This is a genomic window from Pseudomonas sp. F220 (assembly GCF_057813935.1).
In genome coordinates this window covers 57672-113267 of record NZ_JBVASJ010000013.1, presented here as the reverse complement: position 1 = coordinate 113267, position 55596 = coordinate 57672, and the positions used below count along the sequence as shown (strand labels likewise).

General features: G+C 58.3%; 57 protein-coding genes (2 of these 57 running past the window's edge). 23 read left to right on the top strand and 34 right to left on the bottom strand.

The window, feature by feature from the left end; all coding sequences use genetic code 11:
* From ACZYSM_RS14110 to ACZYSM_RS14090, 5 genes are all read left to right on the top strand, one after another.
* Window positions 1-774: the 3' portion of an AAA family ATPase gene (locus tag ACZYSM_RS14110; RefSeq protein ID WP_489072102.1), read on the top strand. 444 nt of this gene lie to the left of the window's left edge; only the last 774 of its 1218 coding nucleotides appear in the window; the start codon falls outside the window, past its left edge; the stop codon is at window positions 772-774.
* Window positions 775-777: 3 nt separating this feature from the next.
* On the top strand, window positions 778-2217 hold the full coding sequence (locus ACZYSM_RS14105; RefSeq protein WP_489072101.1) for a TadA family conjugal transfer-associated ATPase: 1440 nt from the start codon (window positions 778-780) through the stop codon (window positions 2215-2217).
* A complete protein-coding gene (locus ACZYSM_RS14100; protein ID WP_489072099.1) occupies window positions 2214-3200 on the top strand; it encodes a type II secretion system F family protein in 987 nt (328 codons plus the stop codon). The genes ACZYSM_RS14105 and ACZYSM_RS14100 overlap by 4 nt, the downstream gene beginning before the upstream one ends.
* 27 nt (window positions 3201-3227) lie before the next feature.
* The gene (locus ACZYSM_RS14095) at window positions 3228-4196 is read left to right on the top strand and encodes a type II secretion system F family protein (protein ID WP_489072098.1); all 969 of its coding nucleotides are present in this window, start codon (window positions 3228-3230) and stop codon (window positions 4194-4196) included.
* Between the two features lie 135 nt (window positions 4197-4331).
* Window positions 4332-5099, top strand: coding sequence for a sterol desaturase family protein (locus ACZYSM_RS14090; RefSeq protein ID WP_489072097.1), 768 nt, complete (start codon window positions 4332-4334; stop codon window positions 5097-5099).
* Between the two features lie 15 nt (window positions 5100-5114).
* Here the strand turns inward: ACZYSM_RS14090 and ACZYSM_RS14085 are convergent, their stop codons facing one another.
* Both ACZYSM_RS14085 and ACZYSM_RS14080 read right to left on the bottom strand, forming a co-directional pair.
* Window positions 5115-6248: a catalase family protein gene (locus ACZYSM_RS14085; protein ID WP_489072096.1), complete on the bottom strand. Its 1134-nt coding sequence runs from the start codon at window positions 6246-6248 to the stop codon at window positions 5115-5117.
* 28 nt (window positions 6249-6276) lie between these two features.
* Complete coding sequence (locus ACZYSM_RS14080) at window positions 6277-8085, bottom strand: di-heme-cytochrome C peroxidase (protein WP_489072095.1); 1809 nt, start codon at window positions 8083-8085, stop codon at window positions 6277-6279.
* A 268-nt stretch (window positions 8086-8353) separates the two neighbouring features.
* Between ACZYSM_RS14080 and bamJ the strand changes: the two genes are divergently transcribed.
* The 5 genes from bamJ to ACZYSM_RS14055 all read left to right on the top strand — a co-directional run bounded on the left by bamJ (window position 8354) and on the right by ACZYSM_RS14055 (window position 11052).
* Complete coding sequence (bamJ, locus tag ACZYSM_RS14075) at window positions 8354-9067, top strand: BamJ family beta-barrel-assembly machinery protein (RefSeq protein ID WP_489072094.1); 714 nt, start codon at window positions 8354-8356, stop codon at window positions 9065-9067.
* A gap of 293 nt (window positions 9068-9360) precedes the next feature.
* Window positions 9361-9816 carry a YkvA family protein gene (locus ACZYSM_RS14070; protein WP_489072093.1) on the top strand — a complete coding sequence of 152 codons (456 nt, stop codon included), beginning with the start codon at window positions 9361-9363 and terminating at the stop codon, window positions 9814-9816.
* Window positions 9817-9931: 115 nt separating this feature from the next.
* Window positions 9932-10273 carry a helix-turn-helix domain-containing protein gene (locus ACZYSM_RS14065; RefSeq protein WP_489072092.1) on the top strand — a complete coding sequence of 114 codons (342 nt, stop codon included), beginning with the start codon at window positions 9932-9934 and terminating at the stop codon, window positions 10271-10273.
* Window positions 10270-10641, top strand: coding sequence for a hypothetical protein (locus ACZYSM_RS14060; protein ID WP_489072091.1), 372 nt, complete (start codon window positions 10270-10272; stop codon window positions 10639-10641). The genes ACZYSM_RS14065 and ACZYSM_RS14060 overlap by 4 nt, the downstream gene beginning before the upstream one ends.
* Window positions 10642-11052, top strand: a complete 411-nt coding sequence (locus ACZYSM_RS14055) for an SEL1-like repeat protein (protein ID WP_489072090.1) — start codon at window positions 10642-10644, stop codon at window positions 11050-11052.
* 133 nt (window positions 11053-11185) lie between these two features.
* Here ACZYSM_RS14055 and ACZYSM_RS14050 read toward each other — a convergent pair whose 3' ends face one another.
* Entirely contained in the window at window positions 11186-12964 is a 1779-nt protein-coding gene (locus tag ACZYSM_RS14050) for a bifunctional diguanylate cyclase/phosphodiesterase (RefSeq protein WP_489072089.1), read from the bottom strand.
* Between the two features lie 121 nt (window positions 12965-13085).
* Window positions 13086-15167, bottom strand: coding sequence for a carboxy terminal-processing peptidase (locus tag ACZYSM_RS14045; protein ID WP_489072088.1), 2082 nt, complete (start codon window positions 15165-15167; stop codon window positions 13086-13088).
* Between the two features lie 138 nt (window positions 15168-15305).
* Between ACZYSM_RS14045 and ACZYSM_RS14040 the strand changes: the two genes are divergently transcribed.
* Window positions 15306-16268 (top strand): zinc-binding dehydrogenase, encoded by a 963-nt coding sequence (locus ACZYSM_RS14040; protein ID WP_489072087.1) that lies wholly within the window; start codon window positions 15306-15308, stop codon window positions 16266-16268.
* Window positions 16269-16402: 134 nt separating this feature from the next.
* Here the strand turns inward: ACZYSM_RS14040 and ACZYSM_RS14035 are convergent, their stop codons facing one another.
* The 6 genes from ACZYSM_RS14035 to ACZYSM_RS14010 form a co-directional block, all read right to left on the bottom strand.
* Window positions 16403-17056 carry an HAD family hydrolase gene (locus tag ACZYSM_RS14035; protein WP_489072086.1) on the bottom strand — a complete coding sequence of 218 codons (654 nt, stop codon included), beginning with the start codon at window positions 17054-17056 and terminating at the stop codon, window positions 16403-16405.
* Window positions 17057-17099: 43 nt separating this feature from the next.
* Window positions 17100-18104 (bottom strand): ABC transporter ATP-binding protein, encoded by a 1005-nt coding sequence (locus ACZYSM_RS14030; RefSeq protein ID WP_489072085.1) that lies wholly within the window; start codon window positions 18102-18104, stop codon window positions 17100-17102.
* The gene (locus ACZYSM_RS14025; protein WP_489072084.1) at window positions 18101-18901 is read right to left on the bottom strand and encodes an ABC transporter permease; all 801 of its coding nucleotides are present in this window, start codon (window positions 18899-18901) and stop codon (window positions 18101-18103) included. Before ACZYSM_RS14025 ends, ACZYSM_RS14030 begins: the two co-directional genes overlap by 4 nt.
* Window positions 18888-19733, bottom strand: coding sequence for an ABC transporter permease (locus ACZYSM_RS14020; RefSeq protein ID WP_489072083.1), 846 nt, complete (start codon window positions 19731-19733; stop codon window positions 18888-18890). The genes ACZYSM_RS14025 and ACZYSM_RS14020 overlap by 14 nt, the downstream gene beginning before the upstream one ends.
* On the bottom strand, window positions 19730-20536 hold the full coding sequence (locus ACZYSM_RS14015) for an alkaline phosphatase family protein (protein ID WP_489072082.1): 807 nt from the start codon (window positions 20534-20536) through the stop codon (window positions 19730-19732). Before ACZYSM_RS14015 ends, ACZYSM_RS14020 begins: the two co-directional genes overlap by 4 nt.
* 80 nt (window positions 20537-20616) lie before the next feature.
* Window positions 20617-21696, bottom strand: coding sequence for an ABC transporter substrate-binding protein (locus ACZYSM_RS14010; protein WP_489072080.1), 1080 nt, complete (start codon window positions 21694-21696; stop codon window positions 20617-20619).
* A 360-nt stretch (window positions 21697-22056) separates the two neighbouring features.
* Here ACZYSM_RS14010 and ACZYSM_RS14005 point away from each other — a divergent pair, with 360 nt between their 5' ends.
* A complete protein-coding gene (locus ACZYSM_RS14005; protein ID WP_489072079.1) occupies window positions 22057-22770 on the top strand; it encodes a UTRA domain-containing protein in 714 nt (237 codons plus the stop codon).
* A 795-nt stretch (window positions 22771-23565) separates the two neighbouring features.
* Here ACZYSM_RS14005 and ACZYSM_RS14000 read toward each other — a convergent pair.
* From ACZYSM_RS14000 to minC, 7 genes are all read right to left on the bottom strand, one after another.
* On the bottom strand, window positions 23566-25722 hold the full coding sequence (locus tag ACZYSM_RS14000; protein WP_489072078.1) for a mechanosensitive ion channel family protein: 2157 nt from the start codon (window positions 25720-25722) through the stop codon (window positions 23566-23568).
* Window positions 25723-25800: 78 nt separating this feature from the next.
* Window positions 25801-25977: a hypothetical protein gene (locus ACZYSM_RS13995; protein WP_489072077.1), complete on the bottom strand. Its 177-nt coding sequence runs from the start codon at window positions 25975-25977 to the stop codon at window positions 25801-25803.
* Window positions 25978-26098: 121 nt separating this feature from the next.
* Entirely contained in the window at window positions 26099-27388 is a 1290-nt protein-coding gene (locus ACZYSM_RS13990; RefSeq protein ID WP_489072076.1) for a M18 family aminopeptidase, read from the bottom strand.
* A gap of 215 nt (window positions 27389-27603) precedes the next feature.
* Window positions 27604-28239, bottom strand: a complete 636-nt coding sequence (locus ACZYSM_RS13985; protein ID WP_489072075.1) for an RluA family pseudouridine synthase — start codon at window positions 28237-28239, stop codon at window positions 27604-27606.
* A gap of 186 nt (window positions 28240-28425) precedes the next feature.
* Window positions 28426-28680: a cell division topological specificity factor MinE gene (minE, locus tag ACZYSM_RS13980; protein ID WP_007928666.1), complete on the bottom strand. Its 255-nt coding sequence runs from the start codon at window positions 28678-28680 to the stop codon at window positions 28426-28428.
* Entirely contained in the window at window positions 28680-29492 is an 813-nt protein-coding gene (gene minD, locus ACZYSM_RS13975) for a septum site-determining protein MinD (protein ID WP_489072074.1), read from the bottom strand. Before minD ends, minE begins: the two co-directional genes overlap by 1 nt.
* Before the next feature lie 199 nt (window positions 29493-29691).
* Window positions 29692-30429: a septum site-determining protein MinC gene (gene minC / locus ACZYSM_RS13970; protein ID WP_489072073.1), complete on the bottom strand. Its 738-nt coding sequence runs from the start codon at window positions 30427-30429 to the stop codon at window positions 29692-29694.
* 121 nt (window positions 30430-30550) lie between these two features.
* On the opposite strand from minC, the gene ACZYSM_RS13965 reads away from it, so the two are divergent.
* Window positions 30551-31483 carry a lipid A biosynthesis lauroyl acyltransferase gene (locus ACZYSM_RS13965; protein WP_489072072.1) on the top strand — a complete coding sequence of 311 codons (933 nt, stop codon included), beginning with the start codon at window positions 30551-30553 and terminating at the stop codon, window positions 31481-31483.
* 46 nt (window positions 31484-31529) lie between these two features.
* Window positions 31530-32702, top strand: a complete 1173-nt coding sequence (locus ACZYSM_RS13960; RefSeq protein ID WP_489072071.1) for a patatin-like phospholipase family protein — start codon at window positions 31530-31532, stop codon at window positions 32700-32702.
* Window positions 32703-32817: 115 nt separating this feature from the next.
* Here the strand turns inward: ACZYSM_RS13960 and ACZYSM_RS13955 are convergent, their stop codons facing one another.
* The 8 genes from ACZYSM_RS13955 to puuE all read right to left on the bottom strand — a co-directional run bounded on the left by ACZYSM_RS13955 (window position 32818) and on the right by puuE (window position 41321).
* Window positions 32818-33672, bottom strand: a complete 855-nt coding sequence (locus ACZYSM_RS13955; RefSeq protein ID WP_489072070.1) for a pirin family protein — start codon at window positions 33670-33672, stop codon at window positions 32818-32820.
* 237 nt (window positions 33673-33909) lie between these two features.
* Window positions 33910-34695, bottom strand: coding sequence for an outer membrane protein OmpK (locus ACZYSM_RS13950; RefSeq protein ID WP_489072069.1), 786 nt, complete (start codon window positions 34693-34695; stop codon window positions 33910-33912).
* 586 nt (window positions 34696-35281) lie between these two features.
* Window positions 35282-36640 (bottom strand): nucleobase:cation symporter-2 family protein, encoded by a 1359-nt coding sequence (locus ACZYSM_RS13945; RefSeq protein ID WP_489072068.1) that lies wholly within the window; start codon window positions 36638-36640, stop codon window positions 35282-35284.
* A gap of 138 nt (window positions 36641-36778) precedes the next feature.
* Window positions 36779-38095, bottom strand: coding sequence for a urate hydroxylase PuuD (locus ACZYSM_RS13940; RefSeq protein WP_489072067.1), 1317 nt, complete (start codon window positions 38093-38095; stop codon window positions 36779-36781).
* Between the two features lie 50 nt (window positions 38096-38145).
* Window positions 38146-38649 carry an ureidoglycolate lyase gene (locus ACZYSM_RS13935; RefSeq protein WP_489072066.1) on the bottom strand — a complete coding sequence of 168 codons (504 nt, stop codon included), beginning with the start codon at window positions 38647-38649 and terminating at the stop codon, window positions 38146-38148.
* A 144-nt stretch (window positions 38650-38793) separates the two neighbouring features.
* Complete coding sequence (gene alc, locus ACZYSM_RS13930; RefSeq protein ID WP_489072065.1) at window positions 38794-39789, bottom strand: allantoicase; 996 nt, start codon at window positions 39787-39789, stop codon at window positions 38794-38796.
* A 90-nt stretch (window positions 39790-39879) separates the two neighbouring features.
* Entirely contained in the window at window positions 39880-40395 is a 516-nt protein-coding gene (gene uraD / locus ACZYSM_RS13925; protein ID WP_489072064.1) for a 2-oxo-4-hydroxy-4-carboxy-5-ureidoimidazoline decarboxylase, read from the bottom strand.
* Window positions 40392-41321 (bottom strand): allantoinase PuuE, encoded by a 930-nt coding sequence (gene puuE, locus ACZYSM_RS13920; protein WP_489072063.1) that lies wholly within the window; start codon window positions 41319-41321, stop codon window positions 40392-40394. The genes uraD and puuE overlap by 4 nt, the downstream gene beginning before the upstream one ends.
* Before the next feature lie 432 nt (window positions 41322-41753).
* On the opposite strand from puuE, the gene uraH reads away from it, so the two are divergent.
* The gene (uraH, locus tag ACZYSM_RS13915; RefSeq protein WP_489072062.1) at window positions 41754-42107 is read left to right on the top strand and encodes a hydroxyisourate hydrolase; all 354 of its coding nucleotides are present in this window, start codon (window positions 41754-41756) and stop codon (window positions 42105-42107) included.
* Window positions 42108-42325: 218 nt separating this feature from the next.
* On the opposite strand, the gene ACZYSM_RS13910 is transcribed toward uraH, so the two are convergent.
* From ACZYSM_RS13910 to ACZYSM_RS13900, 3 genes are all read right to left on the bottom strand, one after another.
* Entirely contained in the window at window positions 42326-42952 is a 627-nt protein-coding gene (locus tag ACZYSM_RS13910) for a LysE family translocator (RefSeq protein ID WP_489072061.1), read from the bottom strand.
* A 64-nt stretch (window positions 42953-43016) separates the two neighbouring features.
* A complete protein-coding gene (locus ACZYSM_RS13905) occupies window positions 43017-44366 on the bottom strand; it encodes an NCS2 family permease (protein WP_489072060.1) in 1350 nt (449 codons plus the stop codon).
* 383 nt (window positions 44367-44749) lie between these two features.
* Window positions 44750-45190 carry a MarR family transcriptional regulator gene (locus ACZYSM_RS13900; protein WP_489072059.1) on the bottom strand — a complete coding sequence of 147 codons (441 nt, stop codon included), beginning with the start codon at window positions 45188-45190 and terminating at the stop codon, window positions 44750-44752.
* 81 nt (window positions 45191-45271) lie between these two features.
* Here ACZYSM_RS13900 and ACZYSM_RS13895 point away from each other — a divergent pair, with 81 nt between their 5' ends.
* Both ACZYSM_RS13895 and ACZYSM_RS13890 read left to right on the top strand, forming a co-directional pair.
* Window positions 45272-46438, top strand: a complete 1167-nt coding sequence (locus ACZYSM_RS13895) for an aminotransferase-like domain-containing protein (protein WP_489072058.1) — start codon at window positions 45272-45274, stop codon at window positions 46436-46438.
* Window positions 46439-46449: 11 nt separating this feature from the next.
* Window positions 46450-47052, top strand: a complete 603-nt coding sequence (locus ACZYSM_RS13890; protein WP_489072057.1) for a glutathione S-transferase family protein — start codon at window positions 46450-46452, stop codon at window positions 47050-47052.
* A gap of 170 nt (window positions 47053-47222) precedes the next feature.
* Here the strand turns inward: ACZYSM_RS13890 and ACZYSM_RS13885 are convergent, their stop codons facing one another.
* From ACZYSM_RS13885 to ACZYSM_RS13865, 5 genes are all read right to left on the bottom strand, one after another.
* A complete protein-coding gene (locus tag ACZYSM_RS13885) occupies window positions 47223-47594 on the bottom strand; it encodes a glutathione S-transferase N-terminal domain-containing protein (protein WP_489072056.1) in 372 nt (123 codons plus the stop codon).
* Window positions 47595-47695: 101 nt separating this feature from the next.
* A complete protein-coding gene (folE, locus tag ACZYSM_RS13880; RefSeq protein WP_419118919.1) occupies window positions 47696-48241 on the bottom strand; it encodes a GTP cyclohydrolase I FolE in 546 nt (181 codons plus the stop codon).
* A 77-nt stretch (window positions 48242-48318) separates the two neighbouring features.
* Complete coding sequence (locus ACZYSM_RS13875) at window positions 48319-48876, bottom strand: Smr/MutS family protein (RefSeq protein ID WP_489072054.1); 558 nt, start codon at window positions 48874-48876, stop codon at window positions 48319-48321.
* Between the two features lie 76 nt (window positions 48877-48952).
* Window positions 48953-49273, bottom strand: coding sequence for a hypothetical protein (locus tag ACZYSM_RS13870; protein ID WP_489072052.1), 321 nt, complete (start codon window positions 49271-49273; stop codon window positions 48953-48955).
* Between the two features lie 131 nt (window positions 49274-49404).
* Window positions 49405-49995, bottom strand: a complete 591-nt coding sequence (locus ACZYSM_RS13865; protein ID WP_489072051.1) for a cysteine hydrolase family protein — start codon at window positions 49993-49995, stop codon at window positions 49405-49407.
* Between the two features lie 238 nt (window positions 49996-50233).
* On the opposite strand from ACZYSM_RS13865, the gene prmB reads away from it, so the two are divergent.
* The gene (gene prmB / locus ACZYSM_RS13860) at window positions 50234-51142 is read left to right on the top strand and encodes a 50S ribosomal protein L3 N(5)-glutamine methyltransferase (protein WP_489072050.1); all 909 of its coding nucleotides are present in this window, start codon (window positions 50234-50236) and stop codon (window positions 51140-51142) included.
* Window positions 51143-51312: 170 nt separating this feature from the next.
* On the opposite strand, the gene ACZYSM_RS13855 is transcribed toward prmB, so the two are convergent.
* Window positions 51313-52707: a class II fumarate hydratase gene (locus tag ACZYSM_RS13855; RefSeq protein WP_489072049.1), complete on the bottom strand. Its 1395-nt coding sequence runs from the start codon at window positions 52705-52707 to the stop codon at window positions 51313-51315.
* Window positions 52708-52899: 192 nt separating this feature from the next.
* Here ACZYSM_RS13855 and ACZYSM_RS13850 point away from each other — a divergent pair, with 192 nt between their 5' ends.
* From ACZYSM_RS13850 to ACZYSM_RS13830, 5 genes are all read left to right on the top strand, one after another.
* Complete coding sequence (locus ACZYSM_RS13850; protein WP_489072048.1) at window positions 52900-53424, top strand: DUF2059 domain-containing protein; 525 nt, start codon at window positions 52900-52902, stop codon at window positions 53422-53424.
* A gap of 13 nt (window positions 53425-53437) precedes the next feature.
* Window positions 53438-53737: a BolA family protein gene (locus ACZYSM_RS13845; protein ID WP_489072046.1), complete on the top strand. Its 300-nt coding sequence runs from the start codon at window positions 53438-53440 to the stop codon at window positions 53735-53737.
* A gap of 183 nt (window positions 53738-53920) precedes the next feature.
* Window positions 53921-54859 carry an oxygen-dependent tRNA uridine(34) hydroxylase TrhO gene (gene trhO, locus ACZYSM_RS13840; RefSeq protein WP_489072045.1) on the top strand — a complete coding sequence of 313 codons (939 nt, stop codon included), beginning with the start codon at window positions 53921-53923 and terminating at the stop codon, window positions 54857-54859.
* Window positions 54860-54895: 36 nt separating this feature from the next.
* On the top strand, window positions 54896-55498 hold the full coding sequence (locus ACZYSM_RS13835) for a DsbA family protein (protein ID WP_489072129.1): 603 nt from the start codon (window positions 54896-54898) through the stop codon (window positions 55496-55498).
* A protein-coding gene (locus tag ACZYSM_RS13830) for an ABC transporter ATP-binding protein (protein WP_489072044.1) crosses the window boundary here: on the top strand, window positions 55491-55596 show its 5' portion. It continues 1721 nt past the right edge of the window; only the first 106 of its 1827 coding nucleotides appear in the window; it begins with the start codon at window positions 55491-55493; the stop codon falls past the right edge of the window. Before ACZYSM_RS13835 ends, ACZYSM_RS13830 begins: the two co-directional genes overlap by 8 nt.

Sequence of the window (55596 nt, the reverse complement as noted above, 5' to 3'; positions counted from 1 at the left end):
ATTGCGGTGATGAATGCCAAGGGTGGCTCGGGCGCCACTATGTTGGCCTGTAATCTGGCTCATCAGCTCAGTGTCCGTGGCGGCACAACCCTGTTGCTGGATCTGGACCTGCAGTTCGGTAGCGTGGCTCACTGCCTGGATGTGCGGCCGGCGCACAGCCACGTAGAGGTTTTGCAGCAGGTCGATGCGTTGGACAGTGTCGCCTTGCGCGGCTTTTGCAGCCATTTCAGTCCGACCCTGCATGTACTCGGGGGGCGTGCCGGAGAGCTGTTCCTGTCGCAGGATGTACGCCTGGAGCAGTTGGACGCCCTGCTGCGCCTGGCACGCAACACCTATGACTGGGTGGTGGTGGATTTACCGCGGCAGATCGACCACCTCACTGGCGTCACCCTGGAGCAGGCGGACCAGATCTACATCGTGGTGCAGCAGAGTCTCAGCCATCTGAAGGACGGCACCCGCCTGACGCGCATGTTGCGTGACGACCTGGGAGTGCAGGGTAGTCGCCTGCAGGTGGTGGTCAACCGTTACAACAAGGCCTCGCCGGTCAGCCTCAAGGATATTGCCGAGGCACTGCGCTGCACGGATCCGCAGAAACTCCCCAATGACTATGCGGTGGTCAGTGAAAGCCAGAACACCGGGGTGCCACTGGAGGTCCATGCGCCGCGCTCCCCCGTCACTTTAGCCCTGCGCGAGTTGAGCCAGAATCTGATCGGGATCGAGGCCAGCGAGCGGAGTTTGCTTAAACGTACCTTTAGTCGTCTGTTCGGAGGGTAAGCCATGCTCAGCGAATTTCGTAATCGCCTGCGTCAGCAGTCCGGCAAAAATGTTCCGGCAGACGGACAGGAAGCCCCCATCAACAGTGAGGACTGCGTCAGTGAGCTCATGGCCTGGGAGGCCAGCGTGCCGGACGTCCTCTACGAGACCAAAACCAAGCTCAACCCGATGGAGATCGAATGGCGGGAGAAGATCTACCAGCAGTTGCTCAAGGTCATGGACCTTTCATTGCTCGACTCCCTGGAACCGGCCGATGCCGGGCGGCAGATTCGCGAGATCAGCCAGCGCTTGCTGGATGAGTATTCTGCACCGGTGAGTGCCGTCAGTCGGCAGCTGATCATCAAGCAGATCACCGACGAGGTGCTTGGCCTTGGGCCGCTGGAGCCGCTGCTGGCCGACCACAGTGTCTCCGACATCCTGGTCAACGGGCATGCCTCGGTGTACGTCGAACGCTTCGGCAAGCTGCAGAGAACCGATGTGCGCTTTCGCGACGATCAGCATCTGCTGAATATCATCGACCGCATCGTTTCCAGCCTGGGGCGGCGCATCGACGAATCCTCGCCGCTGGTGGATGCACGCTTGAAGGACGGCTCGCGGGTCAACGCCATTATCCCGCCCTTGGCCATCGATGGGCCAAGCATGTCGATCCGGCGTTTCGCGGTGGATTTGCTCAACACCGATAATCTGGTGCAGATGGGCACCTTGACGCCGGCCATCGCGCTGATGCTCAAGGCTATCGTCCGTGGGCGGCTGAACGTGCTGATCTCCGGCGGCACCGGCAGCGGCAAGACCACCATGCTCAATGTGCTGTCCAGCTTCATTCCGCATAACGAGCGGATCGTCACCATCGAAGACTCGGCCGAGTTGCAACTGCAGCAGCCTCATGTGGTGCGCCTGGAAACTCGTCCGTCGAATATCGAAGGCCGTGGCGAGGTGGGCCAGCGCGAATTGGTGCGCAACAGCCTGCGTATGCGCCCGGACCGCATCGTGATCGGTGAGGTGCGCGGCGCCGAGGCGCTGGACATGCTGACGGCGATGAACACCGGCCACGACGGCTCGCTGACCACCATCCACGCCAATACCGCGCGCGATGCCCTGGGGCGGATCGAGAACATGGTATCGATGACCGGTGCAACCTTTCCAATCAAGGCCATGCGCCAGCAGATCGCCTCGGCCATCGGTGTGGTGATCCAGCTGGAACGTCAGGAGGATGGTAAGCGACGGCTGGTCAGCGTGCAGGAGATCAACGGCATGGAGGGTGAAATGATCACCATGACCGAGATTTTCTCTTTTGCCCGCTCAGGCATAGGCGAACACGGTGAAGTACTGGGCGAGTTCCGTCCCACCGGCATGGTGCCGGCCTTTCGCGATGTGCTGGCCAAACGGGGTATCGAGCTGCCGCTCAACCTGTTCCGGCCGGAATGGATGGAGGGGCAGTCATGAGTCAGATCCCTGGTGAATACATCCTGGCGTTCCTCGGCATGGTGTTCACCGCCATGTTCCTCCTCAGCCAGGGGCTGGTGGTACCGGTGTTCGGCGAGGCCGGCCAGGTGCGCAAACGTATCCGCAGCCGCCTTGACCTGTTGGAGCGGGCCAGTAATCTGCCGAATATGCAGACGGTGCTGCGGCAGAAATACCTGCGGCGTCTGTCGCCTCTGGAAGCCCGCCTGGAGCAGTTGCCGGCGATGGAGGCGCTGGAGCAGATGATCGAGCAAGCCGGGCATGACTACCGTGCCTATCGGGTGCTTTTACTCGGGCTGGTCCTGGCGACAGCGGCGGGTCTTGGGCTTTGGTTGGTCACACAACTCTGGTGGGCGGCTGTTCCGGCGGCCATGGCCGCGTTCTGGCTGCCGGTGCTGAAGATATCCTACGACCGCAGTAAGCGCTTTGCCCAGTTCGAGGAGGGGCTGCCGGATGCACTGGATGCCATGTGTCGGGCCCTACGTGCCGGGCACCCGTTCAACGAGACCCTGCAACTGGTGGCGGAGGAGCATCAGGGGCCGGTGGCCCATGAGTTCGGCCTGACCTTCTCCGATATCAACTACGGCAATGATGTGCGCCGGGCCATGCTCGGCCTGCTGGAACGCATGCCGAGCATGACGGTGATGATGCTGGTGACCTCGGTGCTGATCCACCGCGAGACGGGTGGCAACCTGACCGAGGTGCTGGACCGTTTGAGCAGCCTGATTCGTGGACGCTTCCGCTTTCAGCGCAAGGTCAAGACCCTCACGGCCGAGGGACGCATGTCGGGCTGGATATTGGTGTCCGTGCCCTTTGTATTGGCGGCGGCGATTGTGATCTCGAGCCCAAACTATTTGCCCTTGCTCATCAAGGAACCCGTGGGCCAGAAGCTGGTCATGGGGGCTTTTATTGCCATGCTGATCGGAATTTTCTGGATACGTAAAATCATCCGGATTCAGGTTTAAGCGTAAACAGTTGTGGAGGGTGGGGTCATGGACTATCTGCTAAGTCTGCTCAAGAGTGTGGTGGGTAACGAACAGCTGGCGCGACTGTTGTTCGTTGGGGCAGTCGGCCTGAGCGTGGTGTTCGCTGCAGCTACCCTGACATTACTGGCGTTGGGGTTGCGAGATCCGGTGCAGCGCCGTCTTTTGCTGATCAAGCGCGGTCATGGCGGGGAGAGCCTCGGGCAAGATGCACCGAGTAACCTGCAATTGCTGCTGGAACAGGTGGGTCAGCGCTTTGCCTCCGGTGAGCGGGGGCAGGCCTCGCCTACCCGAACGCTGCTGACGCATGCGGGATATCGCTCGGCTACGGCGGTGCAGATGTACTGGGCGGTTCGCCTGCTGTCGCCACTGATACTGGTGGGCCTTACGCTTCTGGCTTTGCCGTTTATCCCGAAGCTATCCCTGACCATTGGCATGGTGTTGGTAGGGATAGCACTCGGTGTGGGCTGGTTGGGGCCGGCAATCTATGTCAACAAGCGCAAGCAGGCACGGATGACTCGGCTGCTCCGGGCCTTCCCCGATGCCTTGGACCTGATGGTGGTTTGCGTGGAGTCGGGCCTGGCCTTACCCCAGGCCATCGAGCGGGTAGCCGATGAGATGTCGGTCAGTCAGCCCGAACTGGCCCTGGAACTGGCTTTGGTCAACTCTGAAATCCGCGCCGGCATTCCCAGTACCGAAGCGCTTAAACACCTGTCTGAACGCACTGGCCTGGAGGACATTCGTGGGCTGGTCAGCTTGCTGGCGCAGAGCATCCGTTTCGGCACCAGCGTCGGTTCCACCCTGCGTATTTATGCCGAAGAGTTTCGCGACCGGCGCACCCAGCTTGCCGAGGAGACTGCAGCGAAAATAGGCACCAAGCTGATGTTCCCACTGATTTTCTGCCTGTGGCCGAGCTTTTTCCTGGTGGCCATCGGTCCTGCAATCATTGGGGTGTTTAAACTCTTCGGGAAGGTATGACATGACCTTCTTGCCATAGGCCTGTGCGGCCGCTTCAAGCGTTACGCGCAGCAGTAGTTCAGTCGGGCCTGTCACGCCGAGGGCGCGCGGGCTCGAGTCCCAACGCCGCTATCTTCTTGAGAGGATCGGGTCACAATGGACATTGAAGCCGCCTTACTCGGTACCCTCTTGCTGTTGGCCATCATTGTGATCGCCCTTCTTATCGAACGCATTAATCCAGCCCAGGTGCAACCATTAAAGTCGGCTGGCTTTAATCTGGTCTATACGCTGGTGTACACCTTGGTGCAGGCCGCAATTGTTCCGCTCGTCTCCGTTGCCACCGTTGTCGCCGTCAATGCTGCAGGCGGTGGCTGGATCGATCTGCCGAACACTGGATGGGGGCTACTGTTCGGCTTTCTGCTTTATGCTTTCACGCTCGACTTCATGGAGTACTTGTTCCACCGTGCGCAGCATCGCTTTCCGGTAATGTGGGCCATGCATTCGTTCCACCACAGCGATACGGCGCTGAACGCAACCACAACCAGCCGGCATCATTGGGCTGAACACGGGATTAAGATGCTGACGATCTTCATGCTGGCCGGGGTAATCTTCAAAGCAAATTCCGCCATCGTCGGTCTATACGCGGTTATCAGTTTCTACAACGTGTTCTCCCACATGAATATCCGAATTGGCTTCGGCCGCCTGTCGTTCGCTCTGAACTCGCCGCAATATCATCGCATTCACCACTCGGCGCTGCCTGAGCACTACGATTGCAATTTCGCAGCACTGTTTCCGATCTTCGACGTGCTGTTCGGCACCTACCGCCAGCCGCGCGCGGGGGAGTTTCCCCCCAGCGGCCTCAACGACAAGAAACCGCCGTCCGGCCTGATCGATGCGATTATCTGGCCCGCCCGGGCGAAGTAGCTCTATTTTCTTCCGTCACTCGGCATTGCGAGTGTGTCGGTAATCGCTGACAGCTTCGTACACTGCCTTGCGTAGACGATTGATACCGCCAATCGGCCGATGGGCTTCGAGGCCGAACCACGGGTTGAAGGACTGGTTGTCGCATTGCAGGTTCAGTGCGGGAGTGTCGAAGTCCTGCGCCGGGACTTTGATGCGTGCGACAGTTTCGAAGGGAGCGTCGCTTTCACGCCATTCAATACTGGTGTCTTCGATGGGCATGTACTTGGCTGGATCCTGGCGCTGGATCTGCAAGACGAAGCACGCCGGGACCCGATCGGTCGACAATTGCTGGCTGAGTGCACTGCGCAGGAAGTTTGGCAGGGCTTGATTCTGGAGCGGCAGGTTGTAGATCGGGCAGCTTTCGGGATCTGGTGCGACGCGGAATTTGGCATTGGCCGTGCCGAACTTGTACGGCGACACCGAGAAGTAGGTGGTCTGAGTCGGGTTTGTGGGCGCTGGAGCCAGCGTTGCCAGTGCGATAAACAGGTGGCGAGCCTGCCAGCTACGCGGATCCCAACTTGGGAAGAACGCCATGACCTTCTTGCCATCTGCCTGCGCAGCCACGTTCTGACGGTACTCGGCGACATCACTGACGAAGAAGTTTGGATGACTGAACATCACGAAATCCTGCTCGCCACGGCTCTGCTGTTCTTTCAAAAGCTGCGTACCCGGAACATCCAGCAGCTTGATCGCCATGCCGCGAGCGTCCCGGATGCTGTCGAACTGCGGGTAAGCGTTGCCGTTGGACAGACGCAGGGTTGCTTGCCAGGTCTTGCCGGCTTCGGCGAACACCCCCTGACGTAACGGCGCTGCCAAATCGGGCAGCACCTGAACCTCGGCTTTGACGCAACCATGGGCCTTGGCATGGGCGTCACGCAGATAGCGTGTGCCTTCACGGTGTTGGTCAACGATGCGCACGGCTGTCTGGATGATGTCCTGAGTCATCGCGGATTCGCCCGGCGGGACCTGTTCTTCGGCCGAGACCGGACCGCTGTATTGCCAGGTGAACCAGGCCGTCGCCAAAGCCCAGATCAGCAGGCCGAGCCCCAGCAGCAGCAGAAGTGTTTTGCCCAGCAGGGCGCCAATGCGCAGCCAGAGGGTGATCAGCATGTGAAAGTCCTTTTTGCGGAAGCGATAGTCATGGCAGTTGCGATTCCAGCGGGCCGCCGAGCACCTTCAGATACTCCAGCAAGGCCCAGCGCTCTTCGGGTTGCAGCAAGCGTCCGATGACCCCTTTACCGCGTAAACCGGCGCGGAACTCGTGACCGCTGTTGTGGTTGCCAGTGATCCGCGTGTCGAACACGAAGCCATTGGTAAAGGCTTCGGTGCGATAACCGAGGTGGCGAGGGTCGTATTCGAACGTGCCTTTATAGAAGGTGGTCGCACGTTCGTCTTGCGGTGAGAGCAGTTGATAGATGCTCGGGACCGAACCGTTATGCAGGAACGGCGCAGTGGCCCAGACACCCGCCAGCGGTCGAGCCTTGTAAGCGCGTAACTCACGAACGCCGATCGGCAGGCCGAACCCATTCAGAACCGAGCGTTCTGCGGGCGTGACATTTGCGTCGCGGTAAGCCCGGTTCTCGACGAATGCGGTGACGTAGGCGAGCCCCTTGGCCACCGAGAGTTTGCTCATGTCCAGAGGTTCGGTGGAGGTTGGATGCAGTTTGACATCCAGACTCGCCAGCTCCGCTGGATCCCATTGCAGGGCCGTCAGATCAAAGCGATGGTCGGCGATGTTGTTGGCGGCGCCTGGATCGGTGCCAATTACGTCAACCGGCAGCATTTTCAAGGTTTGCAGGGGACGGCCATTGCTTTGCGTCACAGACGGTACGTGGCAGCCGGCGCAGTTCTCGGTGAACAGCGCCCGGCCTTTGGCGGCCAAAGGCTTGTCGATACTGCCAAGCAACTCTTCGGGCCAGGCCGGCGGCTTAAGCCGTTGCAAGGTTTCTTCGATCAGGTGCAGGTCACGCACGCGCACACTCGAGGGGTAACGAGCGTCACCTTTGAGCGGCTGGCCTGCGGCATCAAAGAAGCTCAGCGTGGCGCCGACCCCAAGGGCTTCGCCGATGTTGCGTGCCATCGGCTGTTGAGCCGAGCCGTTCCACTGCACCCAGTCGAAGGTCCACATTTCCCACAGCTGTGGATAGTCCACCGGCGCGTTGGCCACTCGGTAGTTGTCCGCAGAAATGGCGTCGCCGAAGCTGGCGTTGGCGATGCGTCCGAACGCATCGGTGCGGCCGGGGCCTTCTTCGGTGGGGTAGAGGCCACGATGAGTATCGTTCCAGGCAACGCTCAAGAATGTATCCAGAGACGTTTTGAATTCTTTGCGCAGTTGCTGGTGTTGCGCATCGTAGTCCTGGCCAAGGACATTGCGCGCGAAGCGTTCGAATTTCCATGGGTTGTAATAGGTAGAGGCGAGACTGGCCACCAATGCCTGGCCGAAGCTTCCACCGCGCAAAGTGGGAACGCTGGACGGTAGAACATGCTGGGCCGGACCACCGTCGATCCGCACGGCCTGGCCGTTATAACGCAGCTCGCCGGTGTGGCAGGCGGCGCAGGTAATATCCAGAAACTCATCTTTGCTGCCAGGATTTTGATGGCGGGCGAAGCCGACCGGCAGATTGCCGGGATTACTGGGGTTGGCTTTCTGACCAGGGTCGACGAGAAAACCGAAGCGGGCGAGGTATTCAGGGGCTGCGAAACGTTGTTCGGAGAACGGTAACTCGAGCGCGCCGAACCAGTCATAACGCAGACCTTTAACCTGGGTACCCTGGGGCGTGAAGTAATAGGTCTGGCGGTCGGCGGCGTTCCACTGTTCAAGGTAATGCACCTGTTTGACGGGTACATAATCGGGCAGCTTCGGGTTGACGACGTAATACAGGACGATGGCCAGGCCAAGACAGAGCAGGGTGGCGATCAGAAATAACACACGGGAAATGAGGCGCAAGCTAAACATCCTTGTTGGTTTATAGGCCCTTATGCCCTAGCCCAAGTTGTGCGGCAAGTAGCCATTACGCCGGATGCAGTGAGAAACGACCTGTCCGGCTGTGAGTTTGCATCGAAGGTAAAATTGGCCAATGCCGCAAAATGCGTTTAAAGACGTGAACTTATCGGAAATTTCCTGCTCTCATGCCGGTAGCCATTGGTCGTGGCCGCCTGATAAGCTCGCGACTTTACACTCGATTGCCCTTTAGGCGCATGAACAAGGAAATAGCATGAAACAGCATCGGTTGGCGGCGGCGGTGGCCCTGGTTGGCCTGGTACTTGCGGGTTGTGATTCGCAGACCAGCGTAGAGCTGAAAACCCCGGCGCAAAAAGCTTCCTACGGTATCGGCCTGAACATGGGCAAAAGCCTTGCCCAAGAAGGCATGGATGATCTGGATTCCAAAGCGGTAGCCCAGGGCATCGAAGATGCCGTCGGCAAGAAAGAACAGAAGCTCAAAGACGACGAACTGGTCGAAGCCTTCGCTGCACTGCAAAAGCGTGCTGAAGCGCGTATGGCCAAGATGAGTGAAGAGTCGGCATCCGCCGGCAAAAAATTCCTCGAAGATAACGCCAAGAAGGCGGGTGTCACTACCACCGCTTCTGGTCTGCAATACGAAGTGATCAAGAAAGCCGATGGCCCTCAGCCTAAGCCGACAGACGTAGTGACTGTTCACTACACCGGCAAGCTGACCAATGGCACCGTTTTCGACAGCTCCGTCGAGCGCGGCAGCCCGATCGACTTGCCAGTAAGCGGTGTTATTCCGGGTTGGGTCGAAGGCCTGCAACTGATGCACGTTGGCGAGAAGTACAAGTTGTACATCCCTAGCGAACTGGCCTACGGCGCGCAAAGCCCAAGCCCGGCGATTCCAGCCAACTCGGTGCTGGTATTCGACCTGGAACTGCTGGCGATCAAGGATCCGGCAAAACAAGACGCTACCAAGTAATCAGCGTCTGATACAAAACAACGCCCCGTCTATACGGGGCGTTGTTGCATCTGGCGATTGATGGCGGGCAAAGTAAGCGAACGGACGCCATCGGGTAGAGTCATACCATTGAGGTTGCTGGTGTTAGACTCAGTCTGGTTGCGAAGTCAATGAAATAATGGGTTTTTTTATGTGAGTAAAAAACGCCCGATCTGAGTTCAGCCCTTATAAAACGGGGCTTTCAGGCGTTAAAAGCGGCTCTGTTCACAAGGTTATCCACAATTTGTGTGGATAACATTTCAGTGGGGGGGATGATGAAAGCACCCTGGAATTTCGCTCGTTTCTTGCCAATGGCGGGAAGACTGCTCAGCCGAGGACGTTTGCCGACCTTGCTCTTCGCTGTGGCGAGCAAAGGCGCTAGCCAAGGCAATCGCCTGGGCAAACTCAAAGACGATCTGCAATTGCTACAGGCATTGTGCCTGGCCTATTGGCGTGGTGAGTACCGGGCCATCAGCCGGAAATCGATTCTGACGGTGGTGGCGGGCCTGATGTATTTCCTCAGTCCACTTGATGCCATCCCGGATTTCATTCCGGTGTTTGGCATGCTCGATGACATCGCGGTATTGGCTTGGGTGATGAAAACCCTGGACGACGAGTTGAGCGCTTTTCGTGCCTGGCGTGCACAGCAGTTGCCGGAAAAACTGGCGGTGGTCGAGCGATTGCCGGATACGCCGGAGCAACTCCAGCTGCAAGGTCCGAAAAAAACCTGAGCCGATTCAGGGTCATCCACAGATTGATACCCCCTCGCGACCTTGGCGACTGTTAGGATTACACTTCTAGGGAAAAGTACCGACTCGCTAAGTGTTGTTGTCCTACGGGGTAGTAATGGATATTCAGATAATTGCACGTGATGGCGAGCCCGAATATGCGGTTCTGCCGTGGGCTCAGTATCAGGCTTTGTTAAAAGCTGCAGGCGTCAACGAGCAACCGCCGCGAGAAGCCATAGTCCGTCACGCGGCAACACCAGACCAGATTCTTCCAGGTCTGGATCAACTACGCAGTTTGCGCGAAGGGAAGGGCGTCGCCATTGAGGCGTTAGCCCGCACGGTAGGAATCAGCCCGTCTTATCTGGCCTTGATTGAAAGCGGTGAGCGTCTACCGGACGCCGCGATTCGCCGCAGCCTGGCCTGGGAGTTGACGGTTCCAGGTTGGAGGGATGAGACGTGAGCGTACGCATTAGTCGACAACATTGGGATGGGTTGCTGAGCGAGCTCGATCAAGCCCGCCGCCAGCGGCATCTGCTGACTTATCGGGCCTTGCTTGAGCGTTTGCAGTTACCCACCCCGGCCATGCAAACCCTGACTGCGGCCCTGGAGCATCTGGCAGCACTGGATGCCCGAGCGGAGCAGCCGTTGCGCAGTTCGTTGGTGATCAGCCAAGGTGCAAGTCGTTTGCCTCGTACCGGCTTCTTCGAGTGTGTCGAGCGTCTTGGACGTTTCTCCGGCCCTTCCGATGGCGTTGCTGCGGCTTCCTGGCACGCGTCCGAAGTGGTGCGGGTTTTCGAATACGAGTACCCCGAATCGGCGGAGGCCTGAGTGTTCTGGCGACTTAAAGCGCGAGCCAGCTATTGGTTGGCGCGCAGGCTGTTTCATTGGTCGTGGTTCGTGCGTCAACCCCGTGGCTGGCACTGGCTCGAAGGTCAGTTCGCGCGTATGGCGAACTTGGGTGATGTCGGCGCTCAAAGCTTCTACGGCCATATCCTGACCTTTCGCGGCCAAGGCCTCGGCGCCCGCGAAGAAGGTGTGCGCTTGCTGCGCTTGGCGGCGCTGGCAGGGGACGGTAAAGCGGCCTATCAAGTGGGCGTGATCAGCCTTGCTGGAACACCCAGCAAAGCGCCTGATGCGGCTGAAGCGGCCCGTTGGTGGGCGATGGCGGCGAAGGCTGGGCACCCACTGGCTGAGATCAAGCTCAAGCAGTTGGAATCGAACGGTGGCAGCTTTTTGTAGGAGCCGAGCTTGCTCGCGATGGACTCAAGGGCGACGCGTTTATTCAGAAAACACGCGTTATCGTTAACGTCCATCGCGAGCAAGCTCGGCTCCTACATAGAGACCTCAATCACCGCCTGTCCCGCCAGATAACCTAAATCTCCTCTACCACCGGCAAGCCAGTCTCCAGGCTGTCGATCATATGAATGCTGTGGCCCGGCACATTCTTGGCGTGGTGCTTGGCTTGCGAAGCCAGCTCTGCCAGTTGGCTGGAGTCGAGTTGTCCACAGGCCTGTGGATACAAATGCACGACGCCGATGGACAGCGACAGCAGCGGGAACTCCTGGCGTATGCCCTGGCGATTGGGCGCGATAAAGCAGCCGGCTTCCAAGTGTTCGCTGCGATAGAAGCGTCGGCACTGGCTGTGGAAGTCCTCCAATAGCAGGTTGAGACGTTTGCGCCAATCCTCTGGACCTAACACCAGCAGAAAATCGTCGCCGCCGATATGCCCGACAAAGTCGCGGCTCGGGTCCACTCGGTCAGTCAGACACTGCGCCAGACACAGCAGGACTTCATCCCCCCGGCCGTACCCGTAGATATCGTTGAAGGGCTTGAAGCTGTCGATGTCCACATAGCAGATCACCGATTCGCGAGCCTGTTGCAGCAACCGCGCGAGGCACTGCTGGATCGGCACGTTGCCCGGCAACAGGGTCAATGGGTTGGCGTAGCGGGCTTGCTGGATTTTCAGTTCGGTAATCAGCTTGAGGACGTCGATCACCCGCCCCAATCCCAGGTAGCCGCCGTTGAGGGTGATGATGAAGTCCTCTTCGATCCGTTGCCGGGCGCGGCTGGTGATCAGGCGGCTGACCTGTTGCAGTGACTGGTTCAGCTCGACCGCGAGGAAGTCATCACTCATCAGCCGGCTGATGGGTTTGCGTGCAAACAAGTCAGTGGCAAAGGGCTTGAGCAGCGCATCCGACAGCGAGTGTCGGTGGACGATCCCGCAGGGGTGGCCTTGATCATCCAGTACCGCCAAGGAGTTGAGGTTGGCCTGGCGACGGAAGGCTTCCAGAACTATCGCAGTAGGGGTCCCCCGAGCCATAGCCGGTTGCTCGTTGAGCAGGGCGCTGAGGTCGCTGCCTTCGTCGTTCAAGGCCACCGTAGTGCTGTCGTGTTTGGGCATTAGTGTTCGCGCATCCTGCGGCGGATGTTCTTGCGGACGGCAGAGCAGGTAACCCTGGACCAGATCGACGCCCATTTCGGTCAGCACCGCGAGCTCTTCCGGCAGTTCGATACCTTCAGCGATGACTTGTGCCCGGGAGGCTTTAGCAATTTGCAGGATTGAGCCAACAAACTCGCGCTTGAGGGCATCCAGATGAATACCGTCGATGAAGTGCCGGTCGATCTTCACGTAGTCCGGGCGCAGCTCGGACCACAATCGCAAGCTGGAATACCCTGCGCCTAGATCGTCCAGGGCAATCGAAAAGCCCATGGCTCGGTAGTGATGCAGGGCGTTTTGCAGCAGCTGGAAATCGTCGGTCGGGGTCTGCTCGGTGAGTTCAATGACTACCTGGCTCGGTTCAATGCCGAAGTCTTGCAGTAGTTGCAGCGTGCGGCCTGGCTGGTGGGCCGCTTCGAGCAGGGACTCCGGGGAGACATTGAGGAACAGTTTGCCCGGCAGTTTCTGTTCGTTGAAGCGTCGGCAGGCGCTACGACGGCAAGCTATTTCCAGCTCACTGAGGCGACCGGCCTGGCGGGCCACGGCGAACAGTGCGACAGGTGAGTGCAGCGGGCTATTGGAGGGCCCGCGACTAAGGGCTTCATAGCCGACGATACGTCTTTCAGAGAGGGAAATGATTGGCTGGAACAGGCTGTGTAAACCGCTTTGAGCCAGGATTGAACTCAATGCGCTCAGCTGTTCGGTTGTGGTCATGGTGTTCTCTGTCGATAAAAAAAGGACTGGGTGCTGTGGGCACCCAGTCCTGTATTTCACGACAGAATGATGACTATTTGATGACGCTACGGGGAGCGTTCAAATTAAATTGCCATCATTGTCAGTGCTTTGCTACCGCAGTATTGAGCTTCAAGTAATCCAGTAGAATCCGCCCGGTTTCGCTCAGGTAGGCATCGTCTTCCGGCTTGGTCTTGTCTGGCTCGGCCGCGATCGCGTCTTCGTCTTCTTTCTTCAGCTCTTTGAGCGGCTCTTCACCCTTGGCCTTGCGGCGGATGTTTTCCATGACCAGCTGCTTGGTTTCGATATCAGCATGCTGCGCACGACGCTCGGCTTCGTTGAGGCTGACGGTTTTCTCGGTCATCAGCTTCTGGGCCAGGGCCAGTTTGTCGCGGATGAACACGAACTCCGCGTCCTTGGCCGAGCGGGCGTCATGCTCGGACTTCAACTGCGCCAGGTACGGTTTGAATGGATCGACCGCCGGTTTGATCGCCGGACGAATGGTGTCCCACGGCATGGCTTCAGGCAGGGCACTCTCGCCGATTTCCTTGGTGTCGATGATCGACGGGAAGTCGACATCCGGCAGTACGCCCTGATGTTGGGTGCTCTGCCCGGAAACCCGGTAGAACTTGGCCAGCGTCAGTTTCAGCTCACCATGATTCAGCGGCTGGATAGTCTGCACAGTACCTTTACCGAAGGTCTGGCCGCCGACGATCAACGCGCGGTGGTAGTCCTGCATGGCGCCGGCAAAAATCTCCGAAGCAGAAGCCGAGAGACGGTTGACCAGCAAGGCCATCGGGCCTTTGTAGAAAGCGCCCGGGTTTTCATCTTCAAGTACATCAACCCGGCCATCGGCATTACGCACCAGTACGGTCGGACCTTTGTCGATGAACAGGCTGGTCAGCTCAGTAGCTTCCTGCAACGAGCCGCCGCCGTTGTTGCGCAGGTCGATGACCACGCCGTCGACTTTGTCTTTTTGCAGTTCAGTCAGCAGTTTCTTCACATCGCGGGTGGTGCTTTTGTAGTCCGGATCACCGGCGCGGAAGGCTTTGAAATCAAGGTAGAAAGCCGGGATCTCGATGACGCCGAGCTTGTAGTCCTTGCCGTCCTGTTTCAGGTTGAGAACCGACTTCTTCACCGCCTGATCTTCAAGCTTCACTGCTTCGCGGGTGATCGAGACGATCTTGGTGGTCTGGTCGTTCGGTGCATTGCTGGCCGGGATCACTTCCAGGCGCACCACGGTGCCTTTCGGCCCACGAATCAGTTTGACCACCTCGTCCAGACGCCAGCCGACGACATCGACCATTTCTTTATCAGCCTGGGCGACGCCGATGATCTTGTCCGCCGGTGCGACTTGCTTGGTCTTGTCCGCCGGACCTGCCGGCACCAGGCGCACGACTTTTACCTGGTCGTTGTCGCTCTGCAACACGGCACCGATGCCTTCCAGCGACAGGCTCATGTTGATGTCGAAGTTCTCCGCGTTATCTGGCGACAGATAGTTGGTGTGCGGGTCGTAGGACATGGCGAAGGTGTTGATGTAAGCCTGGAAGATATCTTCAGGACGGGTTTGATCCAGGCGCACTAGCTGATTCTTGTAGCGCTTGGTCAGCAGCTCTTGAATAGCCTTGGGATCTTTGCCGGCGATTTTCAGGCGCAGGACTTCGTCCTTGACGCGTTTGCGCCACAGGTCGTCGAGTTCTGCAGTGGTTTTGAGCCAAGGGGCATCCTTGCGATCGATCAGCAACGACTCCTTGGTGGTGAAGTCGAATTTGTCGACGCCTTTGTTCAGCTCAACCAAGGCGAAGTCCAGACGCGCTTTGACGCGGTCCAGATAACGCTTGTAGATAGTGAACCCGGCATTCAGGTCGCCGCTCTTGAGGAAGTCGTCAAATTGGGTTTTCCATTTGTCGAATTCGGCAATATCGCTGGCGAGAAAATAGCTGCGCGACGGATCCAGCAGCTTCAGGTAGCTGTCATAGATGATCACAGAGCGCGCGTCATCGAGAGGCGGCTTGCTGTAATGGTGGCGCTTGAGCAACTCGACGACGTTAAGGCTGGCAATCACCTCGTCACGATCGGGCTGAAGCTTGTCCCAGCTATTGGCTGCGAACGTATTGGTCGACAACGGTATAAGACCGAGGCCAATGAAAAGAGCAAGGGCGGTGCTGGGGAACAAATGCTTCATGCTGATTCGACGCGGGGGCAATTGATAACGCATATTAGGCCGTCTTTGAAGTCGCCGGTTCCATAGGGGCCGGTCGCATAATGCAAAAAACCCGGCGCTACAGCAACGGGCTCAGTCCAGACTCACTATGGAGGCACTGTGAAAGCATTGCAAGGCGTTGAAGGTCAAGTGGTATGGGTTGAAGAGCCGAGTCCGACGTGCGACGTAGGGCAAGTTCGTATTCGAGTAGCGGCTGCGGGCTTGAACAGGGCCGACTTGTTACAGCGAGCAGGGCTCTATCCTGCACCGCCTGGTGCCAGCCAAGTGCTGGGCCTGGAGTGTTCGGGGGTGATCAGCGAGGTGGGGCCGGGTTCGTCCTGGCAGGTGGGTGATCGCGTCTGCGCGCTCCTGGCCGGTGGTGGGATGGCCGAGGAAGTGGTGGTCGATGGCCGTCATGTGTTGCCGGTGCCGGAAGGTTTGTCGCTGACTGAAGCGGCGGCACTGCCCGAGGTCTACAGCACTGCGTGGTTGAACCTGTTCCAACTGGCAGCGCTCAAGCCCGGTGAAAAAGTGCTGTTGCACGCTGGCGCCAGCGGCGTTGGGTCGGCGGCTATTCAGCTGTGCAAAGCATTTGGCAATCCGTGCTGGGTCAGCGTCGGTTCGGCGGATCGTCTGGCCTATTGCGAGGCTTTGGGGGCACAGGGTGGCGTGGTCCGTACCGACGGTCTGGAAAACTTGAATGATCTCGGTCCGTTTGACGTCATCCTCGATCCGGTGGGGGCCAACTATGCCGCGTTGAACGTAAAACTGCTGGCGCGCGATGGCCGTTGGGTGTTGATCGGTCTGATGGGCGGTCGTGAGGCGCAGCTGGACCTGGCGCAGGTGCTGGCCAAGCGGGTGCAACTGCTGGGTTCGACCCTGCGCAGCCGGGACGAGCAATTCAAGGCCGATCTGTTCAGCGATTTGAGCCAGCATGTCTGGCCGCTGTTCGCCGAAGGGCGTCTGAGCCCACAACTGGCCAAGACCTTTCCGATCAAGGACGCTGAAGCAGCGTTTGCAGAGCTTGCGACCAACAAGGTGTCGGGCAAGTTGGTGTTGGTGATCGACGAAACGCTAGTCTGAAACCTTTGTAGGAGCAGCCGGTCGACGCTCGATTGCTCGCGATGGACGTTAACGATAACGCGTGTTTTCTGAATAAACGCGCCGCCCTTGAGTCCATCGCGAGCAAGCTCGCTCCTACAGGGATTGCATCTCGGCTACTTCCACTGATGAATCGGCCACCCGGCTTTTTCGGCCTGCTCACGCAGCACCGGATCCGGGTTGACCACATGCGGGAAGTCGACTTTCAGCAACAGCGGCAGGTCGTTGCGTGAGTCTGAATAGAAACTCGCGCCTTCGAGGTTTTCGCCTTCGGTGTCCAGCCATTCCAGCAAGCGGGTGACCTTGCCTTCGCGGTAGGTCAGGGTGCCGACAGTGTTGCCGCTGTAGACCCCATGGGTCACTTCCAGCTCGATCGCCAATATCTCATCAATGCCCAGACGCTCGGCAATCGGTTTGACCAAGTGCGTGCCAGAGGCCGAGATCACCAGGATCCGGTCGCCGGCCTTGCGGTGGTTGGCGATGGCTTTGCAGGCGTCGCTGAAGATGATCGGTTCGATCACGTCCTCGACCCACGGTGCCACCAAGTGCTCGACCTCTTCCGGCGTGCGCCCGGCCATCGGCTCCAGGCTAAAGGCCATGTATTCCTCCATCGCCAGCTTGCCATGGCTGTAGGCGTCCATCAGCTCGTTGTTGCGACGCATGAAGGACTCGCCGTCGACCCAGCCCAGACGGCCCATCTGTTCACTCCACAAGGTGGCGCAGTCGCCATGGATCAGGGTTTCGTCCAGATCAAAAATTGCCAAAGCCATTAGTGCAGCTCTCTCTTCAAAATAATCAGGCGCATCAAAAACATCAGGCTACCTTACACAGGGCCGTCGGATCGATGGAAAGCGCCAGGCGTTGACCGTCGGCATGCAAATCAGCCGCTGAGCGGTTCAGCACATCGACCACCAACTCTACGCCGCGTGCTTCGACGCGGTAGCGAATGACGTTGCCCAAGAGGCTGTGGCTGCGGACCTGCGCGTCGAGCTCTCCATTCAGGCTCAGCTCGATGGCTTCTGGACGAATGGCGATGCGACCGGTGATTGGGCGTTGCAGCAACTTGCTGGCGCTGTCGGCATCGAGCAGGTTGTAGTTGCCGATAAAACCTGCGGCAAATACGTCTACCGGTGCGGTGTAGAGGGTTTCAGCGTCACCGCTCTGGACGATCTTGCCCTGGTTCATCAGGAAGATGCGGTCAGACATGATCAGGGCTTCTTCCTGATCATGGGTGACGAAAATAGTGGTCAGACCCAACTCGCGCTGGATCTGACGGATCTGTTCGCGAAGGTGTTTGCGAATCCGTGCATCCAGCGCCGACAGTGGCTCATCCAACAGCAACAGGCGTGGCCGGGTCACCAGCGAGCGGGCCAGGGCCACCCGTTGACATTGACCGCCGGAAAGCTGATGCGGGTAGCGCGCGGCGAAGTCGTTCAGCTCCACCAGTTGCAGCACCTCAAGCACACGCTTGCGACTGTCGTCGGGATTGACCTTTTGCATCCGCAAGCCGAAAGCTACGTTCTGCTCCACGGTCATGTTAGGGAACAGTGCATAGCTCTGGAACACCATACCAATGCCGCGTTTTTGCGGGCTCAGCGGGACGAGGTCCCGACCTTCAAGGAGGATTTTGCCGCCGTCCACCGAGGTCAGTCCGGCGATGCAGCGCAGCAGGGTGGATTTGCCGCAGCCCGAGGGGCCGAGGAGGGTGACGAATTCACCCTTTTGGATTTCGCAGTTGATATCGCTGAACACGGGGGTGCCGGCAGAGCCCTTTAGAGAGTAGCTTTTTTGCAGGTGTTGGACGCTGACGTAGCTCATAAGCTTTTGTCCTTATTCAAGATATTGGCAGCCCAGGTCAGAACCAGCACAAAGAAGAAGTAGGAAATCACCAGCGCGCTGGTGAAGTGGCCGCTGCTGTTACGCATGTTGTTCAGGTAGACCTGCAGGGTTTCATAGCGGGTGCCGACGAGGATGTTGGCAAACACGAACTCACCGAACAGAAACGAGAAGGACAGCAGCAACGCCACCATCAAGCCCTTGCGCAGATTCGGCAACACCACCAGGAATGCCGCCTGCCAGGTGCTGGCTCCGAGCAGTTGGGCGGAGTCCATCAGGTCGCGCAGGTTGATTGCTTGCAGGTTGTTGGTGATCGCCCGGTACATGAACGGCAGCGCCACGGTGAAGTAGCAACCGACCAGAATCCAGGGCGTACCGACCATTGCGAACGGCCCGGAGCCATAGAGCTGCAACAGCCCCACCGAGGAAACCACAGGCGGTACTGCGAACGGCAGCAGGATCAGGATGTTCATCAGCGCATCGAGCTTGGGGAAGTGGTAATGCACCACGAACAGCAGCGGCAGAATCAGCACCACCGACAGCACTAGAGCGCCGACGCACACCAGCAATGATTGGCCAAAGGCACCGAGAAAACGCGGGTCGCTCCACAGCTGGACATACCATTTGATCGTAAAACCACTGGGCAGGATGGTCGCTGACCAACTGCTGGCGATCGAGTAGATCAGTGTTCCGGCCAGCGGCAGCAACAGAATGGCAAACAGCAGATAAACCACTACCCGGTGGTAGAGGACGGCGGAGCCGGTTTCAGCGCGAGACATGGTAGCTCCTCTTCAATAGCAACTGGTGCACGACGGTGACCAGCGTCATCAGCGCCACCAGCACTACAGCCAGGGCGCTGGCCATGTTCGGGTCCAGGGAAATGTCGCCGGAGACCATCGCGGCGATCCGGATCGGCAGCACGTTGAAGTTGCCCGTGGTCAGGGCGTACACAGTGGCGTAGGCGCCGAGGGCATTGGCCAGCAGGATCACGAAGGTCCCGAGCAGTGCCGGGGTCAGCACCGGCAAGCCGATGAGCCGCCAGAACTGCCAGCCGCTGGCGCCAAGAAGGGCGGAGGACTCACGCCAGTCTTCACGCAGGGCGTCGAAGGCCGGGTAGAGCAGCAATACACCGAGGGGGATCTGGAAATAGGTGTAAAGAATGATCAGCCCGGTCTTGGAATACAGGTTGAAGTCCTGAATGATCCCGGCCTGCTTGAGCATGATGGTGAATGTGCCGTTGAAACCCAGGAGGATGATGAAGGCGAAGGCCAGTGGGACGCCGGCAAAATTGCTGGTCATATTGGCGAACGCATTGACGAAGTTACGCAGTCGCGAGTCGACCCGGCGCAGCGAATAGCTGCCCAGCACGGCGATGATGATTCCGAACACGCTGGACCAGAAGCTGATCTCCAGGCTGAATTGAATCGCCTGCAAATAGAACTTGGAATTGAAGATCTTGCTGAAATTGGCCAGACCCCAACCGAATTCTTCCGATTGCACGCTGTGGATCATCACCCAGCACAGCGGGGCAATCTGAAACACGATAAAGAACAGGGCGAAGGGCACCAGGCAGAGTGCCGCCAGCCATTTGCCTCGAGTGATTGAATTCACTTCAACAGCTCCCGGCAGACAGGTTTGTCGTGGGCAACGCCAAGCAATTCGCAGATCGTGCCGCAGAGCTCGGTCTGTTTCGGCGTGGCATTGCGATCAAGACAGAAAGCATCGCCGAGCACAAACAGCGGGACTTCGCGTTCTTCGGCAAGCAAGCCATTGTGCGAGCGGTCGTTGTTCATGCCGTGGTCGGCAGTTACCAGCACCTGATACCCGGCGTCGAGCCAGCCTTGCAGGTAGTCGGCGAGGATGATGTCGGCCGAGCGGGCGCTGTTGCGGTATTGCGCGGTGTCGAGGCCGTGCTTGTGCCCGGCGTCGTCGATGTTCATGGGGTGAACCAGCAGAAAGTTCGGCGCATGGCGCAGACGCAGGTTCTCGGCGTCTGCGAACAGGTGCGAATCTGGGTAGTGGTCACTCCAGTAGAAGTGTCCGTGCTGGATCGGCAGATCCGCGGCCTCGGTATGGCGATCGCGTGCCACGTTGAACGGCGAACGGTTATACAACTCGCTGACCCAGTGATAGGCCGCGGCTGCGGTGCTGAGCCCGGCGTCTGTAGCGTAGTGGAACACGCTGCGCTGGTTGGACAGGCGCGACACGTTGTTGTGGACGATGCCGCTGTCGATCGGCGTAACGCCAGTAAGAATGCATTCGTAGAGCGGTCGGGACAGTGCCGGCAGTTCGCACTCGAGTTTGTAGAGTGCGGCACGTCTGGCGTTTACGTAGGCCTGCAAATGCCCCATGGCATGCCGCGCGACCTCGTAGTTCAGGCCGTCGAGCACCACAAGGATGACGTTGTGCTTCATAAACCATCTACTCCAGAAGCGTTGGTAAACACATCATTAACGGAAAAAACGGGCGAACCCGTTTTTCCGTCAGGCAACGCTTACTGCTGCATATTGATGATGACTTCTTCCTGCCACTTTTGCGGCAGGGCCTTGGAGGTTTTTTCCCAGGCGTCGGCGTCTTTGATCGGTTTAGGCTTGGCTGCTTCGTATTGCGCGGCAGGGATCAGGTTCTTCTCTACATCAGCCGGTAGTTTCAGGCCCGTTTCAGCACGAATCGGGCGAGCATTACCGCGCGCCAGGTTGATTTGGCCAGCGTCGCTGAAGATGTACTCGCGGGTCAATTTGGCAGCGTTCGGATTCTTGGCGTATTTGTTGATAATGGTGGTGTAACCGGACTTCACCGAACCATCGGACGGGATCAGCACGACGTAGTCATCCGGGTTTGCCATCTTGGCTTTATAGCTCAGACCGTTGAAGTCCCAGACCACGCCCACTTCGATTTCACCCTTTTCCATGGTGGCAATGGTCGTGTTGGACAGCGACAGGCGACCTTGCTTGGCAATCTCGGCAAACAACTCCAGGGCTGGCTGAATGTTCTTTTCATCACCACCGTTGGCGATGGCGGCAGCCAGTACACCGTTGGCGGCTTGAGCGGCGGTGCTCACGTCACCAATGGAAACCTTGTATTTGCCGGTCTTCAGGTCAGCCCATTTGGTGGGTGCTTCAGAACCGTGCAGCAGCTTCTTGTTGACGATGAACGCGATGGTGCCGGTGTAGGCCAGTGCCCAGTTGCCGTCCTTGTCTTTGGCCCAGTCCGGAACCTGCGCCCAGGTGCTTGGTTTGTACGGTTGAACCACGCCTTGCTTGACCGCGATCGGGCCGAAGGCGGCACCAACGTCGCCGATGTCAGCACTGGCATTGTCTTTTTCGGCGGCGAACTTGGCCACTTCCTGGGCCGAGCTCATGTCGGTGTCGATGTGCTTGAGGCCGTAGTTCTTGGCCAGGTCTTCCCAGGTACCTTTCCAGTTGGCCCAGTCATCGGGCATACCGACACTATTGACCGCGCCTTCCGCTTTGGCTGCGGCTTCCAGGGTTTTCAAATTGGTATCAGCCGCCATGGCTGCGGTGCACATGGCAATGGTCGAGCCTAACAGTGATGCCAGGAAAAGCTGTTTCATCCGAAGCTCCTTTGGGCGTTTTCAACGCTGCGTTTTTATCTACGTTTGCGGTTGGGTTGGTCTAGGTCAGCAATACCTGAGCCAATTTAAGCTTGCCGGATGACACTTTGATGTCGGCATTACTCCTGCAAGGATTTTCATTGCGGCAGGTAAGGGGCTGCGAGATAAGCGTAGACCATGGCTAACAGGCTGATCTGAAAGGCTTTGGCTATTATTTTTCAGGCGTCTGGCTCAACCGTTTGGCGGCTTTGTCATCTATCAGTCATGTGTATTGCCTAGGCTTGCAGGTACTGACAGGAACTGTTTCAGAGTCGGTTGTGCCCCTAAACAGTGCTGGCCTAGTCCAGATAGGTAACGTTGATGCGTGAAGAGGCAACCAAAGCGGTGACAGTCATTGGGCAGGTTTTGCAGGAACAGATCGACCACGGTCTGTTGCCGCCCGGTAGCAAGCTGCCAGCCGAGCGTAAGCTCAGTGAGTTGTTCGGCACCACGCGGATCACTGTGCGTGAAGCGTTGTTACAACTGGAGGCCCAAGGACAGATTTACCGGGAAGAGCGACGCGGCTGGTTTATTTCACCGCCACGCCTGGCCTACAACCTGATGCAACGCAGTCACTTCCATGCCATGGTCAGCGCCCAGGGCAGGGTGCCGTCTACCGAAGTGATCTCTGCGCGGCTGCAACCGGCGTCGGCGGCGGTCTGTGCCTGGCTGCAGCTACCGGCGTTATCCAGTGTGATCCAGATCTGCCGCGCGCGGCGTATCGATGAGCGCCTGGTGCTGTATGTCGAGCACTACCTCAATCCGCAGTATTTTCCGAAGATTCTGGATTTTGATCTGAACCAGTCGATTACTGAGCTTTATGCACGGCATTACGATTTGCATTACGGGCGGGTACGTTTTGAGATCGTTCCGACTTCATTGCAGGTAGAGGCGGCGGCGGCCTTGAAGGTGTCGGTGGGCAGCCCTGGGTTGAGGATTGCCCGGGTCAATTATGATCAGCATGGGCGGCTTATTGACTGCGATCTGGAGTTTTGGCGACATGATGCGATTCATGTCGGGGTGGATGTGGTGTGAAGCGGTCTGCTGGGTCACACATCTCCTGTAGGAGCCGAGCTTGCTCGCGATGACGGCCTGACAGCTAGCCTATCTCCTGCGGATGTACACAGAGATCCATTGTGGGAGCTGGCTTGCCTGCGAAGGCGGCCTTACAGCCGGCCTATCTCTTGACTGGTGTACATATCCGTTTCAGCGGTAACGGCCGCTTATGGTTCCGCTCTTACAGCGTGTCACTTTGGCAAACGCCCCAAAGTAACCAAAGGTCTTCGCCCCGAGCGTTCGGCACGTCGCTAAGGCTCCGCGTTCCCTCGCTCCGGTGCCCATCAGGGGGCGCCGCAATGCGGCGGAATCAGCTTCGCTGACGGCGCTTCGCGCCAACCCCCTGATGAACACCTCCACTCGGCCTGCCGAAGGGGCGGGTAGATCAAAAGCCAAAGCCAAAGCCAAAGCCAAAACGAACAAGCGAAGCAAAAAAGCGCGCGTGACAGTTCTTCATCTCATCTGATTTAGCGCTGCCATCACAGGCTAGGACCCGGCCCCTTTTCCAGTAGAGCCGAGTGGAGGTGTCATCCAGGGGGATGGCGCGAAGCGCCCCTCGGCGAAGCCGAGTTCCGCCGCAATGCGGCGCCCCCTGGATGGCGCCGGAGCGAGGGTATGCCGAGCCTTGGCGAGGGACCGTATGGGGGGGCAAGCGTTTTTTGGTTCCTTTTTTTGGCGTTTGAAAAAAAGGGACTCGCCGTAAGGGCGAAACCAGTAAGACGTCGTTACCGCAGAAACGGATATGTACTCGGTGGTCAAATCGCCGTAGGAGCCTTATTCCTTCTCCAGCCCACCCCCCGCCGTCACCACCTGCACACTCATGCGTGGCGTCGCCAAATCCAGCCCGGCCTCATCCAGATGACGCTTGAGCGACAGGTTGAACGCTCGAGACACTTCCCATTGCTTGATCGGTGCAGTCTTGAAGCGCGCCCGCAAAATCGCGCTGCCGGACTCAAAACTCTCCACCCCCTGAATCTCCAGCGGCGACCAGATATTGCGACGTTGCAACGGATCCGTACGCATTTTCTGACCGACTTCGCGCATCAGTTTGATCGCGTCGTCGATTTCCATGTTGTAGGGAACCGCCACCCTGAAGATTGCGTAGCCGAATTCCCGCGAGTAGTTCTTGATGCTTTTGATTTCGCTGAACGGAATCGTGTGGACGATACCGTCGATGTCCCGCAGGCGCACGGTGCGGATAGTCAAGCCCTCGACCGTACCGAGGTGTCCGCCGACATCCACGTAGTCGTCGATGGCCAGGGAGTCTTCGATGATGATGAACAGCCCGGTGATCAGGTCGGCAACCAGAGACTGGGCACCGAAACCGATGGCCAGGCCGATTACACCGGCACCGGCCAGCAGTGGCGTGACGTTCATGCCCATGTTCGCCAGGGCGACGATCAGCGCAATAATGAAAATCGCCACGAACAGCACGTTGCGGATCAGCGGCATCATGGTTTGTGCGCGGGCATTGGCCAGACCTTTGCGCGAGCGGGTCAGCGCGTGGTGCACGGCGGTGTCGCTGAGGATCCAGATCAGCCAGGCGAAGATCAGCGTGCCGCCAAGGCTGAACAGTTTGACACTGATTTCGTGGCCTTCGCCTTCGGTAAAGCGAATCAGCGACATGCCCCAAACCCGCAGCCCGAGCTCAATGAACACCAGCCACACCACCAGGTGCGCGAGGGTATAGAAGAAGCTCTTCAGGCGTTCCGAATACAGAGCATGGCGTTTAAGTCCGCGCTGGGGTTTGAGTGCATGACGGCGTACCAGCCCATTGATCACCATGCATAACACCAGCAGCACGGTGCAGATCAACGACTGGCGCAGCGCGGTGCTGGTATCGCCGGCCGACACGAATGTGGCGAACAGCGAGATTGCCACCAACACCAGTGCAGGCAAGTACCAGAAGGTCCCGAGAATTTCGATGGTGTCGCTCAGGGCGCGGCGGGTCAGGCGCCGTGACAACGGCTGGTTGCGGATCAAATGCGCGATCGGCCGGCGGAAGCGCAGGATGAACATCCCGGTGGACAGCGCTGCCAGCACATTGGCAAAGGTCGCGGCGGTATGTGCCAGATGGCTGCCGAGGCTGGCCACCAGCCGCGGGTCGCTCACGGCTTCACCGAAGGCGGCAAAGCTGCCGATCAGCCACAGCGGGCGGAAGGCCTGATGCCGCAGGATGTACAAGGCGCGGTGCCGGTGCGGACCGTCGAGCACGGAAAACGCTACCACGCAGACCGCCGAGAAGCAGGTGCCGACCACCAGTGCGTAGGCCAGAACCATCGCCAGATCTTTACCTAATGATGAAGGCAGGGAGTAGCTCATATAAACGGTGATCAACAGTGCGATCAGCCACGGACCGAGCTTGCGCAAGGCAAAGCGCAGCATGTCCCAGGTCTTGGGGTGTTGTGGCAATTCTTCGGTGAGACCAAAGCGCAGCCGCACCCGATGACTGAGCCAGATCAGCGCGGCCGCCAGCAGGCTCCAGAGCATCAAAATCAAGGCGAAGGCGAAAATGATGGGTAGCCATTCGCTGGCTGGCAGCATGAGCGCCACCAGTTCGTCCTTGGCCAGATCGAATTCTTCTGACCATCGGGTGATGGGGCTGTCGACACCGGAGAACTGCTTCTCGAAACTGGCCAGCGTGCCGCCGATCAACCCGAGTACGCCTTCTTCGGTAGCGGGTTGGGCCTTTTTGGTGGCGTCGCGGAGTTTCTTCAGGTCGGCCAGTAGTTTTGCGCGTTGCTGGTCGTTCTCCAGCGAGTGGATGACTTCATCCAGTGATTGCCCAAGGGGTTCCTGCGCCTGTGGCTGGGTTTTCGCTGTGCTGTTGAGCAGGCTCGGCAGACCAACAGCCTGAGCCGCAGCGATGGGAAGCAGCATCAACAGGCAGATGAGGAGATAAGAGGGCAGGGCGAAAAGACGAGCGAACACTAGGCGGTCAACCTCGAGAAGTGCGGATCGACGGAGTGTACGAGTCACTTAAAACCAATGCGAGCGTAGCGAGCGCATTTATTCGGCGAGTTTGGCGAGGATCTTGTAAATCACGGTGGCGAGGATCAGAAGCATGCCAATCCACATGCTGAAGATACCGGCGTTTTTATCGCGAAAGTTGAAACCGATGGCCAACAGGATCATACCTGCCAGGATCGGAATGAGCATGGAGTGGAACGCAGACATCGAAATCATGGCGACTGCCTTGTCGAGGGGGTGTAGGTGTAAGTCTAGGTTGCTTTTGCACGACCCGGACTGATGTGTATTGGAAATGAATCAGGGCGCCATCGGGCGCCCCGATTACGTCATGCCTGGCTTACGGCAAATCATGGCAGGCGTAGAACGCACTGAGTACTTTCACCAGATGTGCCAGGTCGTGGCTGCCGCACAGTTCACGGATTGAGTGCATGGCGAAGGTCGGCAGGCCGATGTCCACCGTACGCACCCCGAGGTGGCTGGCGGTGATCGGGCCGATGGTCGAGCCACAGCCCATGTCGCTGCGTACCACGAAGCTTTGCACCGGCACTTCTTCGGCCATACACAGATGGCGGAAGAAGCCTGCAGTTTCGCTGTTGGTGGCGTAGCGCTGGTTGCTGTTGACCTTGATCACTGGGCCAGCATTGAGTTTCGGGCCGTGGTTGGCATCGTGTTTGTCGGCGTAGTTGGGATGTACGCCGTGGGCGTTGTCAGCCGAGACCAGCAGCGATTTCTGAATGGTCCGCACGAACTCGTCACCTTCTGGCAGCAAGCGACGCAGGGTTTGCTCGAGCATCGGGCCATCGGCGCCACAGGCGGAGCAGGAGCCGACTTCTTCGTGATCGTTGCACACCAGTACGCAGGTTTCATCGGTCTCGGCGGTGAGCAAGGCTTGCAGGCCGGCGTAGCACGACAGCAGGTTGTCCAGGCGTGCGCCGGCGATGAAGTCGCCATGCAGGCCGATGATCGCGGCGCTTTGGGTGTCGTAGAAGCTCAGCTCGTAATCGAGCACCACGTCGGCGTTCAGGCCATGTTCTCGAGCAAGCTGGTCGGTCAATACCGCGCGGAAGTCCACGCGCTCATCACCGGCAAATTGCGCGAGGATCGGCGGCAGTTCGGTTTGAGCGTTGATCGCCCAGCCCATATTGGCTTCGCGATTGAGGTGGATGGCCAGGTTGGGGATGGTGGCAATCGGCAGTTTGAAGTCGATCAACTGGCTCTCGACCTTGCCGTCACGACGGAAGGTCACGCGCCCGGCCAGGGACAGGTCGCGGTCGAACCACGGTGCGAGTAGCGCGCCGCCATAGACTTCTACGCCCAGTTGCCAGAAGCCCTGACGTTGCAGCTCAGGTTGCGGCTTGACCCGCAGGCACGGGCTGTCGGTGTGCGCGCCGACCAGGCGGATACCGCCGTGCAGCGGCGAGTGTCGGCCGAGCTTGAAGGCGACGATGGAGGAGTCGTTACGGGTGACGTAGTAGCGACCATTGGCTTCAGTGGTCCAGGGCTCGCGCTCATCAAGGCGCTGATAACCCACCGCTTCCAGGCGCTGGACAAGGCTGGCAGTGGCATGAAACGGGGTAGGGGAGGCCTTGAGAAAGTCGATCAGGCCTTGGTTCAACTCTTCGCGCATAAGTAACTCCAGACAGCAGTGACGGGAGTTTACCGTATTGACTGCAGATTTGGCGCTGCACAGTCCTGTAGCAGTTGCCGAAGGTTACGTCCGGCTGCAAAGCAGCCGTAACAGGTGCGATTGCGATGTGTCTGGATGGCCGCGAGCGCTGGATTACGACCGCTTCGCGATCGGACGCAGCCTTCGGCAGCCGCTACAGGGGGGGGGCGCTAGGCTCAGAAGGGTGCCGGGCACTCGAAGCGCAAGCGCTCACCACTTTGCGGATGAGTGAAGCTGAGCATGCTCGCGTGCAGACACAACCGCGGCCAGGCGGCCAAGGCTTGCGGATGAGCGTAGAGCCCGTCACCCAGCAGCGGATGGCCAATGGAGAGCATGTGCACGCGCAGTTGGTGCGAACGGCCGGTGATTGGCGTCAGTTCAACCCGGCACCAGTCGCCACAGCGTTCCAGCACACGCCAGAAGGTCAGCGCGTTTTTGCCGAACTCATGGTCCACCACATGCCGCGGTTTGGTCGGTGGGTCGTAGCGCAGTGGCAAGTCGATGCTGCCGCTGTCCAGTTCCGGTTGGCCCCAGCAGAGTGCGGTGTAGGCTTTTTCGGTCTCGCGGTCGTGAAACTGCCGAGACAACTCGCGGTGCGTGTCAGGATCACGGGCCAGCAGGATGATGCCGGAAGTTTCCCAGTCCAGTCGATGGACAATTCGCGCCTCCGGGTAGCCGTTTTCTTGCAGGCGGGTGATCAGGCAGTCCTTGTTGTCTTCAGCCCGACCGGGCACGGAAAGCAGCAGGGTAGGCTTGTCCACCACCAGAACGGCGGCGTCCTGATGGATGATGCGGATATTCGACAACGGCATTAAAACAGCCTCGTAACAAACGCCAACGGCGACTCAGGCCCCTCAACCCCCTCTGTAGGAGCCGAGCTTGCTCGCGATGCAGGCAACTCGGTGAATCTGGCACACCGGGTTGATGCTATCGCGAGCAAGCTCGGCTCCTACAAAGGGCAGAAGGAACCTGAGTCGCCGTGGCTCCAGCCAGATCGATCAGCGATCAGGCAGGGTGATATTGAGTTCCAGAATCGAGCAGCTGCCCTGGTTTTCCAGCGCGACATGCACGTCATCGGACCCGATATTGACGTACTTGCGAATCACCTCGACCAATTCCTTCTGCAAGGCTGGCAGGTAATCCGGGGTGGTGCGTTGGCCGCGTTCGTGCGCCACGATGATCTGTAGACGCTCTTTCGCGACCGACGCGGTACTTACCTTTTTGCTGGCACGAAAGAAGTCAAAAAGATTCATTATCTACCTCCAAACAGGCGCTCGAAGAATCCCTTCTTCGTGACATCGAGAAAACGATGCTCCACGGTCTTGCCCAGCAGACGGTCGACGGCATCGCTGTACGCCTGGCCGGCGTCGCTTTGGTCGTCGAGAATCACAGGCACGCCCTGGTTCGAAGCCTTGAGTACCGCTTGGGATTCCGGGATGACACCCAGCAGGGTCACCGCGAGAATGTCTTTGACGTCTTCGACGCCGAGCATTTCGCCGTTGCTGACGCGCTCGGGGTTGTAGCGGGTCAGCAGCAGGTGTTCCTTGATCGGCTCTTCGCCTTTTTCGGCGCGACGCGATTTGCTGGCCAGCAAGCCCAGCATGCGGTCGGAGTCACGCACCGAGGACACTTCCGGGTTGGTCACGATAATCGCTTCGTCGGCGAAGTACATGGCCAGGTGGGCGCCTTTCTCGATGCCCGCCGGAGAATCGCAAACTACGAATTCGAAGTCTTCCTTGAGTGCCATGAGCACTTTTTCCACGCCTTCCTGGGTCAGCGCGTCTTTGTCACGCGTCTGGCTTGCGGCCAGCACGTAGAGGTTTTCCAGGCGTTTGTCCTTGATCAGCGCTTGCTGCAGGTTCGCTTCGCCGTTGACCACGTTGACGAAGTCGTACACCACGCGGCGTTCGCAGCCCATGATCAGGTCGAGGTTACGCAAACCGACGTCGAAGTCGACGATGACTGTTTTGTGGCCGCGCAGAGCGAGGCCGGTACCGATAGCGGCGCTGGTGGTGGTCTTACCCACACCACCCTTGCCGGATGTAACCACGAGAATCTTGGCCAAGGTGTTTCACCCCTAAGGAAAAAGGACTTTTAGCCCCTGAAAAACATCTCTTGAAAACTACTGCAGTCGGACAGCCTTGGCTGAAATTCGGTTTGAAGCGGGCTTACCTCCGGTAAAACCTGCTTTTCGCCGATTTCCTACTTCGTTTGAGCCGTTTTCGCTACGTTTTAGAGATGCTTGGAAAATGCGGCAGTATCCGTTAAAGACGAGTGATGTTCAACACGTCACCCGACAGGCTGACCTGAACGCCTGCGCCCCACAGTGGATCGCGGCGCAAGTCTTCGGAAACCTTGTATTGGCCGGCGATCGACACCAGTTCGGCACTCAATTGCTGACAAAAAATTCTGGCCTTGGTGTCGCCCTTGACTCCAGCCAGGGCGCGACCGCGCATGGGGCCGTATACATGGATGTTGCCATCGGCGAGAAGTTCCGCGCCGGGACTGACCGAGGAAACCACGACCAGATCGCCACCCTGGGCGTAAATCTGCTGCCCGCCGCGTACCGGCGAGGTGATGATTTTGGTCGGTTTGATGGTCGGTTCCGGCGGCTTTTCCGGTTTTTTCGTAACGATGCCTTCTGGCGGGTCGAGCGGTCGCTCGCGCGCGCCAGAGGGCGGCAACACCGGAAGGTCCACTGCGATGGCGGCGGCAATGTCCTCGATTCGGCTGGCACGAATGGCCAACGTGCGCAGTCCATGCTGGCGACAAATGCGCATGAGACTTGGCAGGTCGACTGCGCCTTCGGTGGCCGGCAGTTTGTCCAGGGCCAGTACCAGCGGGGCATTGCTGAAGAAGTTCGGCGCCTGGGCTACTTTCGCAGCCAACTGGCGGTCGAGGCCTTCGAGGTCATTGCGGGCCAGTTCCAGCACCGTAATGGCGAGCATGCTGCCCTTCAACTGGAACACAGGATCTTGGTCTAGCGGTTCGGTTTGGCTCATGGTCGGCATTAAACAGCTTGTCACTAAAAGTGCCGAGACTTATAACGAGAACGCCCGCGAGCCGCAACCCGGGTCGAACCGTTGTAGAATGCGCGGCCTTGTTGTCTGTCCGGAATCTGTAATGGATCGCCCGCGTTTTCGAGCTGCATTTTTTCTTCCGCGCTTTTGGCCACTGTGGTTTGGCCTCGGCCTGCTATGGCTGATCGTTCAGTTGCCGTATCCCGTGTTGCTGCAAATCGGCCGCGCTCTGGGTGCAATCATGTATCGAGTAGCCGGCGACCGACGGCGCATTGCCAAACGCAACCTGGAGCTGTGTTTTCCGGAAAAGTCTGTCGCCGAGCGCAAGCGCCTGCTCAAGGAAAACTTCGCGTCCACCGGCATCGCTTTTTTCGAAATGGCCATGAGCTGGTGGTGGTCCAGGTCGCGGCTGGCGAGACTGGCTCATGTCGAAGGGCTGGAGCACCTCAAGCAGGCCCAGCGCGAGGGCAAGGGCGTGATCCTGATGGCGTTGCATTTCACCACGCTGGAAATCGGCGCGGCCTTGCTCGGTCAGCAGCACACCATCGATGGCATGTACCGCGAGCATAAGAACGCGTTGTTCGACTTTGTTCAGCGCCGTGGCCGTGAACGGCACAACCTCGACTCCCTGGCGGTGGAGCGCGACGACGTGCGCGGTATGCTCAAATTACTGCGTGCCGGCCGCGCGATCTGGTATGCGCCGGATCAGGACTACGGTGCCAAGCAAAGCCTGTTCGTGCCGCTGTTCGGCATTCAGGCGGCGACGGTCACCGCCACCAGCAAATTCGCTCGATTGGGCAGAGCGCTGGTGGTGCCCTTTACCCAGGAACGCCTGGCCGATGGCAGCGGTTACCGTTTGGTCATCCACCCACCGATGACACAGTTTCCGGGGGAAAGCGAAGAAGCCGATTGCCTGAGGATCAATCAATGGGTCGAAGGTGCGCTGCGCGAATGTCCGGAGCAATATCTCTGGGCCCATCGGCGCTTCAAGAGCCGCCCGCCGGGTGAGCCAAAGTTGTATGAGAAGCGTGGCTGACGCACTACCGTTAGTTTGATTGCCCCTGGCACCATGGAGTGTTGCGATGAGTTCAGCTGAACCGGTCACAGGTTTGATTCTTTCCGGCGGTGGGGCTCGGGCGGCTTATCAGGTAGGGGTGTTGGCGGCGATTGCCGAGCTGATGCCGGCGGGTGCGCCGAATCCGTTCCCGGTAATCGTTGGCACGTCCGCCGGAGCGATCAACGCGGTCAGCCTGGCCAGCGGGGCAATGGACTTCGGCGGCGCGATCCAGCGCCTGACGGCGTTCTGGCAGGGCTTTCGCAGCCATCAGGTGATGCGCAGCGATTGGCCGGGCGTGATCAGCCAAGCTACTCGGTTTGTCGGGCATAGCCTGTTGGGGGTGGGTGCTCAAGTGCCGGTGGCGCTCCTCAACAGTTCGCCGTTACGGCGCTTGTTGAACCACAAACTGCATTTGTCCGGCATCGATGAAGCCATCCGGCAAAAGCAATTGCACGCAGTGGCCGTCACGGCTTTCGGCTATGAGTCTGGTCAGGCGGTGACCTTTTATCAGGGGGGCGGCACCATTGATGCCTGGCTACGTCATCGGCGTATTGGCGTGCCGACTCAACTGACGGTTGAACACTTGCTGGCCAGTTCGGCAATCCCGTTGTTGTTCGCCCCGGTCAAAATCGAGCAGGAATATTTTGGTGATGGTGCTGTGCGTCAGTCGGCGCCGATCAGTCCGGCGTTGCACTTGGGGGCGAGCCGGGTGCTGGTGGTCGGCGTCAGTGGTAACCCTCGAGGTGTCGATCCGCACAACCCCTTGCAGCGCACCTACACGGGTCAACAGCCGACGCTGGCGCAGATCGGCGGACACATGCTCAACAGTACTTTCATTGACAGCCTGGAAAGTGACATCGAGCTGTTGCAGCGTCTGAATCAGTTCAGCCATCTGCTGCCAGCGGGGACGCCGACCCGCAGCCTCGGGCTGGCGCCGGTGGATGTGTTGGTGATTGCCCCGAGCCAGCCGATTGATGAAATAGCTGCACGCCATCGCCAAGAGTTGCCAGCGGCCTTGCGGTTGTTTTTACGCGGGCCGGGGGCAACCAAGACCAGTGGTGCCGGAGTGCTCAGCTATTTGCTGTTCGAGGCCGGGTACTGCAGTGAATTGATTGATCTGGGCCGGCGTGATGCTTTGGCCAAGCGTGAGGAGTTAGGCCGGTTTTTGGGGTTGCCGATGTTTGCCACTCTGCCGTGAGGTTTGCGGTGTAGCAATCGCGGGCAAGCCTCGCTCCTACAGAATGGTCCAAAAAAACTGGACCATTACAGGCTTGCCCGCGAAGGCGTCCTTCCTGGCAATGCAAATTCTTGCATCAGACCGTCAACCGGTCATCCCGAAAATCTCGCAGTGCCTGCTCGATCTCTTCCCGGGTGTTCATTACAAACGGCCCGTATTGCACGATCGGTTCGCCCAGCGGCTTGCCGGCGATTAGCAGAACCCTTGCACCCGACTGGCTGCTCAGCTGCAACGCACCCTCATCGGACAAGCGAATCAGCTTACTGGCGCCGATGCTCTGGACCTGCCCCGGCAGCTCCACCAGGCCTTCGTAGACGTATAACAACGCACGATGACCTTCAGGCAGGCGAGGGCTGATGCTGCTGCCCGCCGGCAGATGAAAGTCGAAGTAATGCGGCTCGGTATCTGGCCGCTCAACCGCCCCGACTTGCTGTACCTGCCCGTCATCGAACTGACCGGCGATCACCACCACCTCGACCCCATCCACCGTTTTCAGGCGCGGTATATCTCGAGGCTGAATATCCCGGTAACTGGCGGTGTCGAGTTTGTGTTTGCCCGGCAGGTTCAGCCACAGCTGAAAACCGCGCATCAGACCTTCTTCCTGCTCCGGCATTTCACTGTGAATGATGCCCTTGGCCGCAGTCATCCATTGCACGCCACCGCCTTCCAGCAAGCCGACATTGCCCAGATGATCTTCGTGGCGCATGCGGCCTTCAAGCATGTAGGTCACGGTTTCAAAACCGCGGTGGGGATGCGGTGGGAAGCCGGCAATGTAGTCGTCAGGGTTTTCTGAACCGAACTCATCGAGCATCAGGAATGGATCGAAACGCTCGACACCCTGGCCACCGAAGACCCGGGTCAGTTTCACCCCAGCACCGTCGGACGCCGGTTGACCGGTATGAATGCTGAGTACTTTGCGAAATTGAGTCATCAATGCAACTCCTGATCAGGTTGGAATGGCGACATCCTATGCCAAGCCGATTGATCAATGGTTGCGAATTTTGCGGGGTAATTATCTGGTTTTTCGATTATTTAATGAGGGCACTGATGGCCCCGAAAAGATTGCAGCCTGCGGCAGCTCCTACGCGGAAAACCTGCGTACATCCCGTAGGAGCCTGCGATCTGTTGATCTTCCGTCACAGTGTGTGGGAAATATCGGCACTATCAATCAGAAGTGGTACTTCACCAGCAAGCTCGTGGCGCTCTGATTGGTTGTGAATTCTCGCGTATCTTCAATGGCGTACTTGTTCTTCCAGTAATCGTACTCGACACCGACGTACAGCTGCTTCTCGCCCCAGTGCAAGGCTTTACCCAAGTCGTATTTGATCTGTGGGTTGAAGTGCAGGTTGGCGTGGTAGGTGCCTTGGCTGTTCTTGTCATTGTCGACCACCCAGTCCATGTAACCGTCGATCAGCACGCTGGAGCTGCCCACCGGGATGGTGTAGGACCATACCGGAGTGATCTGCCAGATGTTGTTACCTGGTCGTTTGTCGTCGGTGTGGCGATTGTAGAAGTTCAGCTGGAAGTAATCGAAACCGGGAATGGCCAGGTCGAAGCCCGGACCGATCAGGTAGGAGTTGACATCGCCTTCACCGGTCTCGTAAGTCATGGCCAGCAGGACGTCCTTGATCGGGCCGAATTCGAGTTTCTGGTCGAAGATCTTGCCGAATGACAGACGCGGGCTGAACTCACCGTAGTAAGTGTTATTGCCGACGTAGGCGTCGGGTTTGCCGTTGTAGAAGATCTTGTCGATGAACAGGAAGTTGTCCCCGTATTTCCAGGCATCGGCGTGCTCGAAGGTCACGGTTTGCTGGATACTCGGGTTGATTTTAAAGTCTTTGCCGTAGAGATAAGTCAGGCTGTTGTTCTGCCACTGCAGCAGGTCGCCGGCCATGGCCTGGCCCCCCGCCAACAAGGATCCGGCAAGCATCAGGCTTGTGCACGTACGTTTCATTCGGTTGCTCCCAAAGTAGGTTATTCCACGTTTTTTTAAAATTGGCGCTCTGGTGTGGCGCCTTTTTTCGTTGCTGTAAAAATAATCCAGTCGGTCAGCTTTATTGCTGTTCGCAAGAGCTGAGCCAAGGCAAAAAAAAACAAAAAAACTCCCGTTCGGCTGCCTGAAAGCAGTCGATTGAGAGTTGATTTGGGTAGGCCTTGGTACTAACCAGTGCCGGGATAAGTTGGCTTTTTGGTCAGGTTTTAAATCTGGAGTTTTTTTTAGACCAGATTCGGGCGGCCGCGGAGAATACTGGCTCGCGCAGCATGGCTCAAGTGCCCCGTAACAGAGCACCTGTAACAACATAGGGGTACGGTTGCGGGCCATCTCAGGCGTGCGCCTTGATCAGCAGTCCGCCGCTCAGCAGCAGGCTGGAGTGTGTGCGTTTCATCGTGTTGCTCCCTGATTGTTTTTATTGTTAAGGCGCAGGCAGCCGCTGACTGCGACCTGGCTTACAGCCGGGTTCGCCTGTCATGCGTGTGTTGCTGGTGTTGACTAAAACGGCTGACACAGCAAGGGCGGCATGCATGCCACCCCGTCAGGGTCAGTGCTGGTGGGCTTGCCGAGCATTACTTGAGGCTCGCTCAGCTCCGCCCAGTATGTTGAACAGCAGGTTCAACGAGAGGGCGCTGATGGTCGCCATGGCAATCCCGCTGTGAGTGATTGGGCCCATCCACAACGGCAAGTGGGCGAAGAACTCCGGACGAACCACCGGGATCAACCCCATGCCGATGCTCACCGCCACCAGCAACTGGTTGCGACGGTCAGCGATGTCAGCTTCCTGGAGGATTTTGATGCCGGTGGCGGCGACCATGCCGAACATCGCAATCGCCGCGCCGCCAAGTACTGCTGGCGGAATCGAGGCCACCAGAAACGCTGCTTTGGGCAGCAGGCTGAGGATGACCAGCAAACCACCGGCGACGATGGTTACCGAGCGGCAACGCACGCCAGTCATCTGTACCAGGCCAATGTTTTGAGCGAATGAAGAATGGGTGAAGGTGTTGAAGAAACCGGCCAAGAATGAGGCCCCAGCGTCACACAGCAAACCGCGACGTAGCATCCGTGGGGTGACTTCCTGACCGGTGATCTTGCCCAGCGCGAGGAACATGCCGGTGGATTCGACGAAGATGATCACCACCACCAGGGACATCGAAAGGATCGGTGCCAGGTGGAACTCAGGCATGCCGAAGTGCAGCGGGGTGACGACTTTCAGCCATGGCGCCTGAGCGATGCCGCTGAGGTCTACCATGCCGATGATGCCGGAAAGGATGTAGCCCAGACCCATGCCGATCAGTACTGAGATGTTTACCCAGAAACCGCGCATGAAGCGGTTGATCAACAGGATGGTCGCCAGCACCAAGGCTGCAATGGTCAGGTAGATCGGTGAGCCGAACTGTGTGGCGCTGTTGCCACCGCCCGCCCAGTTCACTGCGACGGGAAATAGCGACAAGCCGATCGAGGTGATGACGGTGCCGGTTACCAGCGGCGGAAAGAAACGCACGACCTTGGACATGAACGGCGCGATGAGCATGCCGAAGAAGCCAGCAGCGATGGTCGACCCGAAGATCCCGGTCATACCGATGCCTGGCATCCCGGCCATGGCCACCATGCTGCCAACCGCAGCGAAGCTGGCGCCCATCATCACGGGCATGCGGATACCCATCGGACCGATGCCCAGCGATTGCACCACGGTGGCAATCCCGGCAACCAGCAGGTCGGCGTTGATCAGGAAGGCGATTTCTTCACGACTCAGGCCCGCGGCCTGTCCGATGATCAGCGGTACCGCAATGGCCCCGCCGTACATCAGCAGAACGTGTTGCAGACCGACCAGGATCAGTTGCAGAAGGGGCAAGCGCTGAATGGCGGGTGCGTCGGGGATGCGCGCTTCGGATAGCTCGGACATGCAACACCTCGGATCTTTTTTATTCTTGTGATTTTTTGCATCAGGCAACCGCTTCGCGGCTGATCGCGAGCAAGCTCGCTCCTACAGGTTTGAGTGACCCCTTGTGGGAGCGAGCTTGCTTGCGATGCTTTCAACTACTTAATTGGTCTGGGCTCCCTGGGCAATCCAGGCGCCGATCAGGTCACGTTCCTGCTGGGTCATCTGTGTGATGTTGCCCAGCGGCATGATCTGAGAGGCGACGGCCTGGGCCTGAATCCGCGGTGCCAATTGCTGGATCTGCTGCGGGGTATCGAACATCACACCGGCGGGAGCTGCGCTGAACAGTGGGCTGGTCGGTTTAGCCGAATGGCACACCGCGCAGCGTTCTTGAATCACGCTGTGAACTTTGTTGAAGTCCGGGCCGCTGGCTTTGGCAGTAGACGCTTGCGCCGGTGCAGCAGCAGGTGTTGCCGGGGCTGCTGCTGGAGTCGCTTCAGGCTTGGCGCCACTGATCGCGGTTTCCGGAATCGGCTGGTACTCGATCTTCGCCGGTGCCTTGGCCACATCAGGTGCGCTCGACATCTGTGCCGGGCCGGTCACGTAAGCCAGGCAGATCATGCCCAATGCCGCGACAGGCAGGGTCCAGGCGAACTTGTGGCTTTCATGGCGGGTGTTGAAGTAGTGACGCACCAACACCGCGAGTACCGCGATCCCGGCCAGGATCAGCCAGTTGTATTGGCTGCCGTAAGTGCTCGGGAAGTGGTTGCTGATCATGATGAACAGCACCGGCAGGGTGAAGTAGTTGTTGTGCCTCGAACGCAACAGACCTTTGGCCGGCAGCGCTGGATCGGGCGTGCGGTTTTCGGCGATGGCGGCTACCAGAGCGCGCTGTGCCGGCATGATGATGCGGAACACGTTACCGACCATGATCGTGCCAATGATGGCGCCGACATGCAGGTATGCGCCGCGACCGCTGAACACTTTGCTGAAGCCAAACGCAGCGGCAATCAACAGCACGAACAGGATCAGGCCGAGCAGGGCAGGGCGTTTGCCCAGAGCCGAATCGCACAGGAATGAATAGACGAACCAGCCGACGAACAACGAACCGATGCCGAGGGCGACACCTTCAGGTCCACTCAAACCGCTGCCAGGTGCCAGCAGGTACAACGCCGGGTTGGAGTAGAACACCACGCACAACAGCGCGATCCCCGACATCCAGGTGAAGTAGGCTTCCCATTTGAACCAGTGCAGGTTGTCCGGCATGGTCGGCGGTGCCAGTTTGTATTTTTCCAGGTGGTAGATACCGCCACCGTGGATCGCCCACAAATCGCCAGCCAGACCTTCTTTCGGGTTGACCCGGTTGAGGTTGTTTTCCAGCCAGACAAAGTAGAACGAAGCGCCGATCCAGGCGACGCCAGTGATCATGTGAACCCAGCGTACGCTCAGGTTCAGCCATTCCATCAGATGTGCTTCCACAGTCTTTACCTCTCGCCTGTCACTCTGTTGTCGAGTGATCAGACCTTCTCTTATTGGTGGGGGGCGAGGATCAAACGCTCATCCTCTTTGAAAAAATGCTCATCGCAGTTATTGCCTGTGCCACTGCGATCAACCACCAGGAAGTCATCCCGCTTTTCGATCGTCAGCACCGGATGGTGCCAAACGCCGCGATGGTAATTAATGCCCTGCCTGCCGTTGGTGACGAAGGCGCGGACCAAACCTGATACAGGTTCATCGCCAAGTGGCGCGACCACGATCAGAAAGGGGTTGCCGAGCAGCGGTATGAAAGCCTGGCTGCCCAGCGGATGGCGCTCCAGCATGCAAACGGTCAGCGGCATATCCTGCGCATCGGCGCGGAAGATGCTGATGATCGCCTTGTCGTCTGGCGTGGCCGTTTCAACCTCGGCCAGACGATGGAAGCGCATGGTCGAACCGTTATTGATCATGAAGTGATCGCTGCCATCGGTTTCGATCACGTCACCGAAAGGGGCGAAGGCTTCTTTGGTCAAAGGTTCAATCATCAATGTGCGCATACTGGTCTTCTTATCTTTGAAATTCGTTGTCGTCGTTACATCGTTTTTGTAGGAGCGAGCTTGCTCGCGATAGCGATATCCCGGAATTTATGTGTCGTCCGGTATGGCCCCATCGCGAGCAAGCTCGCTCCTACAGGCTCAGCATTACTTCGCGACCTTGCCCAGTACACGCAAACGACTCACACCACCGTCCGGGAATACGTTCAGGCGGATGTGGGTGATCGGGCCCAGGGCCTTGATCTGCTCGGCGAAGGTGTGCTCGGCGTGCATTTCCAGCTTCTGGGCTGGCAGCAGTTCGCGCCAGAACAGCGATTGGGTTTCGATCTGGCTGTCGGTACCGCCCTTGACGAACGCGCCCTGGATCGAGCAGGTGTCTGGGTAGTTGCCCTTGAAGTGCAGGGTGTCGACGATCACTTGCCCTACTTCACCGGCATGCCCCAGCGCGACGATCACCCAGTCATTACCTGGCGTACGACGACGGGCAGTTTCCCAACCGTCGCCCATGTTGATACCACGGCCCGGGTTGAGGATGTTGCTCATGCGACCGAAGTGTTCGTCGGAGCAGGCAAGGGCGCGACCGCCGTTCAGAGCTGCAGCCAGGTCAACTTGTTCGTTGTCAGCGACGGCTGACCAGTCGCGGAATGGAATGCCATACACGCGCAGACGTGCCACGCCGCCATCCGGGTAGATGTTGAAACGCAGGTGGCTGAACGCTTGATCGTTATTGATCTCGTGGAAGTGATGGCTATTGCCTTGCAGCTCGACAGCCGACAGTACTTCAACCCACTGGGTGTTTTCAGTCGGTTCGCCGGAAGTTACGAAGCAGGCTTCCAGGGAGGCAGACGGCGGGAAGTTGCCGGTAAAGAATGAAGTGTCGATGTCCACGCCTTTGATCGAGCCAGGCACGCCCAGGCGGATCACCGCGCTGTCGTAGCCTTCGAAGCGCTTGCGGCGCGACTCCCAGCCGTCCATCCACTTGCCATTGTCATCGAAAACGCCCTCCTTCCACACAGCCGGGGTGGGCTGGAACAGGCGGTTGGCGTCAGCGAACCAGTCATCGGTGACCGAGATGATTTTGGTGCCCAGGCGGGCGTCGGCCAGGTTGACGAACTTCTCGAAAGGTACGGCGTAAGCTTTCATTCTTCTTGTCTGCCTTGAAATAAGTGGCTGGGGATGCTTGCAGGACCCAGGGAAGCATCAGCGTTCATAAGGTTTCCGGGGTCGTGGTCGCTATAGGGTCAGTAATCGGAACAACGCGATTTTATTAATCTCCGCCAGCGCGCATTTGAACTCGGTGTTCACCGGGTTGTGGATGCGCGTTTTGAACGCTGCGAGGATCTGATGCCGGTCGCTGCCTTTTACCGCCATGATGAAGGGGAACGCGAACTTGGCTTTGTAGGCCTCGTTCAGCTCGGTGAAGCGAGAAAACTCTTCGGCCGTGCATTGGTGAATACCCGCGCCTGCCTGTTCTCCAGTGCTGGCTGCGGTAAGCTGGCCCTGGACGGCAGCTTTGCCGGCCAGGTCCGGGTGAGCGTTGATCAGTGCCAGCTGGCTGGCGTGATCGGCACTCAACAGGATGTCGCTCATGCGCTGGTGCAGGGTTTCGATCTGGTCGATCCCCGCGTCCTGGCCCAGGTCGTAGGCCTTCTCGGCAACCCATGGCGAATGTTCGTAGATATCGGCGAAGGCTTCGACGAAGGCCTCACGGCTCAAGGTCGATGGCTTGAGGGTCTGAAAGGCGCTCATTTCGAGGTCCCCCCTTGGTAAGGATGGGTTTCGTGCCAGTGGCGGGCGATGTCAACCCGGCGGCTGAACCAGACCTGTTCGTGACCTTTAGCGTATTCGATAAAGCGTTTGAGGGCCGCCAGACGCGCCGGACGGCCGATCAGCCGGCAATGCAAACCGATGGAGAGCATCTTCGGCGATTCGGCGCCTTCGGCGTAGAGCACGTCGAACGCGTCTTTGAGGTACTGGAAAAACTGGTCGCCGTTGTTGAAACCCTGCACCTGGGTGAAGCGCATGTCGTTGGTGTCGAGGGTGTACGGGATCACCAGATGCGGCTTGCCGGTCGGGTTGTTCGGTTCCCAGTAGGGCAGGTCGTCGTCGTAGGTATCGCAGTCATAGAGGAAACCGCCTTCTTCCATCACCAGCCGACGGGTGTTCGGCCCGGTTCGGCCGGTGTACCAGCCCAACGGGCGCTCGCCGCTGATTTCGGTGAGGATGCGGATCGCTTCGAGCATATGCTCGCGTTCCAGCGCCTCGTCCATGTACTGGTAGTCGATCCAGCGGTAGCCGTGGCTGCAGATCTCGTGACCGGCTTCAACCATGGCGCGGATCACGTCCGGATGGCGCTGGGCGGCCATGGCCACGGCGAAGACGGTCAGCGGAATGTCGAATTCTTTGAAGAGTTTGAGGATCCGCCACACGCCGGCACGACTGCCATACTCGTACAGGGATTCCATGCTCATGTTGCGCTCGCCCTGCAGCGGCTGCGCCGAAACCATTTCCGAGAGGAAGGCTTCCGACTCTTTGTCGCCATGCAAGATGTTGCGTTCGCCACCTTCCTCGTAATTGAGTACGAATGACAAGGCGATGCGGGCATTGCCCGGCCAGTGTGGGTGAGGAGGGTTACTGCCGTAACCGATCAGGTCGCGTGGGTAGTCAGCGCTCACTGCAGTCTTCCTTCTGATTCGTTGTCTTGTTCGTGACAAGGGGTACGTGGCGGCCTGGCGATGAGATGACAGGCTGGCGTCACTGTGATGGAGTGATTGTATACAACTTTATTGTCACTTTGTAAGCCTGAATTTGTGCAATTTTCACTGATTGTCATCTTGCGATGGTATTGCAAGAAACCTGCCTGATTGATCAGCTAATAGATAGGGGGTCGGCTAATCTAAAGGCGCAGCTGTAAATTAACGCCAAATTCTGCGCGGGTAAGAGTGACGGTAAATATGTGATTTTATTGTGTACAATTTTTTTGAAAAGTGTCTTAATCAGTCGCTCGCCGCTCCTTTTCGTGCTCCGAAACGGTGCGGTCTCCTTTTTAACTGACTCCGGGAGGCGCGAGGCCTTGCTGCTTGATTGCGGACAGGCGCGCAGAATCAATGGGACGTTTGACTACACACGTTTTGGATGCCGCACACGGTTGCCCTGGCAGCTCGATAAAGGTTGAGTTGTACCGGGTTGAAGGCTCGCAGCTGGAGCTGGTCGCCAGCGCGCAGACCAACAGCGATGGCCGCTGCGATACACCGCTGCTGCAAGGTGACGACTACCGTTCCGGGGTCTATCAACTGCAGTTTCATGCCGGCGACTACTACCGCGCCAAGGGCGTTCAACTGCCTGAGCCGGCGTTTCTGGATGTGGTGGTGCTGCGCTTCGGCATCTCGGCCGAGCAGGATCACTACCACGTGCCCCTGTTGATTTCGCCTTATAGCTATTCGACCTACAGAGGAAGCTAGGACTCCCCCACGAATCTGCGCAAATAGCTTCTTTGGTCTTTCGCCCGCTCACACTGCGGGCTTTTTTTCGTCTGGAGGAATGTGGTGTTGCTGAGGGCCTCATCGCGAGCAGGCTCGCTCCCACAGGGGATCGTCGTCGAACACAAATACTGTGTGCACTGAAGATCAAATGTGGGAGCGGGCTTGCTCCGGGCGGCGTTCCGACGATGCTTTTAGCTTCAGCGGCTCAGCAGAGAAGCTGCCCCAGCCCCGCTGAACAACCCCGCGCTGATCCGGTTGAACCAGCTCTGGCCTTTGCCGCTTCGCAGATACCGCGCTGCACCATGGGCACCAAGGCCGTAGGCCAGCTTGCAGAGCAGATCAAGCACGGTCCAGGTGGCGATCATGATCAGTAGCTGAGGCAGAAACGGCTGCTCGGCGCTGAGAAACTGCGGCAGGAATGCGGCGAAGAACAGGATGTCTTTCGGATTACTCGCACCCAGTACAAACGCGCGCCCAAACAGTGCGCGAAAGCGCGGAACCGGTGCGGCCTGCGGAACCTCGGTGGCGTGGGCCGGTTGCCGTGATTGCTGCCAGCTCTGCAAGGCGAGGTAGAACAGGTACAACGCACCAACGATTTTAAGCGCGCTGAACAGCTGTTCCGAGGCCAGCAGCAAGGCGCCAAGACCCAATGCCGAGGCGCTCAGCAGGCAGATCGAGGCAATCACCCCGCCAAGAAACGCCGGATAAGAACGGCGTAATCCGTAGTTCAAACTGTTGCTGATCATCAACAAAGACAGTGGTCCCGGGATCAAAATCACCACCAGAGCAGCGCCGCTGAACAGCAGCCAGGTTTCCAGACTCATCACGTTCCTCCAAATGTGCAAAAGCCCCACCCGGCGGGGTGAGGCTGGGTTGCGCGTGTTTTGCTTACAAGAAAATAAACTTGGCGATGAAGATCGCGCACAGCACCCATAGGCTGACGGAAATTTCCTTGTGTTTACCCGTACCGGCCTTCAGCACGACATAGGTGATGAAGCCCAGTGCGATACCGTCGGCGACCGAGAAGGTCAGCGGCATCATGATCATGGTGACAATCGCCGGAATGCTGTCAGTGGCTTCATCCCAGTGGATGTGTGCCATGCCGGCCATCATCAGCATTGCTACATAAATCAGCGCGCCTGCGGTTGCATAGGCGGGGATCATGCCAGCTAGCGGCGCAAAAAACATCGCGGCGATGAACAGCACGCCAACCGTGACTGCCGTCAGACCGGTACGGCCACCCGCAGCCACACCGGCAGCACTTTCTACATAGCTTGTTACTGGAGGAACACCGACCATGGCCCCGAATACGCTGGAGGCGCTGTCGGCTTTAAGGGCGCGGGAGAGGTTTTCGATCTTGCCGTCAGCGTTCACCAGACCAGCCCGTTGCGCGACGCCCATCAGAGTGCCGGCGGTGTCGAACATGTGCACAAAGAGGAACGCCAGCACCACACTGATCATGCTGACGTTGAACACGCCCGCGATGTCCATGGCCATCCAGGTCGGCGCCAGGCTCGGCGGGGTGGAGAAGATCCCGTTGTACTGCACCAGCCCCAGGCCCCAACCTGCCGCGGTCACGCTGATGATACTGATCAGGATCGCGCCGAATACTCGGTGATAGCTGAGTACGGCAATCATCAGGAAACAGACCGCTGCCAGCAGCGGGCCGGGATCGCGCAGAGAGCCGAGTTTGATCAATGTGGCCGGACTGGCGACGATGATCCCGGAGGTTTTCAAGCCGATGATGCCAAGAAACAATCCAACCCCGGCGCCCATGGCATAACGCAAACTCACCGGAATGCTGTTGAGCAGCCACTCACGCACTCGCGACAAGGTCAGGATCATGAACAGCACACCGGAAATGAACACCGCGCCCAGCGCGGTTTCCCAGTTGTAGCCCATGGTGCCGACCACGGTGTAGGTGAAGAAGGCGTTCAACCCCATTCCCGGTGCCAGGCCAACCGGCCAGTTGGCGTACAAGCCCATCAACAGGCAACCCAGAGCGGCGGCGATGCAGGTCGCGACGAAGGCGGCGCCATGGTCGATCCCGGCGTCAGCCATGATGTTCGGGTTGACGAAGATGATGTAAGCCATGGTGATGAAGGTTGTCAGACCGGCAATCAGCTCGGTCTTCACCGTGGTGCCGTGCAAACTGAGTTTGAAGAGACGTTCCAGCCAGCCGTTGTTCAACGGAGGTGAAAGGTCCAGCGTAGGGGCGTCGGATTTGCGGCTTTCCACAGCGAGTACTCCTCAAGAGTTTTATTGTTTTTTCCAGAACCGGACACGTGTGAGTGGGCAGCGGCTCTTTGAGGCATGTAAGGCTTGCGGGCTTTTGTTGACCAAAAGGTCAGGAACTCGCACGAAGCGAATTATGCTTTTGTATACAAAAAAAGCAAATAATGTTTTTGATATTGTGTGCGAAAATGATGAAAGGAAGGATATATAGGGCGACGGGGCAAGTCCCGTAGCAGTTGCCGAAGGCTACGTTCGGCCGCGCAGCGGTCGCAATCCGGCTAACGCGGTCATACTGGAAAATCGCGGTGGCAGGTTTTACGACCGCTGCGTCCGAATGCGGCCCAGACCGAAGGCAGGCTTCGCCAGCTGCTACGAAAGCGCGTCCTTCAGCTTTGGCGGTTTTCCCCCAGCGCCTGATTCACCGCGAGCCAGCCATTCACCGCCGTCTCGCCGGCTTCGGCAAATACCCGTTGCAACAACTTCACCTGTTCACGCCGCAGCGACTGTTCGAAGCGCGCGCCCTCAGCGGTCAGCTCCAGCAGACGCTTACGCTTGTCTGTCTGCGGCGCAACGCTGTTCACCAAATGCATTTCCACCAACTGACGCAGTGGAATGTTCAACGCCTGCTTGCTCACCCCGAGCACCGTCAGCAGTTCTTTCACGCTGAGACCGGGATAGCGGGCGATAAAAAATACGATGCGCTGATGCACCCGGCTCAAGCCACGGCGCGCGAGCATCTCGTCGGCCTTGGCGGTGAATGCCTGGTAACCGAAGAAAAAGGCTTCCATGGCGGCTTGTTGAGTGATTTGGTTTTTAAGGTCAAGCATATTGACGTATCTGCATCTGTCATCGTAATTTCGGTCAACCAGTTTGACTTATTTTCCTCAAGCCTCGCTACGGTGACCACCATGGCTTTTTCCGAACGTGTCTCGCGCCTTAAAAGTTCTTTGATTCGTGAAATCCTCGCTGCGGCTCAGCGTCCCGAAGTGATGTCGTTTGCCGGCGGCCTGCCGGCCGAAGCGATGCTACCCAAAATCGAATGGACCGACATGCCAGTAGCCATGGGCCAATATGGCATGAGCGAAGGCGAGCCGGCATTGCGTGAAATACTCGCCGCCGAGGCTCGTGCCTTGGGTGTGCCGTGCGAGGCCAGTCAGGTATTGGTGGTCAGCGGATCCCAGCAGACCCTCGATCTGGCCGCCAAGCTGTACATCGACAAAGGCACCGAGATCATGCTCGAAGCGCCGACCTACCTGGCGGCACTGCAAATTTTTCAGTTGTTCGGTGCGGACTGCATTACGGTCCCGCTGGAAGTCGACGGCCCGGATCTTGTGGAGATGCGCGCCCGTCTGGAAAAACACCATCCAGCGTTCATTTACCTGATTCCGACCTTTCAGAACCCCTCGGCGGTACGTTACAGCGAGGCCAAGCGCGACGCGGTGGCGGCATTGCTGGACGAGTTCGGCGTGACCCTGATCGAAGACGAGCCTTATCGCGAGCTGACTTTCGATGGTGGCAGCGCAACGCCAATCGTCAGCCGCTTGAAAAAGGCTAGCTGGATTTACACAGGCACGGTGTCCAAGACCTTACTACCCGGTCTGCGGGTCGGTTATCTGATCGCCAGTCCCGACCTGTTTCCGCATCTGCTGCGCCTGAAACAGTCGGCCGACTTGCACACCAATCGCGTCGGTCAGTGGCAAGCGATGCAGTGGATCGGCACCGAGAAATTTCGCAACCACCTCACTGAACTGCGCGATTTCTACCGGATTCGTCGCGATGTCTTTCAAGCGGCGCTTGAAGAACACTTCGCCGATCTGGCCGATTGGCAGGTGCCCCAAGGCGGGTTGTTTTTCTGGCTGACCTTGAAACAACCGCTGGACACCCGCACCTTGCTCAAGCCTGCACTTGAGCAGGACGTGGCGTTCATGCCGGGTGAGCCGTTCTTTTCCGACCCGGATCGCAATCCGGGTCACCTGCGGTTGAACTTCAGCCACATTGATCCAGCGCGCCTGCACGAAGGCCTCACGCGGCTGGCGGCCGTCGTACGTCAAGCACACGCTGCACAGGCAGCTTAAGGGGAGGGGCTATGTACACCGTTTATGGCGATTACCGTTCGGGCAACTGCTACAAGATCAAGCTGATGCTCAATCTGCTGGGCCTTGAGTACCAGTGGCAGGCGGTGGACATTTTGAAGGGCGACACCCAGACCGCCGAGTTTTTGGAGAAAAATCCCAACGGCAAGATTCCGGTGCTGGAGTTAGAGGATGGCACCTGCTTGTGGGAGTCGAACGCGATCCTGAACTTTCTGGCGGACGGTAGTGAATTCCTGCCGAGCGAACCGCGGTTGCGCACTCAAGTCCTGCAATGGCAGTTCTTCGAGCAGTACAGCCACGAGCCGTATATTGCGGTAGCGCGGTTTATCCAGCTCTATCTGGGCCTACCGGAAGACCGCCGACACGAGTATGAAAAGCTGCAAACGCGCGGTTACAAAGCGTTGGACGTAATGGAACATCAGCTCTGCCGCACCCCGTATCTGGTGGGCGAACAATACTCGATCGCTGATATCGCGTTGTATGCCTACACCCACGTCGCGCATGAAGGTGGCTTTGACCTGAGTCGTTATCCGGGGATTCAGGCATGGTTGCAACGTGTGGCGAGCCATTCGCGGCATGTCGGAATGCTTGATTGAGCTGAATGCAAAAACAATTAAACCGGCCAATGAGCCGGTTTAATTTTGTCTGGAATATTTGTTGCCTGTGCCGGCCTCATCGCGAGCAAGCCCGGCTCCCACAAGAGCACCATAATACCTGTGGGAGCGAGCTTGCTCGCGATGGCGTCAGTGAGAACTACACACGTTGCTCAGGCTGCCGCAAACCGCTTATCCAGATAATCGATGATCACCTTGGACTCATACATCCAGGTGGTCTGGCCGTTTTCTTCAATGCGCAGGCATGGCACTTTGATCTTGCCACCTTGTTCCAGCAGGGTCTGGCGATCCTGCTCGTTGTTTTTCGCATCACGCAGGGTCACCGGCACATTCAAGCGACGCAGGGTACGGCGGGTCTTCACGCAGAACGGGCAGGCGTGGAATTGATACAGGGTCAGGCCCTTGGCGGCCTGCTCGACCTGAGCCTGAGCGGCGCCAGGGCGTTGCTGCTTGCGTGGACGGGTGATGAAGTCGATGCAGATAATGAGTTGGCCCAGGCCGACTCGAAGCGCTTTAATCAACACGGCAAAAGCCTCATAGGCGAGAAGAAGGGGCGGCAGCTTACCTGATTTTTGCAGGACGAAAAAAAACCGGCGATAAACGCCGGTTTCTTTTGAACCACGTGTTACTTGATCAAGCTGAGAAACTCGCTGCGGGTCGCCGCGTTTTCGCGGAACTCGCCGAGCATCACCGACGTAATCATCGACGAATTCTGTTTCTCCACACCGCGCATCATCATGCACATGTGTTTGGCCTCGATAACCACCGCAACGCCCAGCGCGCCGGTCACTTCCTGGACCGCCTCGGCGATCTGTCGGCTGAGGTTCTCCTGGATCTGCAGGCGGCGGGCGTACATATCGACGATCCGCGCGACTTTCGACAGGCCAAGCACCTTGCCGTTAGGGATATACGCAACATGCGCCTTGCCGATGAAAGGTAGCAGATGGTGTTCGCACAGCGAGTAGAGCTCGATGTCCTTGACCAGCACCATTTCGCTGTTATCGGAGCTGAACAAGGCACCGTTGGTGACTTCTTCGAGCGTTTGTTCATAACCGCGGCAAAGGTACTGCATGGCTTTGGCGGCACGCTTTGGCGTGTCGAGCAGGCCTTCGCGGGAGACGTCTTCGCCAAGCTGGCCAAGAATCGCGGTGTAATTCTGTTCCAGGGACATGAAACTACCTGTGGGATTTTACGCAAAGAACAAGGGTACGGTGGCGGACACGGCGCTGCAAGCCTGGCGAAACGGCTTTATTCGTCACGACCGTCCATCATGGTGCGTTTGAGCATCACGTAAACCGCTCCGGCACCGCCGTGTTTCGGCTGGCAGGAGGTGAAACCGAGCACTTGTGAATGCTGGCGCAACCAGGTGTTAACGTGACTCTTGATCATCGGCCGCTTGCCGTCCAGCCGTACAGCCTTGCCATGGGTGACGCGCACGCAGCGGATTTCAAATTTGGTCGCTTCAGCGAGAAAGGCCCAGAGGGTTTCCCGAGCCTTTTCCACGCTCATGCCGTGCAGATCTAGGCTTCCTTCAAAAGGAATCTGGCCCACCTTCAGCTTACGCATCTGGCTTTCCTGAACGCCGTCACGGGCCCACATCAACTCGTCTTCCGGGCCGACATCGATGACGAACTGATCGGACAGACCATCAACAGTGGTCGCATCAGTGCGCACGGTCGCCGCCTGGCGAAGCTTGGCGATTTGCGCGCGGTCGGCCTTGGGTTTGCCCGTCTCGGCGCGATCATGTTTGATCGGCTTGACGCCGCGGATCTCGCTTTTGAACAGGGAAAAATCGTCGTCTTGCATGTCAGCCTCCGCGAAGGGCGGCTAGTTTACCCAAGTCGAGACAGATCGGGCATGACAAAACGCCACCGCCCTGCACTCAGTCATTTTTTTTCATCAGGTGCGGCGCTATGTTCAGCCCGTGGGACTGGCGCCGGCGGCGACGGCAGCGACGCCATAACGAGACACCGACGTACAGCAGCAACAGACCCATCACCAGCGTCACCGCCGAACCGGTCGGGCTGGCATTCAGTTCGCCAAGTGCGGGTGGGTGGCCCAACAAGCTGGCGGCGCCGGCCATCGCCAGCAACACGCCGAACATCGCCAGCACTGCCGAAAAGGCTGCGCCCAGGCGATAACGCCAGTTACTTGGGCCCTTGGGGCGCAAGCGGCGAGCGTCAAATCCATCGGATATCTTCATTCCGACCTTCCTCAATGGGTATCGGCCCTTCGACCGGGAGATGTCCGTGTTGTTCCTGAGGCTAAGGCAATTGCCGTGAATGGGAGACTTTTGCGGATGAGCGGCTGGATGGGCCGCTCATTGAAGGTCAATCAAATCAGATCTTTGGTCTGCGCAAGGGTGGCAAAGTTGTCGGCCATGATGGCCATCTCGGTCTGCTGCACATGTTCTGCGCTAAGGATCCCGCCTTTGTACGGCAGATCGCGGGTCGCGCAGGCATCTTCCACCAAGGTGCAGCGAAAGCCGAGGTTCTTAGCCGCGCGCACTGTGGTGCTGACACTGGAGTGGCTCATGAAACCGCAGACGATCAAGTCCAGTGAGCCGAGGTCCTGCAGACGCTTTTCCAGTTCAGTGCCGTGGAAGGCACTCGGCAGCAGCTTGCCGACGATGGTCTCGTCACCTTGTGGTTCCAGGCCCGGGATGAACTCTCCGCGCTCGCCCTGAGGGTCGAACAGACCACCCACAGTGCCGAGATGGCGCACATGCACAATCGGCCGGCTGGCAGCGCGGGCTGCGGCAATTAATTGCTTGATGTTTCCAACGGCTGCATCCATGCCGGTCAGAGCCAACGGGCCGCTGAGGTACTCTTTTTGAGCGTCGATGATGACCAGGCTGGCATGGCTCAAATTGGCCGGTGCATAACCACGGCCGCTGAGTTGAAACATCGTCTTTGGAACGGACATTCTGGGGCTCCTTCGGGTGGGGCTTTTGCGACATTGTCCTCTGGCTGAGCGCTTCTGTGAATCGCTACCAACGTAAGGTGCGTGGTTGCTGGCCTACAGCCGTGTCAAGAGGCCCGTTGCGTTCAACCAAAAGGTTGGAAAACGGATAACTCCTATCTCGGGCCGGTGTTTTTCATGCGTCGTCGGGGGACGTTTTGGCTGTTAGAATCGTCAGTCGTTTTTTCAGGAGTTTGCCCCCGTGATCACTTCCCGCCTGCGCACTTTGCGCGACCACATCCGTTGGGCCGTCAGCCGTTTTCATGGGGAGGATTTGTTTTTCGGCCATGGGACTGACAACGCCTGGGATGAAGCCCGTCAATTGGTGCTCGGCGCGTTGCATCTGCCTTGGGAAATCGCCGACAGCTACCTCGACTGCCGCCTGGAAGAAGACGAACTGGTCAAACTGCAACGCCTGATCAAGCGCCGTATCGAGGAGCGAATCCCGACGGCTTACCTGCTGGGGGAGGCATGGTTTTGCGGCATGTCGTTCATCGTCGACGAGCGCGTATTGATTCCGCGTTCACCGATCGGTGAGCTGATCGAAAAGCGTTTTGAACCGTGGTTGGGTGCCGAGCCTGCACGCATTCTTGACCTGTGCACCGGTTCCGGTTGCATTGGCATCGCCTGCGCTTATGAGTTCCAGAACGCAGAGGTGGTGCTGGCCGATCTGTCGTTCGAAGCGCTTGAGGTCGCCAATCAGAACATCGAGCGTCACGGTGTCGACGAGCGCGTGTACACCGTTCAGGGGGATGGCTTTGATGGTCTGCCAGGCCAACGCTTCGACCTGATCGTCTCCAACCCGCCGTACGTCGATGCGGAAGATTTCGCAGACATGCCGGATGAATATCAGCATGAGCCAGAGCTGGGCCTGGCGTGCGGTGATGACGGCTTGAACCTGGTGCGACGCATGCTCAGCGAAGCGGCGAATCACCTGACCGAAAAAGGTTTGCTGATCGTCGAAGTCGGCAACAGCCAAGTGCATGTCGAGGCGTTGTACCCGGAAGTTGATTTCGCCTGGCTGGACTTTGAACGCGGCGGTCATGGCGTGTTCATGCTTACCGCCGAGCAGTGCCGTCAGCATCAGGCGTTGTTTGCTTCACGGGTTTGAGAAAGTAGAAAGGGTTTTGCGGGCAAGCCCATTTTCACAAAGCTAAGGAAATTGTAGGAGCGAGCTTGCTCGCGATTGACTCACGGGCGACGCGTTTATTCAGAAAACACGCGTTATCGTTAACGTCTATCGCGAGCAAGCTCGCTCCTACAAGAGCCCCTCGTCACAATTCAGCCCTGCTTACCCGCCTCCAACATATTCTCCGGCCTGACCCAGGCATCGAATTGTTCATCCGTCAGATAGCCCAGTTGCAGCGCGGCCTCGCGCAGGGTCAGACCTTCGGCATAGGCTTTCTTGGCGATTTCGGCCGACTTGTCGTAACCGATATGCGGGTTCAGCGCCGTCACCAACATCAAACCGCGCTCCAGATGGGCTGCCATTTGCACCGGATCAGGTTCCAGCCCGGCGATGCAATGCTGCTGGAAGTTGCTGCACCCATCGCCCAGCAGGCGGATCGATTGCAGCAAGTTATGGATGATCACCGGTTTGAACACGTTCAATTGCAGGTGACCCTGGCTGGCGGCGAATCCAATGGCAACGTCGTTGCCCATTACTTGGCAGGCGAGCATCGACAGCGCTTCGCACTGGGTCGGATTGACTTTGCCGGGCATGATCGAGCTGCCAGGTTCGTTGGCAGGCAGTTTCACTTCTGCAAAACCGGCTCGTGGGCCAGAGCCCAGCAAGCGCAGGTCATTGGCGATTTTCATCAAGGTCACAGCAAGGGTTTTCAGCGCACCGGACAACGTGGTCAGCGGCTCATGGCCGGCCAGCGCCGCGAACTTGTTTGGCGCGGTGACAAACGGCAGGCCGGAGAGGGCAGCCAGTTCGGCGGCCATTGCTTCGCCAAAACCGTGCGGTGAATTAAGCCCGGTACCCACGGCGGTGCCGCCCTGGGCAAGCTCGCAGACCGCTGGCAGGGCGTTTCGAATCGCCTGATCGGCGTAATCGAGTTGTGCTACAAACGCCGAGAGCTCCTGGCCAAAAGTGATTGGCGTCGCGTCCATCATGTGCGTACGGCCGGTCTTGACCAGCTTCATGTGTCGCGCAGACAGCTCCGCCAAACCATCGGACAGTTCGTTGATTGCTGGCAGTAGATGATGCTGCACCGCCTGAACGGTAGCGATGTGCATCGCGGTGGGGAAACAGTCGTTGGAGCTCTGTGAACGGTTGACGTGATCGTTGGGGTGCACCGGGTTTTTGCCGCCACGCGGATTGCCGGCCAGTTCATTGGCGCGTCCGGCGATCACTTCGTTGACGTTCATATTGCTCTGGGTGCCACTGCCGGTCTGCCAGACCACCAGCGGGAATTGGGCGTCGTGATCGCCGTCGAGCACTTCGTCGGCAGCCTGTTCGATCAGGCGGGCGATATCGGCGGGCAGGTCACCGTTGCGATCGTTGACCCGTGCAGCGGCTTTCTTGATCAGTGCCAGTGCGTGCAGTACCGCGATTGGCATGCGTTCGTTGCCGATGGCAAAGTTGATCAGCGAGCGTTGCGTCTGAGCGCCCCAGTAGGCTTCATCCGGGACGTCAACCTGGCCAAGGCTGTCGGTTTCGATACGGCTCATCGGTCACACTCCTGTTAGTCTGATTTGGCAGTTTAGGCCGTGATCAGCCTCTAGGGTTCCATCAGTCGCTTTTTCTACCGTTCGACCCCTGCAAATCAGGCGTGGTAAGGCTTGGGGTTGAGTGACAGAGTTTTTTAGGTGCAGAATGGTCGCCCTTGGGGTTTTACCTCGCCAGCTAGAAAAGGAAACTTGATGACTCGTCTTCGTGCCATCTGTACCGCGGTTGTTCTGGTTTGCGCCAGCGGCCAGGTTCTTGCCGATACCGCCAGCCACAACGCCAGTGCCGAAGCCTTCCTGACTCTGGCACACGCCGACAAGCTCGGTACCCCGGTGTACATGCAAGTTCAACAAATGTTCGCCCAGCGCTTTGAACAAACCAAAGCCCCTGAGTCGAAAAGAGCCCTGCTGGAAACCTATCAGGCCAAGGCCAACGCCGCTCTGGACCAAGCTATTGGTTGGAATAAACTCAAGCCAGACATGGTTAAGCTCTACACCACCAACTTCAGCGAATCCGAACTCAAGGACCTGGTAGCGTTCTACCAGTCGCCGCTGGGCAAGAAGGTTCTGGAAAAAATGCCGCAGCTGACTCAGCAATCGGCTCAGATGACTCAGGCCAAACTGGAAAGTGCGGTACCTGTAGTCAACAAGCTGCTGGCTGACATGACCGCCGAGCTTGAGCCAAAAGCCGCCGCAGCACCGGCCAAGAAAAAGCCTTAAGCGGAGCCCAGGAATGACCATGCAACAACGTATTGAATCGGCGCTGAGCGCATTGCAGCCCGAGCATCTGCAAGTACTGGATGAAAGCCATATGCACAGTCGTGGGCTGCAAACCCACTTCAAGGCAGTGCTGGTCAGTGAACAGTTTGCCGGGCTTAACAGCGTCAAGCGTCACCAAAAGGTTTACGCCACTCTCGGCGACTTGATGGGTGAGTTCCATGCGTTGGCGCTGCATACCTACACGCCTGAAGAATGGGCGAAAATCGGCGTGGTTCCGGCATCGCCGACCTGCGCCGGCGGGAGTAAGCATTAAAAGATCGCAGCCTGCGGGAGGTGCGCAGGACGAGCTTTTGTAGGAGCTGCCGCAGGCTGCGATCTTGACGATCTACAGCCAACCGCAGCTGTTTTTGCTAGAATCCGTAACGCGCCGCTCAGTCGGCGCGTTTTTTTTGCATCCGGTTCACCCTTTACGAGGGTAGCCACCTGGAGATTTCCCATGACACAAAACATTGTCGTGGCGGCACTGTATAAGTTCGTCACCCTTGAAGATTACGTCGCCCTGCGCGAGCCGCTGCTGCAGGCGATGGTCGATAACGGCGTCAAAGGCACCTTGCTGATCGCCGAAGAAGGCATCAACGGTACCGTTTCCGGCAGCCGTGAAGGCATCGACGGGCTGATGGCCTGGTTGAAGAGCGATCCGCGTATGGATGATATCGATCACAAAGAGTCGTACTGCGAAGATCAGCCGTTCTATCGGACCAAGGTCAAACTCAAGAAAGAGATCGTTACCCTCGGTGTTGACGGCGTCGACCCGAACAAACAGGTCGGCACTTACGTCGATCCGCAGAACTGGAACGCCCTGATCAGCGATCCGGAAGTGCTGTTGATCGATACCCGCAACGACTATGAAGTCTCGATCGGCACCTTCGAAGGCGCCATCGATCCGAAAACCACCAGTTTTCGCGAATTTCCTGACTACATCAAAGCCAACTTCGATCCAGCCAAACACAAGAAAGTCGCCATGTTCTGCACCGGCGGCATTCGTTGCGAGAAGGCTTCGAGCTTCATGCTCAGCCAGGGCTTCGATGAAGTGTTTCACCTCAAGGGCGGCATCCTGAAGTACCTCGAAGAGGTGCCGCAGGAAGAAAGCCAGTGGCGTGGCGACTGCTTCGTTTTCGATAACCGGGTCACCGTCCGTCACGATCTGAGTGAAGGCGACTACGATCAGTGTCATGCCTGTCGTACACCCATCAGCGTCGAAGACCGCACCTCCGAGCACTATGTGGCCGGCATCAGTTGCCCGCATTGCTGGGATAAGCTGAGTGAGAAGACCCGGCGCAGCGCTATCGACCGGCAAAAGCAGATCGAATTGGCAAAAGCCCGCAACCTGCCACATCCAATTGGTTACAACTACAAACAGCCATCCGAGGCCTGAATCATGTCCGCGCGCCTGCTCTATGTAATGGATCCGATGTGTTCCTGGTGCTGGGGCTTTGCTCCTGTGGCAGAGGCCCTGGTAGAGCAGGCGCATGCCGCGGGCGTTGAGTTGCACCTGGTGGTAGGTGGTTTAAGGACCGGCAGTGGCGCAGCGCTAGAGCCGACCACGCGGCGTTACATCCTTGAGCATTGGCAGGCGGTCACCGAAGCCACTGGCCAGCCGTTCAAACTCGAAGGCGCTTTGCCCGAAGGTTTTGTCTATGACACCGAACCGGCCTGCCGGGCGGTGGTGACCGCGCGCAGTCTGGCGCCTGACTGTGCCTGGAAACTGCTCAAACTGATTCAGCACGCCTTTTATGCCGAAGGTCGCGACGTCACCCACGCCAGTGTGTTGGTGGAGCTGGCTGACGCAGCGGGCTTGCCGCGTATCGAGTTTGCAGCAGCCTTCGACCGCGCTGAGCAGCATGCGGCGACGGCGGCGGATTTTACCTGGGTCCAGGACTTGGGGATCGCCGGTTTTCCGACCTTGCTCGCCGAGCGCGATGGTCAATTGGCGCTGCTGACCAATGGCTATCAGCCGCTTAAGGAGCTGTCCCCGTTGCTCGGTCGTTGGCTGGAGCGTGCCGCCTGTGCATGATCAGCCTGACAGCGCGGAGCAACCCAAGCGGATCGATCGGCTGAGTTGGGCGGAAATCCGCCGTTTGGCGTTACATCACAAGAAATCCCTGTGGATTG

Excerpts from the sequence above, each read along its gene's own strand:
- ACZYSM_RS14105 (WP_489072101.1), top strand. The coding sequence starts at position 778 with ATGCTCAGCGAATTTCGTAATCGCCTGCGTCAGCAGTCCGGCAAAAAT.
- ACZYSM_RS14100 (WP_489072099.1), top strand. The coding sequence starts at position 2,214 with ATGAGTCAGATCCCTGGTGAATACATCCTGGCGTTCCTCGGCATGGTG.
- ACZYSM_RS14095 (WP_489072098.1), top strand. The coding sequence starts at position 3,228 with ATGGACTATCTGCTAAGTCTGCTCAAGAGTGTGGTGGGTAACGAACAG.
- ACZYSM_RS14090 (WP_489072097.1), top strand. The coding sequence starts at position 4,332 with ATGGACATTGAAGCCGCCTTACTCGGTACCCTCTTGCTGTTGGCCATC.
- ACZYSM_RS14085 (WP_489072096.1), bottom strand. The coding sequence starts at position 6,248 with ATGCTGATCACCCTCTGGCTGCGCATTGGCGCCCTGCTGGGCAAAACA.
- bamJ (WP_489072094.1), top strand. The coding sequence starts at position 8,354 with ATGAAACAGCATCGGTTGGCGGCGGCGGTGGCCCTGGTTGGCCTGGTA.
- ACZYSM_RS14070 (WP_489072093.1), top strand. The coding sequence starts at position 9,361 with ATGAAAGCACCCTGGAATTTCGCTCGTTTCTTGCCAATGGCGGGAAGA.
- ACZYSM_RS14065 (WP_489072092.1), top strand. The coding sequence starts at position 9,932 with ATGGATATTCAGATAATTGCACGTGATGGCGAGCCCGAATATGCGGTT.
- ACZYSM_RS14050 (WP_489072089.1), bottom strand. The coding sequence starts at position 12,964 with ATGACCACAACCGAACAGCTGAGCGCATTGAGTTCAATCCTGGCTCAA.
- ACZYSM_RS14045 (WP_489072088.1), bottom strand. The coding sequence starts at position 15,167 with ATGAAGCATTTGTTCCCCAGCACCGCCCTTGCTCTTTTCATTGGCCTC.
- ACZYSM_RS14035 (WP_489072086.1), bottom strand. The coding sequence starts at position 17,056 with ATGGCTTTGGCAATTTTTGATCTGGACGAAACCCTGATCCATGGCGAC.
- ACZYSM_RS14030 (WP_489072085.1), bottom strand. The coding sequence starts at position 18,104 with ATGAGCTACGTCAGCGTCCAACACCTGCAAAAAAGCTACTCTCTAAAG.
- ACZYSM_RS14025 (WP_489072084.1), bottom strand. The coding sequence starts at position 18,901 with ATGTCTCGCGCTGAAACCGGCTCCGCCGTCCTCTACCACCGGGTAGTG.
- ACZYSM_RS14015 (WP_489072082.1), bottom strand. The coding sequence starts at position 20,536 with ATGAAGCACAACGTCATCCTTGTGGTGCTCGACGGCCTGAACTACGAG.
- ACZYSM_RS14010 (WP_489072080.1), bottom strand. The coding sequence starts at position 21,696 with ATGAAACAGCTTTTCCTGGCATCACTGTTAGGCTCGACCATTGCCATG.
- ACZYSM_RS14005 (WP_489072079.1), top strand. The coding sequence starts at position 22,057 with ATGCGTGAAGAGGCAACCAAAGCGGTGACAGTCATTGGGCAGGTTTTG.
- ACZYSM_RS13995 (WP_489072077.1), bottom strand. The coding sequence starts at position 25,977 with ATGATTTCGATGTCTGCGTTCCACTCCATGCTCATTCCGATCCTGGCA.
- ACZYSM_RS13990 (WP_489072076.1), bottom strand. The coding sequence starts at position 27,388 with ATGCGCGAAGAGTTGAACCAAGGCCTGATCGACTTTCTCAAGGCCTCC.
- ACZYSM_RS13985 (WP_489072075.1), bottom strand. The coding sequence starts at position 28,239 with ATGCCGTTGTCGAATATCCGCATCATCCATCAGGACGCCGCCGTTCTG.
- minE (WP_007928666.1), bottom strand. The coding sequence starts at position 28,680 with ATGAATCTTTTTGACTTCTTTCGTGCCAGCAAAAAGGTAAGTACCGCG.
- minC (WP_489072073.1), bottom strand. The coding sequence starts at position 30,429 with ATGAGCCAAACCGAACCGCTAGACCAAGATCCTGTGTTCCAGTTGAAG.
- ACZYSM_RS13965 (WP_489072072.1), top strand. The coding sequence starts at position 30,551 with ATGGATCGCCCGCGTTTTCGAGCTGCATTTTTTCTTCCGCGCTTTTGG.
- ACZYSM_RS13960 (WP_489072071.1), top strand. The coding sequence starts at position 31,530 with ATGAGTTCAGCTGAACCGGTCACAGGTTTGATTCTTTCCGGCGGTGGG.
- ACZYSM_RS13955 (WP_489072070.1), bottom strand. The coding sequence starts at position 33,672 with ATGACTCAATTTCGCAAAGTACTCAGCATTCATACCGGTCAACCGGCG.
- ACZYSM_RS13950 (WP_489072069.1), bottom strand. The coding sequence starts at position 34,695 with ATGAAACGTACGTGCACAAGCCTGATGCTTGCCGGATCCTTGTTGGCG.
- ACZYSM_RS13945 (WP_489072068.1), bottom strand. The coding sequence starts at position 36,640 with ATGTCCGAGCTATCCGAAGCGCGCATCCCCGACGCACCCGCCATTCAG.
- ACZYSM_RS13935 (WP_489072066.1), bottom strand. The coding sequence starts at position 38,649 with ATGCGCACATTGATGATTGAACCTTTGACCAAAGAAGCCTTCGCCCCT.
- alc (WP_489072065.1), bottom strand. The coding sequence starts at position 39,789 with ATGAAAGCTTACGCCGTACCTTTCGAGAAGTTCGTCAACCTGGCCGAC.
- uraD (WP_489072064.1), bottom strand. The coding sequence starts at position 40,395 with ATGAGCGCCTTTCAGACCCTCAAGCCATCGACCTTGAGCCGTGAGGCC.
- uraH (WP_489072062.1), top strand. The coding sequence starts at position 41,754 with ATGGGACGTTTGACTACACACGTTTTGGATGCCGCACACGGTTGCCCT.
- ACZYSM_RS13910 (WP_489072061.1), bottom strand. The coding sequence starts at position 42,952 with ATGAGTCTGGAAACCTGGCTGCTGTTCAGCGGCGCTGCTCTGGTGGTG.
- ACZYSM_RS13900 (WP_489072059.1), bottom strand. The coding sequence starts at position 45,190 with ATGCTTGACCTTAAAAACCAAATCACTCAACAAGCCGCCATGGAAGCC.
- ACZYSM_RS13895 (WP_489072058.1), top strand. The coding sequence starts at position 45,272 with ATGGCTTTTTCCGAACGTGTCTCGCGCCTTAAAAGTTCTTTGATTCGT.
- ACZYSM_RS13890 (WP_489072057.1), top strand. The coding sequence starts at position 46,450 with ATGTACACCGTTTATGGCGATTACCGTTCGGGCAACTGCTACAAGATC.
- folE (WP_419118919.1), bottom strand. The coding sequence starts at position 48,241 with ATGTCCCTGGAACAGAATTACACCGCGATTCTTGGCCAGCTTGGCGAA.
- ACZYSM_RS13875 (WP_489072054.1), bottom strand. The coding sequence starts at position 48,876 with ATGCAAGACGACGATTTTTCCCTGTTCAAAAGCGAGATCCGCGGCGTC.
- ACZYSM_RS13870 (WP_489072052.1), bottom strand. The coding sequence starts at position 49,273 with ATGAAGATATCCGATGGATTTGACGCTCGCCGCTTGCGCCCCAAGGGC.
- ACZYSM_RS13865 (WP_489072051.1), bottom strand. The coding sequence starts at position 49,995 with ATGTCCGTTCCAAAGACGATGTTTCAACTCAGCGGCCGTGGTTATGCA.
- ACZYSM_RS13855 (WP_489072049.1), bottom strand. The coding sequence starts at position 52,707 with ATGAGCCGTATCGAAACCGACAGCCTTGGCCAGGTTGACGTCCCGGAT.
- ACZYSM_RS13850 (WP_489072048.1), top strand. The coding sequence starts at position 52,900 with ATGACTCGTCTTCGTGCCATCTGTACCGCGGTTGTTCTGGTTTGCGCC.
- ACZYSM_RS13845 (WP_489072046.1), top strand. The coding sequence starts at position 53,438 with ATGACCATGCAACAACGTATTGAATCGGCGCTGAGCGCATTGCAGCCC.
- trhO (WP_489072045.1), top strand. The coding sequence starts at position 53,921 with ATGACACAAAACATTGTCGTGGCGGCACTGTATAAGTTCGTCACCCTT.
- ACZYSM_RS13835 (WP_489072129.1), top strand. The coding sequence starts at position 54,896 with ATGTGTTCCTGGTGCTGGGGCTTTGCTCCTGTGGCAGAGGCCCTGGTA.